Annotated in this window: 69 protein-coding genes and 1 pseudogene (2 of these 70 cut by a window edge); 41 read left to right on the top strand and 29 right to left on the bottom strand. The window is 56.7% G+C overall.

Annotated elements, in window-relative coordinates; all coding sequences use genetic code 11:
* A protein-coding gene (locus DF196_RS02110; protein ID WP_109056288.1) for a hypothetical protein crosses the window boundary here: on the top strand, positions 1-206 show its 3' portion. It extends 613 nt beyond the left edge of the window; the window shows 206 of its 819 coding nt (coding positions 614-819); the start codon falls outside the window, past its left edge; the stop codon is at positions 204-206.
* Positions 207-246: 40 nt separating this feature from the next.
* Here the strand turns inward: DF196_RS02110 and DF196_RS02115 are convergent, their stop codons facing one another.
* From DF196_RS02115 to DF196_RS02155, 9 genes are all read right to left on the bottom strand, one after another.
* Complete coding sequence (locus tag DF196_RS02115; RefSeq protein WP_146194669.1) at positions 247-3687, bottom strand: hypothetical protein; 3441 nt, start codon at positions 3685-3687, stop codon at positions 247-249.
* 48 nt (positions 3688-3735) lie between these two features.
* The gene (locus DF196_RS02120) at positions 3736-4188 is read right to left on the bottom strand and encodes a hypothetical protein (protein ID WP_193852556.1); all 453 of its coding nucleotides are present in this window, start codon (positions 4186-4188) and stop codon (positions 3736-3738) included.
* Between the two features lie 136 nt (positions 4189-4324).
* A complete protein-coding gene (locus DF196_RS02125) occupies positions 4325-4669 on the bottom strand; it encodes a hypothetical protein (RefSeq protein WP_109056290.1) in 345 nt (114 codons plus the stop codon).
* A gap of 314 nt (positions 4670-4983) precedes the next feature.
* Entirely contained in the window at positions 4984-7533 is a 2550-nt protein-coding gene (locus DF196_RS02130) for an ATP-binding protein (protein WP_109056291.1), read from the bottom strand.
* 169 nt (positions 7534-7702) lie between these two features.
* On the bottom strand, positions 7703-8203 hold the full coding sequence (locus DF196_RS02135) for a hypothetical protein (RefSeq protein ID WP_109056292.1): 501 nt from the start codon (positions 8201-8203) through the stop codon (positions 7703-7705).
* Positions 8200-9435 (bottom strand): hypothetical protein, encoded by a 1236-nt coding sequence (locus DF196_RS02140; RefSeq protein ID WP_109056293.1) that lies wholly within the window; start codon positions 9433-9435, stop codon positions 8200-8202. Before DF196_RS02140 ends, DF196_RS02135 begins: the two co-directional genes overlap by 4 nt.
* On the bottom strand, positions 9420-10520 hold the full coding sequence (locus DF196_RS02145; RefSeq protein WP_241519544.1) for a P-loop NTPase family protein: 1101 nt from the start codon (positions 10518-10520) through the stop codon (positions 9420-9422). Before DF196_RS02145 ends, DF196_RS02140 begins: the two co-directional genes overlap by 16 nt.
* Positions 10521-10807: 287 nt before the next feature.
* Entirely contained in the window at positions 10808-11179 is a 372-nt protein-coding gene (locus tag DF196_RS13215) for a hypothetical protein (RefSeq protein ID WP_146194670.1), read from the bottom strand.
* Positions 11180-11469: 290 nt separating this feature from the next.
* Complete coding sequence (locus DF196_RS02155; protein WP_109056296.1) at positions 11470-11733, bottom strand: hypothetical protein; 264 nt, start codon at positions 11731-11733, stop codon at positions 11470-11472.
* Positions 11734-11975: 242 nt separating this feature from the next.
* On the opposite strand from DF196_RS02155, the gene DF196_RS02160 reads away from it, so the two are divergent.
* Entirely contained in the window at positions 11976-12776 is an 801-nt protein-coding gene (locus tag DF196_RS02160) for a hypothetical protein (protein ID WP_109056297.1), read from the top strand.
* 139 nt (positions 12777-12915) lie between these two features.
* Here DF196_RS02160 and DF196_RS02165 read toward each other — a convergent pair whose 3' ends face one another.
* The 4 genes from DF196_RS02165 to DF196_RS02185 all read right to left on the bottom strand — a co-directional run bounded on the left by DF196_RS02165 (position 12916) and on the right by DF196_RS02185 (position 16070).
* The gene (locus DF196_RS02165; protein WP_146194671.1) at positions 12916-13269 is read right to left on the bottom strand and encodes a hypothetical protein; all 354 of its coding nucleotides are present in this window, start codon (positions 13267-13269) and stop codon (positions 12916-12918) included.
* Positions 13270-13376: 107 nt separating this feature from the next.
* Positions 13377-14141, bottom strand: a complete 765-nt coding sequence (locus DF196_RS02170; RefSeq protein ID WP_109056299.1) for a hypothetical protein — start codon at positions 14139-14141, stop codon at positions 13377-13379.
* A 577-nt stretch (positions 14142-14718) separates the two neighbouring features.
* The gene (locus DF196_RS02180) at positions 14719-15159 is read right to left on the bottom strand and encodes a hypothetical protein (protein WP_109056301.1); all 441 of its coding nucleotides are present in this window, start codon (positions 15157-15159) and stop codon (positions 14719-14721) included.
* Positions 15160-15299: 140 nt separating this feature from the next.
* Positions 15300-16070, bottom strand: a complete 771-nt coding sequence (locus DF196_RS02185) for a hypothetical protein (protein ID WP_109056302.1) — start codon at positions 16068-16070, stop codon at positions 15300-15302.
* Positions 16071-16320: 250 nt separating this feature from the next.
* Here DF196_RS02185 and DF196_RS02190 point away from each other — a divergent pair, with 250 nt between their 5' ends.
* From DF196_RS02190 to DF196_RS02240, 12 genes are read left to right on the top strand one after another with little or no spacing between them, the layout of a single operon-like run.
* Positions 16321-16641, top strand: a complete 321-nt coding sequence (locus DF196_RS02190; RefSeq protein WP_109056303.1) for a hypothetical protein — start codon at positions 16321-16323, stop codon at positions 16639-16641.
* Between the two features lie 2 nt (positions 16642-16643).
* A complete protein-coding gene (locus tag DF196_RS02195) occupies positions 16644-16883 on the top strand; it encodes a hypothetical protein (protein WP_146194672.1) in 240 nt (79 codons plus the stop codon).
* The gene (locus tag DF196_RS02200; protein ID WP_146194673.1) at positions 16880-17551 is read left to right on the top strand and encodes a hypothetical protein; all 672 of its coding nucleotides are present in this window, start codon (positions 16880-16882) and stop codon (positions 17549-17551) included. Before DF196_RS02195 ends, DF196_RS02200 begins: the two co-directional genes overlap by 4 nt.
* The gene (locus DF196_RS02205; RefSeq protein ID WP_109056306.1) at positions 17548-17784 is read left to right on the top strand and encodes a hypothetical protein; all 237 of its coding nucleotides are present in this window, start codon (positions 17548-17550) and stop codon (positions 17782-17784) included. The genes DF196_RS02200 and DF196_RS02205 overlap by 4 nt, the downstream gene beginning before the upstream one ends.
* The gene (locus DF196_RS02210; RefSeq protein ID WP_109056307.1) at positions 17781-18074 is read left to right on the top strand and encodes a hypothetical protein; all 294 of its coding nucleotides are present in this window, start codon (positions 17781-17783) and stop codon (positions 18072-18074) included. The genes DF196_RS02205 and DF196_RS02210 overlap by 4 nt, the downstream gene beginning before the upstream one ends.
* Positions 18071-18379, top strand: coding sequence for a hypothetical protein (locus tag DF196_RS02215; RefSeq protein ID WP_109056308.1), 309 nt, complete (start codon positions 18071-18073; stop codon positions 18377-18379). Before DF196_RS02210 ends, DF196_RS02215 begins: the two co-directional genes overlap by 4 nt.
* Positions 18376-18675: a hypothetical protein gene (locus DF196_RS02220; protein ID WP_109056309.1), complete on the top strand. Its 300-nt coding sequence runs from the start codon at positions 18376-18378 to the stop codon at positions 18673-18675. The genes DF196_RS02215 and DF196_RS02220 overlap by 4 nt, the downstream gene beginning before the upstream one ends.
* Positions 18672-19529 carry an MmcB family DNA repair protein gene (locus DF196_RS02225; protein ID WP_109056310.1) on the top strand — a complete coding sequence of 286 codons (858 nt, stop codon included), beginning with the start codon at positions 18672-18674 and terminating at the stop codon, positions 19527-19529. The genes DF196_RS02220 and DF196_RS02225 overlap by 4 nt, the downstream gene beginning before the upstream one ends.
* Positions 19526-19807: a hypothetical protein gene (locus tag DF196_RS02230; RefSeq protein WP_109056311.1), complete on the top strand. Its 282-nt coding sequence runs from the start codon at positions 19526-19528 to the stop codon at positions 19805-19807. The genes DF196_RS02225 and DF196_RS02230 overlap by 4 nt, the downstream gene beginning before the upstream one ends.
* Positions 19807-20007: a hypothetical protein gene (locus DF196_RS02235; protein WP_109056312.1), complete on the top strand. Its 201-nt coding sequence runs from the start codon at positions 19807-19809 to the stop codon at positions 20005-20007. The genes DF196_RS02230 and DF196_RS02235 overlap by 1 nt, the downstream gene beginning before the upstream one ends.
* 14 nt (positions 20008-20021) lie before the next feature.
* Positions 20022-20282: a hypothetical protein gene (locus DF196_RS13220; protein WP_146194674.1), complete on the top strand. Its 261-nt coding sequence runs from the start codon at positions 20022-20024 to the stop codon at positions 20280-20282.
* The gene (locus DF196_RS02240; protein WP_109056313.1) at positions 20269-20526 is read left to right on the top strand and encodes a hypothetical protein; all 258 of its coding nucleotides are present in this window, start codon (positions 20269-20271) and stop codon (positions 20524-20526) included. Before DF196_RS13220 ends, DF196_RS02240 begins: the two co-directional genes overlap by 14 nt.
* A 453-nt stretch (positions 20527-20979) precedes the next feature.
* Here the strand turns inward: DF196_RS02240 and DF196_RS02245 are convergent, their stop codons facing one another.
* A complete protein-coding gene (locus tag DF196_RS02245; RefSeq protein WP_109056314.1) occupies positions 20980-21375 on the bottom strand; it encodes a hypothetical protein in 396 nt (131 codons plus the stop codon).
* Positions 21376-21541: 166 nt separating this feature from the next.
* Here DF196_RS02245 and DF196_RS02250 point away from each other — a divergent pair, with 166 nt between their 5' ends.
* Both DF196_RS02250 and DF196_RS02255 read left to right on the top strand, forming a co-directional pair.
* A complete protein-coding gene (locus DF196_RS02250; RefSeq protein WP_109056315.1) occupies positions 21542-22462 on the top strand; it encodes a hypothetical protein in 921 nt (306 codons plus the stop codon).
* Positions 22463-22622: 160 nt separating this feature from the next.
* Complete coding sequence (locus DF196_RS02255; protein WP_109056316.1) at positions 22623-23171, top strand: hypothetical protein; 549 nt, start codon at positions 22623-22625, stop codon at positions 23169-23171.
* A gap of 121 nt (positions 23172-23292) precedes the next feature.
* On the opposite strand, the gene DF196_RS02260 is transcribed toward DF196_RS02255, so the two are convergent.
* From DF196_RS02260 to DF196_RS02270, 3 genes are all read right to left on the bottom strand, one after another.
* Positions 23293-24066, bottom strand: coding sequence for a hypothetical protein (locus DF196_RS02260; protein ID WP_146194675.1), 774 nt, complete (start codon positions 24064-24066; stop codon positions 23293-23295).
* Positions 24051-25064 carry a MarR family transcriptional regulator gene (locus DF196_RS02265; protein WP_109056318.1) on the bottom strand — a complete coding sequence of 338 codons (1014 nt, stop codon included), beginning with the start codon at positions 25062-25064 and terminating at the stop codon, positions 24051-24053. Before DF196_RS02265 ends, DF196_RS02260 begins: the two co-directional genes overlap by 16 nt.
* Positions 25065-25236: 172 nt before the next feature.
* Positions 25237-26241 (bottom strand): MarR family transcriptional regulator, encoded by a 1005-nt coding sequence (locus tag DF196_RS02270; protein WP_109056319.1) that lies wholly within the window; start codon positions 26239-26241, stop codon positions 25237-25239.
* A 328-nt stretch (positions 26242-26569) separates the two neighbouring features.
* On the opposite strand from DF196_RS02270, the pseudogene DF196_RS13755 reads away from it, so the two are divergent.
* A pseudogene (locus DF196_RS13755) lies at positions 26570-26887 on the top strand (LemA family protein); the annotation flags it as partial.
* 286 nt (positions 26888-27173) lie between these two features.
* On the opposite strand, the gene DF196_RS13650 reads toward DF196_RS13755, so the two are convergent.
* Together DF196_RS13650 and DF196_RS02285 are read right to left on the bottom strand one after the other, a co-directional pair.
* Positions 27174-28619, bottom strand: a complete 1446-nt coding sequence (locus DF196_RS13650; RefSeq protein WP_109056320.1) for an RNA-guided endonuclease InsQ/TnpB family protein — start codon at positions 28617-28619, stop codon at positions 27174-27176.
* Complete coding sequence (locus DF196_RS02285) at positions 28603-29148, bottom strand: IS607 family transposase (RefSeq protein WP_158276248.1); 546 nt, start codon at positions 29146-29148, stop codon at positions 28603-28605. Before DF196_RS02285 ends, DF196_RS13650 begins: the two co-directional genes overlap by 17 nt.
* 35 nt (positions 29149-29183) lie before the next feature.
* Here DF196_RS02285 and DF196_RS02290 point away from each other — a divergent pair, with 35 nt between their 5' ends.
* Positions 29184-29615 (top strand): hypothetical protein, encoded by a 432-nt coding sequence (locus DF196_RS02290; protein ID WP_146194676.1) that lies wholly within the window; start codon positions 29184-29186, stop codon positions 29613-29615.
* Positions 29616-29693: 78 nt separating this feature from the next.
* On the opposite strand, the gene DF196_RS02295 is transcribed toward DF196_RS02290, so the two are convergent.
* Positions 29694-30563, bottom strand: a complete 870-nt coding sequence (locus DF196_RS02295) for an immunoglobulin-like domain-containing protein (RefSeq protein WP_109056323.1) — start codon at positions 30561-30563, stop codon at positions 29694-29696.
* A gap of 572 nt (positions 30564-31135) precedes the next feature.
* Here DF196_RS02295 and DF196_RS02300 point away from each other — a divergent pair.
* From DF196_RS02300 to DF196_RS02305, 3 genes are all read left to right on the top strand, one after another.
* The gene (locus DF196_RS02300) at positions 31136-31342 is read left to right on the top strand and encodes a hypothetical protein (RefSeq protein WP_109056324.1); all 207 of its coding nucleotides are present in this window, start codon (positions 31136-31138) and stop codon (positions 31340-31342) included.
* 72 nt (positions 31343-31414) lie between these two features.
* Entirely contained in the window at positions 31415-31573 is a 159-nt protein-coding gene (locus tag DF196_RS13400; protein WP_158276249.1) for a hypothetical protein, read from the top strand.
* 96 nt (positions 31574-31669) lie between these two features.
* Complete coding sequence (locus tag DF196_RS02305; protein ID WP_109056325.1) at positions 31670-32023, top strand: hypothetical protein; 354 nt, start codon at positions 31670-31672, stop codon at positions 32021-32023.
* On the opposite strand, the gene DF196_RS02310 is transcribed toward DF196_RS02305, so the two are convergent.
* From DF196_RS02310 to tnpA, 3 genes are all read right to left on the bottom strand, one after another.
* Positions 32020-32382, bottom strand: coding sequence for a hypothetical protein (locus tag DF196_RS02310; RefSeq protein WP_109056326.1), 363 nt, complete (start codon positions 32380-32382; stop codon positions 32020-32022). The two genes, DF196_RS02305 and DF196_RS02310, sit on opposite strands and share 4 nt — an antisense overlap.
* Before the next feature lie 190 nt (positions 32383-32572).
* Positions 32573-32761: a hypothetical protein gene (locus DF196_RS02315; protein ID WP_109056327.1), complete on the bottom strand. Its 189-nt coding sequence runs from the start codon at positions 32759-32761 to the stop codon at positions 32573-32575.
* A 46-nt stretch (positions 32762-32807) separates the two neighbouring features.
* The gene (gene tnpA / locus DF196_RS02320; protein ID WP_109056359.1) at positions 32808-33224 is read right to left on the bottom strand and encodes an IS200/IS605 family transposase; all 417 of its coding nucleotides are present in this window, start codon (positions 33222-33224) and stop codon (positions 32808-32810) included.
* An 83-nt stretch (positions 33225-33307) separates the two neighbouring features.
* On the opposite strand from tnpA, the gene DF196_RS02325 reads away from it, so the two are divergent.
* Positions 33308-34660, top strand: coding sequence for a zinc ribbon domain-containing protein (locus DF196_RS02325; RefSeq protein WP_109056328.1), 1353 nt, complete (start codon positions 33308-33310; stop codon positions 34658-34660).
* A 325-nt stretch (positions 34661-34985) separates the two neighbouring features.
* Here the strand turns inward: DF196_RS02325 and DF196_RS02330 are convergent, their stop codons facing one another.
* The 3 genes from DF196_RS02330 to DF196_RS02340 form a co-directional block, all read right to left on the bottom strand.
* Entirely contained in the window at positions 34986-35876 is an 891-nt protein-coding gene (locus tag DF196_RS02330) for a DNA-processing protein DprA (protein WP_241519545.1), read from the bottom strand.
* A gap of 305 nt (positions 35877-36181) precedes the next feature.
* Positions 36182-36721 (bottom strand): hypothetical protein, encoded by a 540-nt coding sequence (locus tag DF196_RS02335; RefSeq protein WP_109056329.1) that lies wholly within the window; start codon positions 36719-36721, stop codon positions 36182-36184.
* Between the two features lie 143 nt (positions 36722-36864).
* On the bottom strand, positions 36865-37311 hold the full coding sequence (locus DF196_RS02340; RefSeq protein WP_109056330.1) for a hypothetical protein: 447 nt from the start codon (positions 37309-37311) through the stop codon (positions 36865-36867).
* 232 nt (positions 37312-37543) lie between these two features.
* On the opposite strand from DF196_RS02340, the gene DF196_RS02345 reads away from it, so the two are divergent.
* The 3 genes from DF196_RS02345 to DF196_RS02355 all read left to right on the top strand — a co-directional run bounded on the left by DF196_RS02345 (position 37544) and on the right by DF196_RS02355 (position 38620).
* Positions 37544-37933, top strand: coding sequence for a hypothetical protein (locus DF196_RS02345; RefSeq protein WP_109056331.1), 390 nt, complete (start codon positions 37544-37546; stop codon positions 37931-37933).
* A 64-nt stretch (positions 37934-37997) separates the two neighbouring features.
* Positions 37998-38177 carry a hypothetical protein gene (locus tag DF196_RS02350; protein ID WP_109056332.1) on the top strand — a complete coding sequence of 60 codons (180 nt, stop codon included), beginning with the start codon at positions 37998-38000 and terminating at the stop codon, positions 38175-38177.
* 5 nt (positions 38178-38182) lie between these two features.
* Complete coding sequence (locus tag DF196_RS02355) at positions 38183-38620, top strand: hypothetical protein (protein ID WP_146194677.1); 438 nt, start codon at positions 38183-38185, stop codon at positions 38618-38620.
* Between the two features lie 73 nt (positions 38621-38693).
* On the opposite strand, the gene DF196_RS14020 is transcribed toward DF196_RS02355, so the two are convergent.
* The gene (locus tag DF196_RS14020) at positions 38694-38819 is read right to left on the bottom strand and encodes a hypothetical protein (protein WP_277745214.1); all 126 of its coding nucleotides are present in this window, start codon (positions 38817-38819) and stop codon (positions 38694-38696) included.
* A gap of 174 nt (positions 38820-38993) precedes the next feature.
* Between DF196_RS14020 and DF196_RS02360 the strand changes: the two genes are divergently transcribed.
* From DF196_RS02360 to DF196_RS02390, 7 genes are all read left to right on the top strand, one after another.
* Positions 38994-39356 carry a hypothetical protein gene (locus tag DF196_RS02360; protein WP_109056334.1) on the top strand — a complete coding sequence of 121 codons (363 nt, stop codon included), beginning with the start codon at positions 38994-38996 and terminating at the stop codon, positions 39354-39356.
* A gap of 56 nt (positions 39357-39412) precedes the next feature.
* Positions 39413-39595: a hypothetical protein gene (locus DF196_RS02365; protein ID WP_109056335.1), complete on the top strand. Its 183-nt coding sequence runs from the start codon at positions 39413-39415 to the stop codon at positions 39593-39595.
* 170 nt (positions 39596-39765) lie between these two features.
* A complete protein-coding gene (locus DF196_RS02370) occupies positions 39766-40644 on the top strand; it encodes a hypothetical protein (RefSeq protein WP_109056336.1) in 879 nt (292 codons plus the stop codon).
* 3 nt (positions 40645-40647) lie between these two features.
* Positions 40648-42603 (top strand): hypothetical protein, encoded by a 1956-nt coding sequence (locus DF196_RS02375; protein ID WP_109056337.1) that lies wholly within the window; start codon positions 40648-40650, stop codon positions 42601-42603.
* Between the two features lie 8 nt (positions 42604-42611).
* Complete coding sequence (locus DF196_RS02380; RefSeq protein ID WP_146194678.1) at positions 42612-43502, top strand: hypothetical protein; 891 nt, start codon at positions 42612-42614, stop codon at positions 43500-43502.
* A gap of 122 nt (positions 43503-43624) precedes the next feature.
* Entirely contained in the window at positions 43625-45010 is a 1386-nt protein-coding gene (locus DF196_RS02385; RefSeq protein ID WP_109056339.1) for an AAA family ATPase, read from the top strand.
* A 1-nt stretch (position 45011) separates the two neighbouring features.
* Entirely contained in the window at positions 45012-45758 is a 747-nt protein-coding gene (locus tag DF196_RS02390; RefSeq protein ID WP_109056340.1) for a hypothetical protein, read from the top strand.
* A 99-nt stretch (positions 45759-45857) separates the two neighbouring features.
* Here DF196_RS02390 and DF196_RS02395 read toward each other — a convergent pair whose 3' ends face one another.
* Complete coding sequence (locus DF196_RS02395) at positions 45858-46613, bottom strand: hypothetical protein (protein WP_109056341.1); 756 nt, start codon at positions 46611-46613, stop codon at positions 45858-45860.
* Positions 46610-47317: a helix-turn-helix domain-containing protein gene (locus DF196_RS02400; RefSeq protein WP_146194679.1), complete on the bottom strand. Its 708-nt coding sequence runs from the start codon at positions 47315-47317 to the stop codon at positions 46610-46612. The genes DF196_RS02395 and DF196_RS02400 overlap by 4 nt, the downstream gene beginning before the upstream one ends.
* Before the next feature lie 154 nt (positions 47318-47471).
* On the opposite strand from DF196_RS02400, the gene DF196_RS02405 reads away from it, so the two are divergent.
* From DF196_RS02405 to DF196_RS13225, 9 genes are all read left to right on the top strand, one after another.
* A complete protein-coding gene (locus DF196_RS02405; protein WP_146194680.1) occupies positions 47472-47708 on the top strand; it encodes a hypothetical protein in 237 nt (78 codons plus the stop codon).
* 75 nt (positions 47709-47783) lie between these two features.
* The gene (locus DF196_RS02410) at positions 47784-49439 is read left to right on the top strand and encodes a hypothetical protein (RefSeq protein WP_158276250.1); all 1656 of its coding nucleotides are present in this window, start codon (positions 47784-47786) and stop codon (positions 49437-49439) included.
* A 219-nt stretch (positions 49440-49658) separates the two neighbouring features.
* Positions 49659-51491 (top strand): helicase-related protein, encoded by a 1833-nt coding sequence (locus DF196_RS02415; protein ID WP_158276251.1) that lies wholly within the window; start codon positions 49659-49661, stop codon positions 51489-51491.
* Positions 51492-51710: 219 nt separating this feature from the next.
* Positions 51711-52148 carry a hypothetical protein gene (locus DF196_RS02420; RefSeq protein ID WP_109056346.1) on the top strand — a complete coding sequence of 146 codons (438 nt, stop codon included), beginning with the start codon at positions 51711-51713 and terminating at the stop codon, positions 52146-52148.
* 2 nt (positions 52149-52150) lie between these two features.
* Positions 52151-52987, top strand: coding sequence for a hypothetical protein (locus DF196_RS02425; RefSeq protein WP_109056347.1), 837 nt, complete (start codon positions 52151-52153; stop codon positions 52985-52987).
* A 252-nt stretch (positions 52988-53239) separates the two neighbouring features.
* Complete coding sequence (locus DF196_RS02430) at positions 53240-53875, top strand: hypothetical protein (RefSeq protein ID WP_109056348.1); 636 nt, start codon at positions 53240-53242, stop codon at positions 53873-53875.
* A gap of 164 nt (positions 53876-54039) precedes the next feature.
* Positions 54040-54213, top strand: a complete 174-nt coding sequence (locus DF196_RS13405) for a hypothetical protein (RefSeq protein ID WP_158276252.1) — start codon at positions 54040-54042, stop codon at positions 54211-54213.
* 17 nt (positions 54214-54230) lie between these two features.
* Complete coding sequence (locus DF196_RS02435; RefSeq protein WP_241519546.1) at positions 54231-54851, top strand: DUF3841 domain-containing protein; 621 nt, start codon at positions 54231-54233, stop codon at positions 54849-54851.
* A 339-nt stretch (positions 54852-55190) separates the two neighbouring features.
* Positions 55191-55392, top strand: the 5' portion of a protein-coding gene (locus tag DF196_RS13225) for a hypothetical protein (protein ID WP_146194681.1). The gene runs 188 nt beyond the window's last position; the window shows 202 of its 390 coding nt (coding positions 1-202); the start codon lies at positions 55191-55193; its stop codon lies beyond the right edge, outside the window.

Consider the following 55392-nt stretch of genomic DNA (forward strand, 5'->3'; position numbering starts at 1 on the left):
AGAAGATTATTCAAGCCGTAGAAAAAGAATCTCAATTCGACCAGGCACCAAATCTTCCGGCAAAAGAACTGATCGTCAAAGCAGAACCGGGAGTGAAGATCGGATTGTTTTCTGACAAGGGTCACATCGTTGAGGCGTTGACGAGTCTCTACGGGGGGACTATCAACGATGAAAGAGGCGCTCAGCCCCAAGTGTTGTCCGACTGATCAAATCGGATGCTTGGAGCTGAGCGCCCTCACTCATGGATTACTTGAGTCGGTTATTTTTCGTATTCAAGGAACCAGGATTGATTCTTGGCTGCGAGGCGACCGGTTTTTCTACCGGGGGCTTAGCTGTTCCCGCTAGGGTTCCGCCGTTTGAAGCTACGACCGGTGGTCGTTGAGCCTTGACCGGAGTGGTTTGGCTCTGTCCGTTCCACCAACTGAACTGCGACAGGGATTGCCTCTCGATTTTATCTCTCCAGCTGAAGCTAGAGAGTGTAGTCACCTGTGGTTGATTGGCGGAAGGCAGCTGACGTGTTCTATTCGTAGAGTTAACCGGCTGCCCTCCGGCTGGGTTGACCGGAGCAGGCCTGCTTCCCGTGATCACTGGCTTACCTCCTCGAGGAGTGTTCATGTAGTCGACCGGCGACTGCGGTGCAGCGCCATCCGCCTTTCTGAACGCGTCAGCCATCTTCGAATTGGTACGCAAGTTGTTGACGGCCTGTGGCAATCCGACCACCGCGCTCTTGCCGACGCGGTAGGTTGTATCAACAGCCTTACCGGCATTCGACAAATTCTGACGGTTAGTAGCCATCTTAGCAGCCATTAGGACCCCTACTCCTGCAGTAACAGGGTTGCTTAGCGCCGCAACAGTAACCGCCGCCTTCGCCGCTGTCTTCGCAATCGGTTTGAGCTCATTGACACGGTTACGAATCGGCTTACTGGTGGCGAGCGCCATTCCTGCAGCGAGAGGTGTTCCCACGGCTCCGCGGAAGACTGCCCCACCGTAGTGTGCTGTGTGGCTGGCGAGATCTTTGAGGACGCGGTGATTGTGCGCTTTGGCCATCGCTTCGTCGGGAGTCATGCCCTTCTTGATGTACTTCATGACCGCGGCGGCTTCCTGGTCCTTGTGGGCGTCAATCGCAAGATCATGGTTTGCTTTGTGCTCTCGCCACTTCTCGCGGCTGGCGTCCATTCGTCTTCCAAGGTCTCCTCGGATCGTGTTCTCATCCTGGTCGGCCCAGCGCGTGCCACCGAGTAGGGCTTTCTCCTTTTCTTCCTCGGGCTCTTCGTTTTCCTTGCCTGCGGAGTCTTCTTCGGCATCTTTAGTGCCGGCTTTTGCGACGACGGTACCTCCGGCTTCGGCTTTTGCGACGACGGTACCTCCGGCTTCGGCTTTTTCTGGAGCCTCCGCCTTGGTATCCTTCTCTTCGACTTCGGTTTCGCCCTTTGGTTTGCTGCTGCCCTTGCGTAGGACTTCGGCGGATTCTTGAGCGTTGCCGTTGCCATTGGCCTTACTGCTGGCTCGGCCGTCTTCGGCCTTGCTGTTCTTGCCGTGGCCGTGGCGCAGGTCGTGCATGGCTTCGAAGGCGGCTTGGCGACCATGCTTGGTTATGCCGGAGTAGAGTGCTCCGGCTCCGGCCATGCTGGCGATGGCTTTGATGCTGAAGGGGTTGCCGAGTCCTAGCATGCCGCAGGTGAGTGCGATGATGATAAGCGCCAGTAATGGGCTGATGCCTGTAAGCAGGTTGTAGAAGAAGCTGCTGGATACCATGCCGGTCGCCGATATAACCAGTTGGCATATGCAGGTTGCGACGGAGCCTAGAACCGAGTAGAGGATGCCGACCATGCTGAAGTTTACGCAGCCTTTGGCCCATTTGATGAGTACCTTGCGGGGTCTTTCGCCTACAGGTACGGCTGCGACGAGGAATGCGACGATGAGGCTGAGTAGGCAGAAGGTGAGCATGAGTTTGCTGACGATGAGGAATAGGGATAGGAGTCCCCATACGATCATGTTGCAGATTGCTCCGAGCATTGATCCCAAGGCGCCTTGCGTGTCGATTTTACTGTTGCCGTACATGAAATCCGTGGTCGTAATGACGCCTTGGACGTCTGCTGCAGTAGCGGCCCCCCTTGTTGCTCCGATACCGGATTCCATGTTGGCTTCACGCCAGGTCATGCCGACATTCGGCACATCGAAACGCCATCCCATTCCTGCGGAGTCGCCGACTGCGAGACCTTTGTAATTGGTTCCATCATTCCCGTCGGTCGGCGTGTTGGTTTCGGCTCCCTGATAAATCTGGTTGGTGAAGACCGCATTGCATACATCGCTGATTGTGTCACTGAGAATAGGGCTTTTCTGATCAACGACGTGGTACAGTTTGCTTCCGCTTTTTCGTTCGGCACGAAGATACTTTCCGCCACCGCCTTGGATCGCACCCGAGCCGTCATCGCCGAGGTTATGGATGAGCTTGGCCCACCCACGTCTTGCGATTCCCTTACCTCCGGAAGCACTGCAGGTCTCCCAGAAGATGGCAGCTCGCTGATTGTAAATATCGGTCCCGCGGTCGAACGGTTTGTCCGAGGTATTGACCTTCGTATTCCACGGGTCAATGAATCCCAAATCAGGATTGAATAAGTATTTGGCGGTCTTTGATTCGATGTTCGTCCCCAACTGTTTGTTGGTAAGAGCTCTTTGCTCCTCGGTGTTTGTATGCGCGTAGCTTTCCAAAACGTGGCAGTAAGCCTGTTGCGCGTTGGCGGCTACCTGTGGCGTGGTGGTCGTGTTGTCTGCGGCCGGGTTGCCATATTGCATGGTCACCCAGCTGCGCAACGCGGTTTCCTCCCACATGCGGTTGACCGCCTTGGTTACACTGCTGGTATTGGTGCCTGAAGTGGTTTTCTTCGCTGCTGCATCGTAGGCTTTGTGCATCTGATACAAGTAGGTTTGGCAGTTTGGCAGGTTCTGGACATCAGAATATTTCTTGGGATTCTTGGCGGCCATCATGTTCGAATCATTATCGGCCAGCCCGTCAAGGTTGATACCGAAAGCCAACGTGTTCACGGCAGAGTTGATTGTCGACACCGTCCACCAGGGGCTACCGACTGTAGGTGTGGACGAGTCGCCGTCCTTGGTTGCCTGGGAGCCAGTGAACACCAGTGTGGCCAGGCATAGGATGGTGACGCCGATGCGTTTTACCGCCGCCGCCGAGCTGCCGATGTTGAAAGCGGCGGCTCCTATCCAGGCGAACACTCCCATGAAGATAAGGACGGCGGGGATGCCTCCGCTCATTAGGGAGTCAACGAGGTTGCCGATGCTCTTGTCGAGCTTGGAACCGAAGGTGTCGATCGGATCGAAGCTCGCGGCGAACTGACTCAACGACAATGCGGTAGACCAGCACATCTGCGAAATCATCAGCAGCATGTTCGGCAGGATCAGTCTCATCGAAGACATGATCGAGGAAGTTATGTTTCCCATGAACGAGCCGAGGGAGAAATCCGCAGGTTCGGTACGGGCTGTGATGCTACCGATCTGCTGGGCCCAACGGCCGGATGGGAGCATAAGAATCAGGTCGGAGGATGAGGCCGCCTTGGCTCCACCATCCGAGGGGACCATGGCCCACGTGCTTGCAGGCAATATGAATAGAGTGATGAGCGCGATGAGGAACCCCAGAAGGATCAGGTTCCATCGCGCTTTCGCTTTCAATGGATTGTGTATCATCTCAGGCCGAGCCAAGAACTCGTCGCTTGCCGTTCACCAGCGGCCGCGATAGCGTTCGGGGCCCATCTCCTTCCTTATATGAGGTGTTTCGATGATGATGAGCTTCGTGTGGATGATGTCTTCGGGGACAGTGCTGTTGGGGAAGAAGATGTTTCCCTCCACTCCCCTGGATCGGAAGGTTTGCTGTGCTCGACGCCAGCGCAGCTGTTCGGTCGGGTCCTTGACCTTGCCTACTGCGAAGAACGGGACCAACAGTATGCACAGGGGGATGAACGCGCTGGCTATAGGGATGCCTACGAAGCTGAAGAGGCAGATGAAGATGATGACACCGAGCACGCCGCCGGCGATGGCCGCCATGACTGTTTTGGATCGTGCTTCGGTGTTCTTGGTGATGGTGATGGTGTTTTTCTTTTCGATCTCCTCCACTGAAGACACCTCAGTGATGTCGTCCATGGTCAGTCTTGGATGGGTGATGCCTTCCGCCATGATGCACCTTCCTTATATATAGGAGACCGCCGCTGTTCTGGTTTAGATAAGAAAAGGTCGTAGGGAGGGTTGGATCGGAGAGGATCCCCTGACACGTGGTGTTCCGATCCAACCACTCCTACGAAACCGGTTAGACTCAGCTGCCAAGGTAGTTCTGCAGGAACGAGCTCACACCGCTAATCAAGTTATCGATGAAGGTGGCGAACACCGGGAACAAGGCCACAGGACCAAGCAGCACGACGATGGCGAGGATCACACCGATGACTCGCTTGCCATCGGTGAACCATTCCTGGGTGAGCTTGTTCTGACGACCCATCATCTTGCAGATACCTGCTGCGATGAGGATGACGAACAGGACCACGGCGATAAGAGCCATGATGCTGGAGACAACCTGACCGGCCGTTGTACCGAACAAGTAGCCGATTGATTTATCGTAGGACTGCCTCAAATTGGAATCCGCAGCCAACAGGACTGTATCCATATCGGAATCCCTTTCTTCAACTAGGTGACTGTGTTGCTTCGCTCCGATGCGTGCCTGACTGCAGTACACCCCTTGATGAAGTTGAAGTTGGGGTTCCGTTGAATATGGTAATGGATAGAAAGAGGTTTGGGTATGGAGGCCCCCTTGGTTTCCCCTTTAAGCCCATCTATGTGCGGACAAGGTCAGAGACCTGGTATTGCCGTAGTGGCTGGATGGGGTCTCATTGAATGTGAGGGGCTCCTCTACCTATATATATGGAGGCGGTCAGTGACGTGTGATCACCGGCCGCCTCCATATATATAGGTAGAGGAAGGTCACTCTCTCCTGTCGAAGTCATGCACGTTAACAAGGAACGACGGCTGCAACTGCCCCTGGGTTCGGGTTCTCACCGCCGCACAATACTTGGGCAGGTTGCGGACCGCGCCGTTCGTCCAACCATCCTCCCCCTCATTGTCCGTGAGCACCGCGGCGGCCTGTTCGGCCACGCTCGGGTTCGGGGTGTTGAACGTGATAAACGTGCTGAATCCCATGAACGCGGTCAACAGTATCGGCGTCAGTTGCTCCGGATACTGGGTGGCGAACACGGGGATGACTCCGAAGCTTCGCCCCTGGTTCTTGATCTCAGCCAACGAATCCGGGTCGGCGTTGGCGAGGAGGCTGAGCTCGTCGCATACGATCATGGTGTGCTTGCCGGCCGCTTGCCACCCCTGGCAGTTGTCTTTGATGGCACCCCAGAGTCGTTTCATCAGCCATGCGCCGAGAATCTTGTTCATACGGTCCGGGAGCTTCATGCTGTCGCTGACCGGGGCGAGTACGAAGTGGTAGTCCCCGGGATTGTCCAATACCTGTTTCCAGGTGATCTGTCCTCGTTCCGGTGTGAACACGTGTTCCACGTCCATGAGCTGCTTGACTTTGTTGCGGGAGCTTTTGGTCATGTCCCGGAGTCGCTGGTCGCTGATGGACAAGTGGCCTTTCGCGTCCGGGCGTCCGTAGAGTTGTTCGGCGGCGCGCGCGGCCTGTTCTAGATCCGCGGCGAGACTCTTGTTGTCGCTGTTCTTGTATTCGAGGGCGAGGTCTCTGACGACTTGGCCCAACGCTCTGGCGCTTCCGACGGCTCCGTCCGATGCGGCTAGGGCGACGACGGCCCATCCGATGGGACTGGCTTGCTTGTTCATGTATCCGGCGCCGGGGTATTTCTGTTCCAGTTGGCGTGCCCTGTCCACCAGTACTTGCGGGTCGGGTAGTCGGCTGACTGCGACAGCGATAGTCATGGCGCTGGTGATGACGTCGAGCGAGTCGTTCATGATGTCGCCGGGGTCGAATGAGTATTGCATGCATTCGGCGATCTGTTGTCCGGTGGCTCGCGCGTCCTTGCCGTCTTTCATGCCGAGTAGGTCGATGGTTTTGACGTTCGGGTTGGCGAGGTAGCTGACTCGGCCGGGACGGCATTTGTCCTTGTGGTGTTGACGGTAGGCTTGCATGATGCGTACGCCGTCGGAGTCTTTCATGGCGAAGTCGATGATGCGACTGTCCTTGCCCCAGTCTTTTGACGACGTGTCAACACGGTGCATGTCGGCCCACTGCATGATGCCATGGGACAAGCCGGACTTGCCGGAACCTGCCTCGCCGATGATTGCGATACCGCCATACAACTGGTCCGTAACCAGGTACCCCTCGCGTCCGGTCTGGTCCAAACCAAGCGGAACTCCACCCTGTGCCAACGGTTCCGGCACCGGATGCGCCTCCTGCGTCTTCGCCGTAGCCATACCGCCCGGAGTCCATAACGCCATGACCGTCAACGGTGGCAGTAGGAGCGTGCTGCGTTGGGTTGGATATCCGACGATGACCCTGGTGTCATCGCGTCCGCCCAATGGGGTTTCCTTATCGGCTGATTCGGCTTTCCTGTTCGGTTCGAATCCACGGTAACGTCGCGGCTTCTGATAGATGTCATCCCACTTGCTGCGTCGCAACCATCGGATGAACATGCCGACCGTATATGCTGCTGGGATGAGTGTGACCGCCAAAGACAACGGTAGCAGAGCAAGCGCGAACATTGCAATCAGGGGTATGCCGATGGCGAGCATTTGTCCGAAGATGCTTGCGTTGGTAGCCACGTAGATGATCATCGCCGCCATGAGGAGTATGAGGGTGATGGCGATGGGGATGGCGAGCATCCATAGGTCGAGCGGGCTGAGCGTGGTCAGTATGAGAGTGAGGATGGTGATGGCGAGGCCGACTGTCCATCCCATGAGGCGTGGTTGGGATTGGTGTGCGCTGATGCGGCTCATCAACGGGTTGACTGCTCCGCCGATGGCTTTGGCGGTATTGATGGCCTCCTGTTTGCTGGCGGCTCCGACGCTGATGCGCGCGCACATGCTGCCGGAGCTGACGAGGTCGTCGCCGTCTTCGGTGGTGTTGTGTTCACTGGCGACCCAGTTGCGGATGCGCTGATCCTCCCAGTAGCCGTGTTCCCGGAGGTTGATGCTGACCCAACTGTCGTTGGGCATGAGGGATTCGACGCTGCGTTTGAGTTCCATGATGTCGCTGCGGAGTTTTTCCATGTTGCTCAATCGGTTGAGTCGGCTGCGCCATGGGATGATGGGGTGTGCTGATTCGTTGGCGGTGTCGGGGAGTTCGGGTTCCTGGTCGAGGGGTTTGACGTCGAAGCCTGCTTGGCGTCCTGCTCGTTTCAGACTTTCGGTGTCGCCGTATATGTATTGTTTGACCGGTTGGTCGCCGTGTTTGACGAGGAGGAGGATGCTGTTTTTGAGTTGGCCGCTGACGGTGCCGCTCATGGTTCGTTGTTGGTCGCCGGTTGCGGTTTGCAGTGTGCGGGTGGTGGAGTGCCAGCATGGTTTGCCCATTGGGTGCCCGCCTTCCTTTCCTTATATATAGGTGTGGGTGTTGGTGGTTTCCCTGTGGGTGCCGTCCTCTTTGTGCGCTCTCCCTGATTCGGGTTCCTCTTATATATGTGCGTGTCTGATTGTCGTGGTCTTGCCCACGGTCAGGCAATGGGGTTGTTCCGATCGGAAACTATTGGAGTCCCGGTGGTGTCCTGTATATCCACTCGTAGGGGAAACCGTCCGGCACTCTGAAGTCCACGAGATGCTCGCGTAGCATGATCGTCCACAACCATGAGGTCATACGGATCGTATCCTGTTGGGATTCCAACGCCCAACCCAGGTTCGCCCAACCGACCTTCATGTTGCTCTTGTCCCCCGCCAAGGCTTTCGCCTTGCGGATGGTGCGGAACGCGCGCTCCTGTCCGACCCCGAACATGACGACATCCAACTGCCAAAGTCGTATCTTCTTCAACGACGGGTCACGCATCATCTCCGGGATCAGCCAACGCAGCACCTCATCACGCCGCCCCTGCTCGCATAGTTCGCTCACATGATGCAGGGCGCGGGCGCGATGCTCCTCGGCCCGACGCTGCAGAGCTCGCACCGATGGTCGCACTACCAGGTCCGGGCCAAGGTCCGGTATCGGCGTCGTGGGAGTATCCATTTCATCCAGATCGTTCAGGTCGTTCACCGGACACCGCCTTCCCCCGCGAGACCTCCGATGAACCCGTACGAGTCGCCACGGTACAATGCCGGTTTCACCCAAGTACTGGTATCCCAGCCGAACACATCGAGGATGCTCTGGTTCATCAGGTTCCAACCCCAGTCGGTCAACTCCGAATAGTCCGCAGTCTGCGGGAGCAAACCCCAGTCCGTGTCGAACATGCTCCGCTCGTGTCCCATCAGGTCGGTGAACGTTCCCAGCCTATCGGTCGGATTGCCCTGTTGGTCGAACCAGTCATACCAGTTCGCCCAACCGATACGATTCGAAACCGGCGGCTCCCCCACCGTGATTCCAGGAAGGTTCGTCGACTCTTCGAAGATTCTCGTGAAGTTCAACTTACCCTTCGATACTTTCGGGATGAGCAGCCAGATACAGAGGATACCACGGCGACTCATCGGCGAATGAGAGAGGAAATCAACCCACGCTCTCATCTTCTTCGGCACATCAGTCAATGCTGATTGAACTTCGATCGCAGCAGCCACTCCTTGGTTGGTGAAGCCAAGCAGGTCCGGAGCATTGTTAAGATGGATGCCCATCTCACCTGTCGCTTGAGCATCCAATCGGCGGAACAACGCCCAACCATCCCCCGCCGCGTATTTCACACGATCATCATGAGCGAACGCCAAGCCGACATGCGAAGCGCAGGTGTTATGTCTCGCATACTGATGTATACCGACACCCGCGCGGATAATGGCATCAGTTGGATATCCAAAACCTGCTGCAAGTCTCGTGACCTTACTTACCTGTCCACGAATACCGTTCAAGCCCAACCAGATTTGTGGAACATACACTTTGGCCATGTATTCGCGTTTGGAAAACCCGATGTTCAATGCTCCGACACGGGACAATGCCCCGTACAGGTTCGGAGAGCTTCGAGTGAACTCTGGTACTGGATGTCTGACCAACCCGGCTCGCAATTGGCTGATGGTCGCGTTCCTCCATGACATGAGCGCGCCGATGATGCTCAGAACGGCTTCCCGGTTCTCCTGAACCATGGTTCTTGCCTTCTTCAAGTCGGTCACAAACCAAGGGTACCGATCTACTTCATGGATGCCTGACGCCATCAAATCCTGCATTTGAATTGGCTTGATCCAATCACAGTCGGATTGACCGAACCAAAGGTAATCATCCAACGGGTCAAAGCATCCCGTCCATGATGCCGTCGATGGGCTGCTGGGGTTCGTCACTTCTTCAGCCATCCGAACAGGCCTCCCTTCTTCTTCCGCTTTGGCTCGAACTGTTCCGGATCGAAACCACGGTCAGGCAACGCCCAGTCCAACACCTTCTCACGTACCCAGTCGAGTTCCGGGTCTGGCCAGTTGGATTGTCCGGCTGCGATGAGTTCACCTGTCTTGGTGGTCTGTCGTTCCGCTCCGAAGAAGATCCCGTAGTCGCTGTAATCGTATTGCGTGTAATCCGAGTCGGGCATGCCCGCCGGGATACTGTCCTTGATGCCGATGCACTCCTGCGGCAACCCGTGCGAGGGTAGCATCTGGAACACGGCCATCGCATCCGCCTGCGTCTGTAATCCGGCCTTCACGCTGAACAGGACAAGATCACCGGACCGCACCCATGGGACGATGAGCGCGCCCGCCGCCGTGCTCGGATCGTCCAGGTCCGCCGCACTGATACGGTCCAGGTCCACGACGATGAACTGCCAACGTTTGCGCGCCTCCTCCACGTAATCCAGATACTGTTGCCATGGGACGGTGACGCCGGTGGGTGGGGCGAAGCTGATGTCGTATTCGACGTTGAAGAACCTCTTGCCCGGGTTGGCTCCCATCGTCGCCTTCTGTCCCTTGCGCCAGTCGGCGATGCTGCGCACGTTCATGCGACGTTCCGGGTCGAAGAACGAACGTTGGGATGATTGCAGCATGTTGCCGTCCACCAGCAGGCTCGGCACTCCCATCTCTGCGGCCCGTTCGCATAGTCGACGGCTGGTGACGGTCTTGCCTACGCCGCCGCTCATGCTGGTCACGCAGATCAGCACGCCCATCGGATCCTCACGGCCCAATAGGACGTCGCCGACGAGACGCTTGTCGTTGATGCTCTGGTTCCAGAACCGTTGGGTCAGGTCGTTGACGCTGTGGTTGAGTATCTGGTCCGGCAATGGCAGGCATCCGACGGGCACTTGGCTTGCGTCGCACCAGTAGACGCGCCATCCGGCTTGGGAGACCATCATCCAATTGCCTGGCTGGTCCACGAACACGTATCCCCTGCCTTGCGGGGCGGGATGGTCGGCCAGGAATTTGGCTTGTACGTCGATGTCACCACCGCTGGGCACCCTCCACCGCTTCTCTGGAATCCGCTGGGAAATGAGGCCGAGCAGGTTCCCTCCCCCTATGATTAGTGCAACCATTTTGTCTCGCTTTCAAAAATGACGGGAAAATGCCCAATTACAGCTAGAATCGGTACCAACTTTCAAAAAACAGCGCCTTACTAATTGCACTATGTTTCGTTTCACTGACAATGTTCATAAGTAAATCTGGATGCCACTTCATTTCCGCGTTCGCTAGTTTCAGCGGAATCCATATTCACTTATGAGCATCATCAGTTCCACTACACTCCGTTTCATGTCGTTTCGGCGCTTTGTGCGCTGGTGCGTCGCAAAGGACTGCGCGGACAGATTTGCGTATCTGCCTCTTGCTTCCTCTCTTCGAGAATGCTTATGACCATCTTTCGATAATCATTATCATTTTCTTCGAGTTTCTTCGTTCCACTTCTTCCGAAATCTTCGCCTCGCCTTGCAGGCAGGTTGCCGATGTCGTTCTTCCGTTTCACGAATGCCGTTTTCGGTTTTCCGAAATCGAGCGTAATGGTTTTCGAACTTGGTTTTCGCTTCGCTTTGATTTTTCCGTTCGGCTGTTCTTGGTTCGCCTTGGCTCCCGTTTTGTCGAAATCTTGTTTCACTGCGTGATGCTTTTCAGTATGATGTTCGTTCATACTTTGAGTTGGACGATTCCTGTTTTCCTCTCTTTTCAGTTTTTCGTTTTCCCGGAATGGTGATTTCGTTCGACTGCAAACCATGTTCGGTTTTTGTTTGACCGTTTCCGCATTGCCCCGGTGATGCATAGCATCAGTCGGGTCACTGTCCGCCGTTTTTCTTTTTCGGGTTCCGCAAAGTTGTCGGGAACCACCGGCGCGGGCGGGCGCGGCCGGCGCGGGCGGGAACGGGGAACTATATATAAGGAAAGGTGTCCGCCGATACGATGATCGAAACGGACACCTGAAGTTCAGTCCTCGTAATATGCGGGCAGGTGCTTCTCCCACGCCTTGCGTACACCGTCGCCGTACAGCTTGGACAGGTCGTCGATAATCTTTTCATCCCTGATACGCTTGCAGGCCAGGCAGAGTTCATGGCGTTCCAAGTAATCCTTCTGGCAGGCGCTAATGTCCTCGCAGATACGGGTGTGGCCGCAGGTGAATGTGACCTCGCGTGTGGTGAGCGTATCGGTGTCGTCGCCGAGTACTTCGAGGAGTTCGTCGGTGGTAAGCATTTTCTCTCTCCGTTCTATTTTTCTGTTCTCTTTGTGTGGACATAATCAGTATATGTCGTTATGAGTTTCAACACGCCGAGCAAAGCGGATACGATGATGTTCGTCGGGGGAAACTTTTTGTGCGCGGTTGAGTACGCGGCGTGAACCATTATCCTATCCGTGACGCAACAAACCGGTGCCACCGGTCTGCGAAAACAATTCCAGCAACCACACACGAAAAACTTTGTTGAAGGGAATGGGTCATGGCTGATTTTCCATGGAACAATTTCAGGAACGACTCCGCGCAACCGCAGCCGGTGGAACCGCAGGTCGCGGAACCGGCTGAACCGCAGTTCGATGATCAGGACGGGAACGTTGACGACGTGAACCAGTATGAGAACGACGAGACGGTGAACGTCGATAGCGAGAACGTCGCGGACGAAACTGAAACTGAATCGGATTCCGAGGAGTCTGTCGAGGAAACCGAGGATGAAAAGCAGGACGATAACGGCGAAACCGAAGACGCCGACGACGAACAGGACGAAGCCGAATCCGATGAAGACGATGATGAGTCTGATGAGGAAACCGAAACCGCGACGGCCGAAACTCCCGCGTCGGGCCGTGGTCACCGCGTGAAGAAGAACGGCACCGTTCCCACATTCGATCGTTGGGCCGCGAAGAAACTCATCGACTGCCTCAACACACTCAACACGGAGAGTGGCGCGGCCGCAGCGAAGACGATTCTCGGAGCCGGCACCGCCGACCCGGCCACGCTACTCGCCCAACTGTCCGAGAAGAAGAACAGGAAGCGTGTCAACGAGGTCGCCGCGCAGGTCAAGGAACTGACGGGTTCGGATGATACGAGCGTGCTGATGATGAATCTCGCATTGGCGTTCAGCGCCGACAAGGATTTGGCGAAGAGCATGATGGGATTGTTCAACGCCGTCGCACCGGAGAAGGATTTCGGTCGCAGCACGGGTGACCCGCGTAAGGATGCGAAGAACGTCGCATCGAAGTGGGGGGATGGCGTGGATTTGAGTGTGATTTCCACGCTCGCCCTGTAATTCTCACAGTTAAATATGATTTAGGGGATGGTTCCTGTGCACGGGAGCCATCCCCTAAATCGTTTCGCAGTACATGACGCGCATTGGGAACTGTATTGATTAAACGCCATGAACCGTTTCCAAGAATATCCGTTGCGGTCTAGTCGCGGTTCAACCATTCCAACAGTCGACCGTTTTCCAACGGATGCTCCGCAACGTGACGGTTCCACCAGTCACGCGCGCGAAGATTCAATACTTCGTTGCGTGCGATGGATTGTGCGGCCTGTTCGCCGGTCATGCCGTTGTCTTCGATTAGGCAGGCGATCATTTCCGGAGTCGTCTCATACAGGCCGGGTTCGAAGATTCGTTTCTCGTATTCGCAGCAGTCGGATGTCTCCCACCAGCGTTGCAGGTAGCGCATCGTTTCCGTCATGTGACAGTCCGGGCAGGTGAAACGGTTGTCTGTGACGGTCAGGTTCTTACTGCTGCAGTATGGGCATTTGATGTCAGCCAATGGAGGCCACCTCTCTCAAAGAGTGTTCTTTAATCAAAAAATGAAACGGAAACCACGCATGAACAAATATCCGACACCAGACCGCGAATAGTCAAATCAGCCGGGTGTCAGGAAGACAAACGGACCGCATCCAAAACAAGCGCATTACCGACCGTCAGATTCAAAATATTCGGCCGAATCGAAACACGGTCCTTCAACAACCGGAAATTCCAATAATCCTGCAACGCATTCAACTTCGCGAACGACGATTCCAATACACGACGGGACGATATCGTCACCGGAGTGATTGATTTCAAAGTCTCGAAGGACATCAATAACTGCCGGTCCTCCGGACAATACAATGCAGCCAACACGAGCATATCCAATTCAAACGGACGCCCAACCGTATGCACACACGGCGACAACGGAATCTCACGCGGATTCGAAGTCAACGCTCCCACATATTCCGGAGTGAACCGCACCCACATTTCCGACAGAAACTCATCATCATGCCAGTACTCGATAAGTCTCATATCTGGTTTGGCAGGGAACACCATACGACCATCGGCCATGAGACGAATATTATCCGCAAGAATCTTCCTCGACTTCTGCGAATTGAACGTGCCGAACATTTTCGACAACAGTCGGAAACCACGATGGAACCTTAATACTCTTTTATCCGCGTCATAGGATGAATCGTTGCCGCATATCAGCGTCGAAAAGAACACGGTCAGTAATCTCGGTGTGCGGCCGCTCGGATGCGCCCCTTTCATATCACCGTCCAAACGGTACGGGAGGAAAAAGGGGTATGAGCCGGCGGTGACATATCCGACCGTTTTGGACAGACTACGGCCTGCGGGCGGATTCATATTGCTTTGCTTCGGGACGGTCATTTTTCACCTTGCATCTAGGTGCCGATTCGATATCGGGAATACGATAACCCGTCTGTGTTATGGGAATGAAATCGAATGGCGTGCCTTTATTCTCGGAATATCCGTCCGTCGTTAATTCATCGCCACCGATTATTGGAGTTCCGGATTAATTCAACCAGTCACCATATAAAAAAAATGTGGGCCGGAACTTGTATGTCCGGCCCACATCAGGTTTTCTGTAATCATAAGTCCGCGCTCTGGATTCCGAATGAACCCCACGGAAGTGGGGAATGAGCGCGATGCGTATCAAGAACTGCGACTGGTACGATTCAACCCCACTTGCGTGGGGACATAATAATTCGGAATCCAATCTTATGATTACGGTGATATTGGTTCGGTTATTCCTCGCTTCGTGGCATTCGTATTGCCTGGTGTCCGGTCATGTGTTCTTCTTCTTTGGCGGCTTGTGACCAGACCAGGTGTCGCATTTCCCCGTCGAGTTCACCGGGAAAATCGCGGGCTACGCGAATGAAAAATTGTGCCTGATAATCGTTTTGGATGATATCCCAGGTTGAGAGTCTGCGTCGGCGTCTGCGCATCAGCGTCCTCCTCTTCTATGCATGATTGGCGTATCGGTCATGTTGCGGATGATTGGTGGTGGCGTGGTTTTCCTGCGTTTGGTGACGGTTTTGCGTTTCTTGGTTCGTCGCCGGTGTTTGCGTTTCTTCTCCTCCATCGGCACATCCTGACCCTCCATGTACGGCCAAAGCGTAGGGTAAACAGCGAGCATCTCATTGCACGCCTCACGCAACCAACCATGCTCCACCAAACGACGAAGCCTGTTGATCTCCGCACTCGTGGTACTCGCCACACTCATACTCTTCGCACACGCCTTCACGGCGGCGACACCGATCTTCACCTGCTCGGGTTTCGACGCCCCGCATTTGATGTTGTTCGCCGCCTCATCCAACGCGCGATACATTTTCTCCAGTAACGCGAGCTGATCTTCAGGCGGATTGAATGTTGTTCCGATGGTCATTCGGCTGATGTCTCCCTTCCGTGTTCGTGAATCAATGGGGACCGGGTTGCTTTCCGCCGGTGGAAGCAAGAGAAATGCGGGCGCGACCAATAAAGCATGATTGATATGCGAGGCCGCGCCCGCATTAGGAAAAACACAAGTCAGATACGGACGCCCATCAACGGCGCATCCATCTGCGGCGTACGATACGTGGGCACGCTCGGCATCTGCGGCATTCGGTTCACAATGCCGCCCAACGTTTGAGACGGTTCGGGCAGGTCCGGAACCTTCAATTCGTCCAAATGCTTCTTGAATTGTCGCGCATACTCGTCATCGAGCTTCGACTGGGCACGCATCGCGACCAACGTTCCCATAACCACGGTCAACGTGTCCGTGGATGCGGGGACGCGCGGATCGGTCTGCGGCAGGCTTGCGGCAGCGGAATCCAGGTAGGCGGCCATGTTCGCGTATTCGCGTAACGCATCATCGTTGTTGGACAACCATGCGACGGCCGCGCGCAATGCGAACACGCGACCGTTCTTCGTGCGATCGTCCTGCATGGATAGTGCGGCGAGGTCACTGTCGATGTTGAGCATGACCTGCGGGTCGGTCTGGTTGCCGCCGCCGAAAATCTGTTTGAACAGTCGCACGCCTTGCGCGGGATCATGATAGGCGCTCATCAACTGCGTGTGCGTGAGCTTCGGGTTCGCGATGGACAGGAATGCGACGGTCATGAACGATTCGTCGTTGCGGATTGCGTTCAACAGCGAGTTGACGGTGCTCTGGTTCATCCAACGTGACGCGCCACGGTTCGTGTCATGCAGGCGTGATTCCCATTCGCGGATCGTGTTCTCGATGTTGTCGACCGCGGCGAACGTGGATGTTTCTGGATTCTTGTCGAAGTCGAATGGGGGCAGGAGGTTGTCGGTCATGTTTGTTGTTTCTCCGTTGTTTTGTTTGGTGGGGAGCGTGTTCCGTTTCCGTTCGGGCCGTTCGCGTTTTACCGTTTGCGACACTCTGGAATCGAACCGCGTTTCTCGTGTGGACATAATCAGTGTATCTTTGTTTTTGGGTCCACACCTAATCCGGACCGCAAGAAAAAATCCCAGCGTGTCGCGAAACCGACCGCAATACGAGGACGTGCGGCCGATAACAGAGTACAACAAGGAGAACGAACAGACAATGAACAGCGACCTCATGATGCGGTTGGTAAACTTCACCAAACGAGTCAACACACTCGCCAGCATCGACCCCGAAGGCAAGCGTGCGATCGCGCTCGGCGAGACGAAGCATTCCATCAAGGGTGCGGCGCGCGCCGTCGCGATCCTCTCCCCACAGTTGATGGGAATGAGCATCGACCCGTTGCCGGAGTCGAAGGCGACGACGGTCACGATGCTCGCCAAGGAAGGTGAGAAACTGTTCCACGATCTCGCCGAGGCCGGTGCGATCAAGAGCGCGCAGGCCGTGAACAAGGCGATCACGGAAATGACCGCAAGCGAGTGAACGTGCGTGAGATTCTTGTCCAATGGAACGGTTTCCGTTTCAGTGTCCGACAGGTGAACCTGTTGCGGCGTATCGCGGAAAACGGGTACGTGGTCGACGCCGGCATGGATAAGACCATTGCGGCACCGCTCGTCAATGAAGGCTTGTTGCAGCGCAATCATGTGATGGATACGATCACCGCGACCGCGAAAGGCCGCGACATCCTACGTGGAATGGGGTTCAGGATTCGAGGCGAACAGTGAACGTTCTTATCGGCTTCTCGGGGAAAATGGGTGCGGGCAAGGATACGCTCGCACCGCGCGTCATGCGCGAACTCGGTTATACGGGTGTGAAGCATATGGCGTTCGCGGATGCGTTGCGCGCGGAAGTGAACGGTTTCATCCACGTGATCCGTGCGGATGATCTGATGGCCATGGCGATACTCCCGTCTGACCCGGTGTTGACGAACATCATCGACATGTTGAAGAAACCGGTGAAAACCGGCGTAATCAAGGATGCACATGATCGGAGCAATACGATGCGCACCGTCCTGCAACTGTGGGGCGAACACCAGCGTGAGGATGATGATTCCTACTGGTGCGACAGGTTCGCTGAATCGTATCGGAAGAACATGAGACAACCGGTCATGGTTACCGACTGTCGTTATCCGAACGAACTCGACATGATCCACAAGCTCGGCGGTTACGTCGTCCGTTTGGATGCTTCCTCGGCGGCGCGTGCACGCCGCTTGTTGAATCGTGACCATCATCTGCCGGATTTGCATGCGTTCACGCATATCAGCGAAACCGCGGCGGACGATTACATGGATTTCGACGTTCGCGTGAACACGGATGGTTTGAATCCGGAACAGTTGACTGTTCTCATCGCCGACAGGCTGCGACCATTATTGAATGATGCGGGCAACCGATGAGCAACGAAATACGGTTCCGGATCAACGGACAAGTGTTCGAATCCGGGGAACAGGACATGGGAATGGCGTTGCTGACCGCCGGATTCATGGCGAACCGGGTGAATAAAACCTGCGTCGTGCTCGTGGATTGGAAGCGGGTTGCAATCATTCACCCGCATCAATCGCATGCGCATGATGCGTCCTATCTGCCGTTGATCCGGGAAAGCGAACAGGTTGGAATCGAGGAACAGTGAGCAGAATACAACTCAAATACGGGAACACGATCCAAGACACCGACCTATCCACCGTGTCACGCGCGCTCATCTACGCCGGATATTTCGCCACGAAAACCGGCATGGACTGTCACGTCCTCGTCGAAAACCATGAAATCGCGCTGATACACCCCGATCCGACCAACACGGATGGGAAACTCTACAACTACATCGAAGAGTACGAAGTGCAGCATGCGGCCGAACTCCTCGACAAGGAAGCACAGGAATTTCTAAACAAGGAAAACCACAAGCAGAAAGGTCCACGCCGATGAACGACTACGAAGACAACATCAACAATCCCATCGAACGCCAGTTGGAAATCGCACGCCTATTCGGCGATATCGCGACCGAAGCGTTGAACGCGCAAGCCAACCTGACGAGCACCGTCGTCGAGGAAGAGGATCTGGAGTACGCATACACGAAGGCCGGTGAAATCGAGGCGAGACTCGATAAGCTGGACGAAGCGTTGCGCGCACTGCTGGATGATGTCGAAAGCGACGAATCCGACGACGAGTTCGATGATCCCGATGACGACGACCTGTACGACATCGAAGATGAGGAGGATTCGGAGCGTTGAGCGTCTACACGCAACGTGAACAGGATTGCCTGCGCGCAGTCGCCACATGCATGGATAAGAAACAGGAGCGGGCCGCATACATGCAGGCCGCGGCCACTTATGCGTTGGCGGAGCAGACTCGTTTGCAGACGCTCCTGTTCTGTCGCATGTTCGGTGACATCAGTGACGCGGCCGGTAACCCGCGTTTCGAATCCGGCATGCCGAACGGTATGGGCGTGGATTGCATTTCCGCGTTGACCGATGATGATCTACGCACGTTGGGTATTCCGCAGACTCCGGAGACGTTCGGCGCATGACCGTGAAAACAATGGTTGATGATGCGACGCTGATACCGGAACAACCGGTACGCAAGGTGACGGCGTTCGATATCGGCGTCGCATTAATGGACAGATACCGGCGTACCGGTAACGGGTATTGGCCTGAAATCAGTGTGACCGATCCGGTCGGCGAACTCCGTTTGGATGGCGTCGCATTGGAATGGTCATACGGCAACATGTGGATTCACGGGTTCGAGGTGAAGATCAGCCGTTCCGATTTCCTGCGTGACAGTAAGTACACGCTGTACCGGAAATATTGTGACACATTGACGTTGGTGTGTCCGCGCAAGATGATTGACCGCAGTGAGGTTCCGGATGGTATCGGACTTATGTGGTATGAACCGAAAACGCATGAGGTGAAATATCGGCGTAAGCCGGAATACGATGCTCCCGGCACGGATACGAGCCAGATCACGAAGAAACTGTTGAAAGCACTGACGCAGGACGTGAAATTCAACAGTGCGACCAACCGTTGGGGCCATTTCAAGTCCGCACAGGACTATGTCGACCAAAAGACGACGATGAAGAACATCGGCCAAACATTAGGGTCGAAAATGGCGCGACGGTTGCAACAGTTGGAACACCAGGTCGAACCGAAATACCAGCAGGAGTTGCAAGAAAAGGCCGAAGCGTACAAACGGTTGGCGAAGATCCTGAACGACCACGGGTTCTTCATGCCCCAATGGAGTATCCCATCGGAACAAACGTTCAACGAATTCGAAGCCGATCTGGCTTCGATGACACCGACCGGTGAAGTGATCCGCGACATTGAGAACCTGCGAGACCAGTTGAATCGCAGTATCGAACAATTGAAGAACAAAGGAACAGAATGAGCGAAACAACGATGCAAACCAGGCTTGACCCGTTGTCCGACAGCGCTTATGTGCCCGAGGATCACGATATTCTCGAAGCGTACGTGTCCATGATGAGTGGCCGACTTCCCTTGGCGGAATTCATGGATGGGAATAATCCCGTCTGGTACAGACTACGGTTCATCAACCAGTTCCATCGTTGGATTGAGGAACACGATCGTCGGATGATGGAAAAAGCGTGGGACGCGGCAAAGGAATCCTACGATCAACCGAACCCGTATCGGAAGGACGGTAAGTAATGGATTCTCTGAGTGAATTGCGTCGTATCTTCGTCACCGGATATATCGACACCTACGGTGGCGGCAAGAGTCACGCCTTGGAAGTATTCGACCGATTGATAACCGATCATGATGCGACGATTGGCGAACAGGCCGCCGAACTTGCCTTCAAGGATTTAGCCGACCTGCAAGAACAGTCGGCGAGCGCTGTTGTTGTTTGATTAAGGGGTGGTTGTTGTTGGTTGCGGTTGGTGAGTTGTATCGGAATCGTTCTGGTGCGTTGTTGCGTATTACTGGTCGTGTGGTTTCCGGTGATGAATATGGTGCGGATTCTAGTGATGTGTTTTTGCCGGTTGACCCGTTGCGTGGTTCGAATATTTATGTGGCGGAGTGTTTGACGACGGTGGTTCGTTCGCGTTCGTTGGTGACGGCGGATGGTTTGAAGACTTGTGGGTTTGAATTGGTTGGTGAGGAGCGTACTAGTGGAGAGTCTTGAAATCGGGGACGAATATCTCCCCGAGTATGATGTGATTCCGACTGTGGTTGTCGGCTTGTTGCATTCGGGTCATTCCGAAATCGTGTGTACTGCGATCTGTGGTAAAGGTGATTTGGGTGAGGTGCGTGTGAATAATGGTTTCGACATGCGTTCACGTCATAATCTCGCGCGTCATTTGCGGATGCTTGCGGATGGTTTGGAAACGTTCATCGGCGAGGATATGACTTCGGAAGTCAACGGGTAGAATATTATTGTCGGTTCTGATTGATTCCACTGTCGGGGTTGGTCAGGAACGGCGCATGGTTTTTCCTTTCTTCTCCCATGCTGGCTGTTGTGGACTGGTGGGATACCTTCCGTTTCGACGGTTGGTGTCCCACCATTTTGTTTGCAGGTCGTTTCGTGTTCCGAAAAGACCGGATGATGCATGCTGTTCGCGGAATGAATGGCCGTGAGCACCCTGCGAGCGCCTATATACGAAATACGGTGAGGACAATACCTAAAAGTCGTATCGTCCTCACCATGGAAGATAGTGCGGCGTTCCGTACCAACCGAGGTTGATAGGGCAAGTTCGGTCTCCGTGTTTTTCAACGGCTTGGCCTGACCGGTAGGCTACAGCCATCCTTCTCGGTTCCTGCAGGATTGCGATTCGTATCGCCGTCCTGTTGTGATGGCTACCGTGCCGCCCGTGTCCGCAATCTTACTGGTTTGATTGTCGTGTGTTCCATGTGGTGCGGGTGTCCGTTACTAGTTGTCGTATCTCTTGTGCGTTCATTATTCCGTACAGTGGTGTGATCTGCCGCATGTCGATACCGTATTGGGTTATGTCATCTGCGATACGGTCCAGTGGTTCCCGACTGTCGGTGGTCAACGCGCTCTCCCAATCATTGACAAGCCGCTGGTAATAGTCGCCGTTGACTTTCGTTCTGATGCGGGGTATCCGTTCCAGTCCTTTGCGACGGATCAGGTCGAGTGGATAGTCATCAAGTATCCGGCGTAGGTACTCGTATTGTCGGTACTCCTCCAGACTGCGGAAGTCGCTCACGTTTCGGTGTTTGCCGGTTTCTTTGTCCCGGTTGGTTGATGGTTTCTCCATGCCGATTCTCTTCCATCGTGTTCGTGTCGTGTCCGCTTAGCATATATTGGCTGTGTTCTTCTTTTCTCTTTGCCGGGCTTCGGCATGTCGCAACCATATTGAATATATTCTGTAATCGTCCACACAATATATGCCGGCCGTCCGGCAGAACAGAGAGAAGCACAGCATGAACACCGTATACCGTAAGACGATTCCAGTGAACACGACGGGAACCATCAGCCCGTCATGGCCGCTCGCCGGCATGAGCGCCGGCACGATCCTCGGTCTCGCCGACAAGCCCTTGGAGAAGGCTCCCATATACAGGGGCGTCGATCTGCAGCTCACGAGCAAGGCCGGCGTCCGTATGGTCTACTCCAAAGAACATGGGACCGACTATTCCAAGGGACTGCCGCTCGTGACCCGGGAATGGCGTATCCGAGACAGCGACGACGTGACGACACTGCAGATGGAATACCGGGCCATGTACGAGCGGTATGCGTGCAGGACACCGTACAGCCAGCGTCTCCGGATGATCGAGGACAACCGGTATGCGGACCGTACGGGCGCGTTGTGCACCTACGTGATAGGAACGGTCTGCGACTACCACGAGCATGACGGGATCATCACCCGGATCTGTCTCATGTCCCCCATGGTCTCCCGCAACTTCGACTTCACATACCAGCAGCCGATCGACTCGCACCTGTGGCTGATGATCCGTGACATGCGCTCCGGATTCGATTATGCGAACCCGGACGACCGGTTCCTTAACACGCTCCACGACGAGAAACTCCATATCGGCGACATGATCAACGTCGCGGCACGCATCCGCTCCTACAGGGACTCGAAGGGACGCCTGCGTCTCGGCGTCGGCGAATGGAACCCGATGAGCGCGGCCATGATCTACGGGTTCGAACGATCGGACAGGAGCATGGGCCTCTACCACGTACCCCGGAACCTGATCCACCACATGACCATCGGCGACTTCCGCGCGAACGGCACGATCACCATACGCGCCGCCCGCGAACTGGGCGACGACATCGCCGAATGCGCCAGCCTCCAGCCGGCGGGCCAGTTGGTGGAACCCAAGACCGCATTGCCGGTCTACTGAATCACACTCGCCCCGTCATGTCCTGCGCTCGCTGTCTTTTTTTCGAACGCGAATATGCTTACCCCCGTAACGTTTCGTCGTGTCTCAATCCCCTAAATCGTATACTGTAATTGTCCACACAGAATAGATAGAGCGCACAAGCCACTAAGGAGAAGAGAACATGCTTACCGTCGAATACAAGACCAAGACCGGCGAATGGATCAAAGCCATCGACAAGGAATGGGCTACACGCCGCGGCGTCGAGCACTGGCTCAATCACACATGGGCCGGTGTCGGTCTCACCTGCCGTTACGAGCATGTGCGCGTCGTGGGAGAGGAATCCCGTCGCAAGCCATTCACAGGCATCGACCCGACCGGCTGGGTTCACGTGGGAGATGTCTTCCACTGCCGTTGGGGCTATGACACCATCAACAACGACTTCTACGAGGTCGTCTCCGTAAGTCCCTCCGGCAAGACCTGCACCATCCGCCAGATCAACACCCTCATCGACGGTGATCCCAATTATCCCGGCGGCTGCTATGCTCGCCCCCAACTAACCGGCGACGACCACTTCTGCGGCCAGCCCATTCCCCGCAAGCGCATCCGCGTATTCCAGCCGACCAGCGGCCGCGCATCATGCTCAATCACCATGAGCCCCGGCATGGGGTCCGCAATGCTCATGGAACCCGAAGACTACGTGCAAGGTTACATGGAAGACCATTGCGACTGACGGGATTGGCGCCGGCCATGATGGCCGGCGCCGTCTTTTCCCTGTCCGGTTCGGGGGATGGGGACGGGTTTTGCGGAGACGTGTGCAAGGAACCACTCCGCAGCCACATGGGAGCAGTCGGTCACAGGTATATGGCGGAGAACAATTCGAGCACCTGCCCCTGGGACATGTCCACGCCGAGCTGCTTTAATGGCATGTCGACGCCCCGCATGGCTTCGATGAACCGTCTCATGTCCTCGCGTGGGCGCTCGCCGATGTCGATCCGCGTATCGTCTTCGATGGCGGGAGCGAGACGGAAGATGTCGTTGCGGTGCTTGGTGATGTTCTTGCCGTCCACGTGCGGGCCGTCGCCGGCGAGTTCCATGGTCTTGCGTTCGGTCAGGTCGAGCCAGGCCTTGGCTTTGAGGGGGACGAGGTATTCGGGCTTGAGGACGCTCAACCCGTCCACGGTCTCTCTTCTCTGCTGGATGAGCCGGTAGTAATCCTCATCCAGGACGATCGCGGACAGGCTGGAGATGTCGTCCGAGATATGCAATGGTGCGATGGCCGAGTCGGGGCGTATGGGGTAGTCCGGGTGTGGTGAGAACAGTTCTATCATCTTCGGGTAACCCGGTGTGGCCGGTTTTGCGAACCGGTAGAAGTGCGGGCGGCCGCTGCTCTGCTCCATGGAGGCGTAATGGCCCTCCCCGATGTACTTCCAGAGGATGCGGCTGAATTCACGGAGCCGTTGCTCGTAGCGTACGACCATATCGAGGTCCTTGGTCTCCCTGAACCGAAGCTTCTGTTCGTCCAGCACGAGCGAGCAGGCGGTGCCGCCGATGATGACGTACGAGTCCCCGTATCCTTCCAATGCCTGCGCGAGGTGTTCCAGTCCGTTAGTCAATTCGTGTCCCATTCCTCCCTGATGTCGTCAAGGTTCGTTTCGATGGCCTGTTGTATGCGCTCGTCGGGATGGTCCCTCAGCGAGAGCATCACCGACAGGGGGTCGGCCATGCCGTCCCGCCCGTAGACCCTGATGAGTGGCTCGGGATCGTAGCCCCATGTCTCCAGGTTGAACGCCGTGCCCGGTGGTATCTGGTAGTCCTTCCGGTAGAACGTCAGCCGCTGACGGTTGGCCTTGACCCATGCGCGGTTCGTGGCATAGCTCGCCATGTAGGGTTCGCCGAGCATGGTGCGCTCCGACAGGGCGCTCTCCCCCGCCAGGTGGAGCCCCTCATCGGGCTTCCCGTCGAAGACCGCGACGTCGGTCCGCATTATCGGGGTGCGCAGCATGGGCCACGCCTTGTCGAGCAGACCGGCCCGCGTCCCCTCACCCACATTCGCCTTGAGGTAGGCGCGATGGCCTTTAGTGGATCGTGTCACGAGCCCCAGCAGTTCCAGCCGTTTCGCGCCGCGGCTGACGTACCCGGCCGGAACCCCCAAGGTATCCGCAAGCTCCTGCTGCTGCATGGTGCGGTTCGTGTACAGCAGGTACAGGAACACCAGCTGTTCGTTCGGCGTGAGTCGTTCGATGTCGTCGGGCGCGTCCAACGGGTTGTCCGCGTAGACGACGCCCATGAACGGGAGCCTGAACTCCCGGCCCGCCACCACGAACGGCACGTCCTGCTCGGAAAGCGTCCGGCGCTGGTAGGTGGACACCTTCTCGAAATCGAAGACCACGGGACGGCCCGTGCGTCTGGTCAGCTGCCCCGCGTCGCGCTTCAGCTTCTCGATGTCGAACCGTCCGTTCATTCCCTTGGCGAACACGAGCTTGTAGCCGCCGACGGTGACCGGGACCGGGCCTCGGATCTTGAGGAACATCGGAATCCCCGTCAGGACACGCCCGCCGTTCTCCTGCTCGACCGGCACCTTCAACTCGCGTTCGAGGTATTCGACGGTCTTCCCGGTATCCATCACACACTCTCCCGAACAATCTAAGTTACAATCATATTCTTAAGTTACAATACCATTGTAACATAGTAATTCCATTGTAACTTAAATGTCGGGAAACCTTACGGCACAACGGTTCACACCATCCCGGAAAGGGATTTCCAAAGGACTCCACGAATAACGAATCCTACGCCCATTACCGTTCCTTCCACCGGTCGGTGAGGTCTTCGATTATGCGTTCGACGGATTGCTGGATGCGTTCGTCGGGGTGCCCATTGAAACAGAGCGCCACGGATATGGGGTCGGCCAAGCCGGGTTGTCCGCATGCGTTGGCGAGCGGATGGGGGTCGTATCGCCATGTCTCAAGTACGAACGCGGTAGCAGGTACGAGCTGGTCCTGCTCCCGGTATCGGACATAATCGTCCCGGTGGGTTTTGTACCAGCCCCGAGGAGCCGCATAGGTGCGGCGCGGAGGATTGGCGAGCATGGTGCGTTCGGCGAGCGCGGTTTCGCCCGCGGTGATCATGGGCGGTGTTATGGGTCCGGTCAGGATGTCCGCGCGGAGGATGGGCGGTCGCAGTATGTCCCAGTAGTATTTGAGGAGTTGGATTCGTGTCATACCGCTGGTGTTGGGTTCGAGATAGGCGTTGTGTCCCTGCCTGGTGCGGGTGATAAGTCTGAGGTTTTCGAGTCGGCTGGCGGTTCGGCTGATGTATCCGGGTGGCACGTCAAGTCGTTCGGCGAGCGCGGATTGTTGGATGGGTTGGCCGTGGTAGAGCAGGTAGAGCCATGTCTGCTGTTCCATTGGTGAGAGCAGTTCGGATTCCTTTTCGGGGGTTTCCGGGAGTCTGGTGAGGCTTGAGGCGAGTCGGGGGATGTTGATCTGCCTGCCGTCGATGATGAAGGGGATGTTCTTTTCGAGCATCGTGCGACGCTGGTATGCGGTCGTGGATGGGAACAGGTATACGACCGGCAGCCCGGTGTATTCCTCCAGTTGTCTCGCATCGCGATGCAGTTCCTTGGCGTTGAACCGTATGATGGATTCCTCCACGATCAGGAACCTGACGCCGTAGAGGCTCATCGTGCGGAATCGGCGTCGGGAGGACAGGTACAGAGGCAGTCGTCTCCTCATATCCCGCACCGGTGACACTGCGACGTCACGGCCGTATATTCCGGTCAGGTATCCGGTCGGATCGACCATCGGAAAGCACCCCCTATTGGATGGAACCACCAAGTTACAGTCTTTTTGTCTAAGTTACATTCCAATTACAACATAGATAAAAATATTGTAACTTCCAATGATTCCAACGATTCCCGACGCCCGGAAGCCATGAGGGGGGCGATTCGTCCGGACGCCGGCCATCACGTCGGAAACCAATACGCTCCCGGGTATGAATAAACATTGGAAACCGTTGGCCGCCGTAGCGGCCGTGATCAGCATCCTCGCCGCCGTATTCGGTGGCCTCTACAATTCCCTGAACTCCGCCCGCTTGGACGTTGACGCGAAATGGAGCCAAGTCGAGAACGTCATGCAACGCCGGCACGACCTCATACCGAACCTCACCAATGCGGTCAAAGGCAGCATGAAGCACGAGGAGAAGGTGTTCTCGGCGATCGCCGACGCGCGCAAGGCGTATGCGAGCGCGTCTGATGCGAACGGGAAGCTGGCCGCCGACCAGAAGCTCGGCGAGCAGACGTCGATCCTGGTGAACGCGATCCATGAGAACTATCCGACCTTGAGCTCGAACCAGAACATCAAGGCGTTGATGACCTAGTTGGAGGGTAGTGAGAATCGTATCAGCGTGGAACGCAAACGGTACATCGACGCGGTGAACTCGTATGATCGGAAGGTGACTTCGTTCCCGGCGAACCTCGTGGCCGGCGTGTTCGGCTTCGAGAAGCTCCCCAGTATCAGGCGCCGGCCGACACGGACAGTGTTCCGGAGGTTAACCTTGGCGACTGATATGCGAAGACGGCTTGCCACGGTCACGCTCCTGTGCGTGATCCCGTTGACGCTCGCCGGCTGCACGACCGGGGATGCGGTGACGGATGATTCCGGCACTTATGTTCCCCCGGATGACGGTGCTGGCAACATCTACGTGCAGGAGTATGATTGTGCGCAGTTGTTTATCCCTACGCTACTTTCTTGTATCCCCGTGTCAGTCGCCCCTGGCTGTTGCGCTGGCGTGGAAGAGCCGTACTCCGTTCGGCGTGATCCGGGCAGTGGATCCTGTCCGGGCATCGCTGGGCATGCTCCTTGCGGAGTCGGTCCAGGATGTTTTGTTTGCCGATCCATCGCCAGTATTCGGGGCGGGAACGTCTCGCCTTGATGTTGTTGGCGGCGACGATGTCGGCGTTGTTGGTGTGTCCACAGCATTGGCAGTGGAAGTGTGCTTGGTCGGGTCTGTTCTTGGGGCTCGTGTATCCGCATCGGGGGCATTCCTGGCTGGTGTATGCGGGGTTGATGCGGATGATGGTGACGCCTCGGATCTGGTTGAGGCGGTCGAGTTTCATGCGGACGGCGTGCCGTCCGGCTCTGGTGACGATCCGATTCAATGGTTTGCTGAGTCCGCCGTGGCGGAAGTCGAGGTCTTCGACGACGAGTTCGCGTACCTGCTGGTCGGCGATCAGGTTGAGGACGCGGTTGACTTCGTTGGTCACGTGTTCGCGTATGCGACGGTTGAGGTTCCGGTATCGTCTGGACCGCTTGTACGGGATGCGCGCGTGGCCGAGTTCCCGCGTGAGGTTCGTGAGCTCGTTGTCGCGGGCTTTCAGCCATGCGAACAGGCTTAAACCGTAGAGGCGTCCGTCGCTGGTGGCGAACAGGCTTTTCATCCCCCAGTCCAGGCCGAGTATGCTCCCGGTTTCACGTGGCGCGGCTTTCGGGCGTGCGGTCATCAGGTGCGTGGTGAGCGTGCCGTCCTCGTTGACTCTGACCTGCAGTTGGTTGCACAGGTTCTCCGGATCATCCGGGTTCAGATGCTGTTCGAGGTTGGAGTGGATAGCCAGCGGCGCGTACAGGGGCTTGTTCTTCTCGAGCGTGCTGACGCGCGCCCAGTAATAGTAGACGCCGCCCATATGGGATGGTTGGATTTCGGCGATCTTGCCGTCCATGACCATCGTCCTGCATCTGGCCGGATCGGGGAATGGGATGCGTTTGCGCAGGTGTTTGATGATCCTGCGGGCGAGCTTGTGGTCCTCGTCGTCCACGGGCTCCCACCATGCGCGCCGTTTGTTGATCTTGTACAACCGGTGGCGGGTTTCCGTGTCGAGCTTGCTGTGGGAGACGATGCGTTTGAAGTCGTTCTGTCTCAAGCCCATCCACGAGTCCATCATGCCCTTGGCTTGGCGGGTCACGGAATTCCATTGGCGTTGCGACAGGCGGTCGTCCCACTCTTTCGTGTCGGTCCAGCGGGGCAGTTTGCCTTCCGTGAGCAGGGTGTGGGAGAGGATGCACATGGTTCGTTTCATGCCGACCTGCCACAGGGGGAGCATGGCCTTGATTTTCTCGGCCTTGCCCTGGTTTATCGGCATATCGGTCTCGTAGGCGGTGTACGCCATGTCAGTTTTCGCTGGCATCCGCGTCCACCTCCCTCACGGGGTCGATGCCTGTCAGTTTGCGTACGGCCGCCAGGTCCTGCATGAGATCCGAACGGTCATCCGAAGCCTCGTTCACCACGATGATCCGACGCCCCTGCTGTTCGATGAAAAGGAGGAACCAGTTGAAACCGAACCGGGTCAACCGATCCTTGTGCTCCACGATCAGCGTACCCCAATCATCCCGCTTCAACAGGGCAGACAGACGGCGACGCCGGTCGTTCACGCCGGACGCGACCTCTCCGACCGACGCGACGATCCGATACCCGTTGGCGATGGCCCAATCCTCCATGCGCTTCTGCTGGGCGGGCAGCTGGTCTAACCGTTTCCCCGGATCGGATACGCGAGCGTATATGGCCGCGTTGTTGAGGTTCACGCCCTCTGGCTCGTCGGGGACGATGATCGTGCCGATCTCGTCACGGTACGCGCCGGGGATACGCCCCTTGCGGAAACGCTCCCATGCGGCACGGTACTTGATGTCATGCCTACGCGCGTATTCGGATAACTTCATACCCACTATTATAACACGAAAGACCATAAAAAGCTATGCGTTTGACAACTAATAGCAAAGACCAGGCTTCTCGACATGTGCGCCACCGCCGCCGCCTCCCCGTCAAATGCGTCAACGCCTTCACCAACCGGGAAGGCGGTTGCAGCGAGGAGAAGTCCGAGATGTGGGGCATCGACCTGGACGCCCGCCACAGGTTCGAACTGACCGTCACCCGACCATGGGACGACGCCCCGTACATCCGACAGCAGAGGAAACTCGGCTTGGACCCGGCACATGAATGGCTGTACAAGGACGCACTGAAACGCATTCCACTCGGCTGCATCCCATACGCCGTCGCCTCCGCGGAAGGCACCAACGACTGGGTGGAGCTCCCGAAAGCCGAGGTGAACCGGCTCATCGAACTGGTACGGGAACAGAACCCGGTGCCACCAGTCCAACTGGATGGCACATTCTGGCGTAAGGGTTAGTTCGGATGTGACAACAGGGAAGCCCCGTGTTCCGAGAGAACACGTGGCTTCCCTGTTGTCACATGACTTGCAGGCGGGTTATCTGACGGAAGCGTGCAGTTTGGCGAACGCCGCGATGCAGGTGGATACGGTCAATGCGCCCAATGCGACCAGGCGCGGTATCACGTAGGTGTTGGAGCCGGTCGACGGCATTTTGCTCGCACCGGCCAGCACGGTGATCACTCGCGTGACGGTCACGGTGTTGCCGCCCGAATCGGTGACAGTGTAGGTGAGCGTGTATTTGCCGGGCTTATCCGTCTTCACACTGCCGGTGATCTTGAGCCTCGACGTGATATCCCCGTCCTCCGGGTCGGTGGCGGTCACGCCCTTCTTCGGATCGAACGCGGTACCGGTGAGAATCGTCTTATCATCCGCACCATTGATGGTCGGCTTCCTATCCTCCGGTTTGACGGTGATCACCCGCTTGACCGAGACGGTATGGCCGGCGGAATCCTGAACCACGTAGGTCAACATGTATTTGCCGGCCGTGCCGGTGTTGACCTTGCCGATAACCGTCATCCTGGAGGTGATGTCCCCGTCCTCCTTGTCCGTCGCCTTCACTCCGGCAGCGGGGTCGAATTTGGATCCGAACGGTATGGTCTTGTCCGTGGCGCCTTCGATGGTCGGCGGGTTGTCCTCAGACCATACGGCGTACAGGGTCACGGTGCGGTCGTATCTGACCGAAATGCCGTCATTGGGTGAATATTCCACCCCGCCCTTGGATGTCGTCGCCCATCCCTTGAACGCATACCCGGCACGGGTCGGCCTGTTGGAGGGAATCGTGAAGTAGTGCGAGCCAGCCGCCGAAGCACTCACGTCACGCACCGAATAACTCATATCTGAGGGCATGTTCCCCACCGTGTCCTTGGTGTTGGCGTTGAATTCAAGCCGGGCCGTATAGGTATCCATGATGGAGTATGAGGTACAGACCCTACGCCCGTAGTTCTTGGCACCGGACCCGGACGTACCACCCGCACTCCACGCGGTCAGCTCGGTGTAGCAACTCCACCGGTATCCGTATTTACTCGGACAGCCCCCACTACTGTAGGCGCCGTCGCACAGCGTGTAGTTCACCTCGCAGTTGGTCGAAGCGTCGCACGGCTCGGCGGACGCCGGCGGCGCGGATATGCCGAAGAACGCCAACGTCAGGGCCAGCGAAGTTAACAGGTAGGGCAGTCGGCGAGCGCTCGCTGTCTGCTTGGTTTCGGCGGACCGGCGGGCTTGTTTTCCAAGCCCCCCCCCCGCAACGTTTTTCTTGGTGTCATGATGCTCCTTGCAAGAGAGATCGCCGTCTGAGGGCGTTGGAATGGCGCGGTTTGACGGTGTTGGCCCGGTGTGGTCCGGGCGGTTCCATTGTGGAGCGTTTCCGGCCAATGCTGATTCTTGTACGGATTTTCAGAATATTAGCGTGTCGTCTCCTCGCCTGACATATACTGTAGCTGTCCACACAATATAGAGCCCGCCACCAAACGGAGAGAACCATGAACATCAACACCGCCCGCAACATCCTCGACCTCACCCTCACCCTGCTCGCCACCCTCAGCCTCTACCTCATGACCACCAGCGGAGCCGGTTGGAACACCCTGTTCCTCATCCTGTCCACCGTGTTGGGCACCACCGCGATCATGCACCATTACGGCGAGCGCATGGCCAAGTATTTCAACGACGACCCGGAATGGGTCGACTGACTGACAGTTTTTTTCTACCGGACGATGGTTTTCCCGTCGCCCGGTTTTCCGTATCCGCAGGAAGGATAGGCAATGAATAAGCCGACAGATGATGATCCGGGCACCGATGAACCGGCCGACGAGTCGGAGGAACAATTGAACACCGAAGCGCGCCGACAGGCCAAGGCAGGCGAATACGCGCACAGCTTCCACTCGGTCAAGGAACTGATGGAATACTTCGACTCACTGTAAGGCCGGCCCCATCATCATGGGAGCGGCGATAACCTATCCATTCCGAATCGCGAGGAGACGAAAACGGGCCAGCATCTTGCGAACTACCTCCGTCACATGGAAGGCCATGTCGATGGCGGTACGATCGTCGTCAACCCGGTCGGCATGGCCCGCTTCCCAGACCCATTGCTCGGCTGGCTGACCGCCACCGTCGTAGCCCACCGATACAAGCCCGACAATGGACCCGTGGTCCGGGCGGTGAAATATCGGATCATCGTTGAAACCGACGACGGATACTGGTTCATGCTTACGAACCTGCCATACGGGTATTACCTGAACTACCGGCAGGCTGTACGCGACGTCATGCTACTACGCAAGGAATGCAACCAGCCACCATTGGACTACGGAAACGAGGAAGACGGGGTGAGGAGTGGCCCGGAGAACCGCCCCTCACCGTTTAGCCGAGACTAGAACTCCTCAGTCTCGCCGTAACCGTTGTATGCAGTCGCGTCGGCGAACGCCTTCGCATCCAACGGTGAATCCTCCAACCCGGAGCGCAGGTTCCACGCCCAATCCTCGGCGATACTGTCCAGCTGATCGTCGGCCAACCCTTCGAACTGCGAACCCTGGTCGGCAACCTGACGCGCCGTACGAACAGTCACCACATGCGCGCCACTGGCGGCACCATACGCGAACACGCTCGGCTCGGACGAGCCACGCTCGCTGTCGAGTTGCTCGATGAAACGGGTAATGATTTCACGGTTATGCTTGCTGCGCACGTTCTCCTTGACAGCTTCCAGCAGATAGTGCTTGTAGGCTTGGTTGATCATGATCTTCTCCTTTTAGGTTCTGCGGCGGTGGACTCGCCGGTAAGGGATTTTCCCTTACGCCCTAAGTAACCGGACAAACCCGGTTCCGACACGCCGAACGGACTACTGGAGTCAATTATCCTTCTGGTTTTTTTCGGCATAAAAATGCAGGACGTCACCGTGAAGGTGGAACGTCCTGCATCAGCGGTTGTTACCGGTTGTGATAGTTCTTCGCTTCCATGTCGGCGGCGGTCAGGCCGTGCTTCGCCAATACCGCATCGAGCGCCTGCCGTTCCAGATCGGAGCCCTCCAGCCGTTCCTGAATCTCGCAAGCCCATTCGGCGGTCAGCTTGTTGTTCTCCTCGAAGCTACGGTTGAAAAGCTGCGGCGCTCGAACCACGAGGTTTGATACCTTGTTGGAGATGGCTCCGCCCTTCAGGGCGGGGTTAGTGGGGTCTGTTTTGGTTTTGCGCGTATTGTTTGATTTGTTCTGTGGTTGTTCCGCCGTATGATCCGGCGTAGTAGCTGGGGCTCCAGAGTTTTGTGTTGTTCCAGTATCTTTTTCGTAGGTCCGGGTATTCCTTGCGTAGGAGTCTGCTGGAGACGCCTTTGAGGCTGTTGATGAGTGTGGAGAGTTGTGTCGTGGGCGGGTATGAGACGATGAGGTGCACGTGGTCGGTTTCGCCGTTGAATTCCACGAGTTCGCAACCGAAGTCCGAGCATACGTCGCGCATGATCTTCTCCATGCGTTTCAGATGCTCGTCGGTGAACACGTTGTACCGGTATTTGGTGACGAAGACCAAATGTGCTTTGAGGTCATAAAGGCAGTGCCTTCCTTTGCGTATCTCATTGTTTTTATCCATGAGACCAAGTATAATAGGAGCTAAGGGCAAGGGGAGCCCGACCATATCGGATCATTCCAACACAGGAAAGGAGGCGGACGCGAATGCTTGACGTCAAGGCGCGAAACAACAAGATCAAGGCTTCAAGGAAGGCGACCAAGGAACGTCGCCAAACCCAATCCTGCCGGGTGGTCACCTGCAAGATCGACCAGTCGAAACTCTCCGCCACGCAGCGCGAGGCTTTGCGTCGCATGTTCCTGGAGGCGAAATGGTTCGTGAACTCCATCATCGCGTCCGACGACCTGTTCCAGTATGAGATCAAGGGCAACACGGTCCCGGTGCGCTGCAAGGACGAGCGGGACGAGTGGATTCTGGAGGATCGTCCGATCATCGCGTTGAGCCGGCAGATGGAACAGGGCTTATTGCAGGAATGCAAGGACGCGATCCATGCGATGAAGGCGAAACGGGACAAGGCGATCAAAGAGGGGCGCAAACCCCCGAAACTCGGCCGACTCAAATACCGCAAGGAAGTCGCGGAGATCCCGTTGAAACAGTTCGGCAAGACCTACCGGTTCGCAGGGCCCGACACGGTCCGCATCCAGAATGTTCCCGGGAAACTCCATCTGGAAGGCGCATCCCGTCTGAACCCAGACCATGATACGGACCGTTCCCTGACCGTCCGGTTGGACGCGCTCCTGGGCTTCGAGAACAAGCCGGTCGAATACGCGAACGCGAAACTCCTGCACAGGGAGGACGGGTATTACCTCGCAGTCACCACATACGAGGACACCGACCAGTACGAGGCCAGACGCAACGCACGCGAATCGATCCTCCACCACACGCCGGCGGACGGTTCCAAACTGGGGATAGACGCCGGACAGACGGATCAGCTCACGCTCAGCAACGGGGAAACGGTCAACGAATACGTACCTGAATCACTACGGTTGAAGAAAGCCGCCCGCCAATTCGCCCGGCGCAGCAAATACTCGTCGGGCTGGTGGGACGCGCTGCATGTGCTCCGACTCGAATACCTGAAGGAAGCCCGGCAACGGAAAGCCCTGGCCGACCAGGCGTTCCACGACCTGCATGCGAAAGCCGCGACCCTGTACGTGCAGGACGAACAGATCAGCAAATGGAAGCGCAAGACATCGCAGGCCCGTGGTTCCCGGAAGATCCAGCACGGCATCCTCGGCCGCCTGTACGCGAAATTCAAACAGGACGAGCATACGATCATGCTGGACCAATGGCAGCCGACCACCGCATGGTGTCCCCGTTGCGGCCGCCGCACCAAGCATCCGCCTGGCAGGGAAACCTACCGGTGCGCCTACTGTGACTACACGGCACGACGCGACCCACACGCCGCAGGGAACATGATCATCCTCTCATGGCGTCCACTCACCCGTCAGGAACTATATCAGGATCGGAGCATCCCGGTCGGACCATACGGTTCGATCTGAACACTCCACCAGCCGGTCGACAGGACAATTCTCACGGACCACGACCAGCCGAACGAATAAAGGTCCAAGAGAAAAATCAACACCATAATTGAACAAGCCCCTGTGTGATTAGCAGGGTCGGGCCGGAACGTCGAGAAGACATACCGGAACGGGAAGCATCCAACGATGCCGAACGATGGGAGCAGTACCAATCCATTCGCCGCAAGACGAAAGGAATCCCATCGCGGACCATTTCCCGTCACATCCCCGAAAAAGCATCGCCCAAACTATCAGAACAAGGACAAGGAACCAATCCTGGAAGCCTCGCCCTTCAGGGCGAGGTAAATCACTCGCGCGCCCATGCGGTGTTCTCCAATACGGTGTCGCGGAAAATCAGCGGGCGTCCCTGCCGTTGCGCCTGACTGGCGAGGATACGGGTGCCGGAATGTTCTGACGCCTCTACGATCACGGTGGCTAGACTATAGCTGGATATCAAGGCGTTGCGCATGGGGAACGCCTGTTTGGTCGGCGGACTGTCGGGCCAGAATTGGGACAATATCAGTCCCCGCTGTTCGATGCTCCGTTGTAGTTCGCGGTTAAACGGCGGATAGCAGCGGTTGATACCGGTGCCGATGAACGCCACCGTTCGCCCGCCTAATTCCAATGCCGTGCGGTGTGCATACGAATCGATGCCTTCGGCCAGTCCCGCAACCACCGTCAACCCGCGTTCACATAGCATGCGGGCCGTGTCGCAGGCGAACCGGGCGCCGTCCGGAGAACACTTACGCGAACCGACAACACCGACGCCCGGATCATCCGCCAGCAGGGTTCCCTTGGCGAATAGGAACGGCGGCACATCCACGACCGAACGCAACCGGAACGGAAACCGATTGTCGAACACGGAGACCAAATCAAGCCCCTGTTCACGCCATTGCGCAATCTGCCGCTTGGCCTGATTCCATGCGACACGCGCCTTCGCCGCGTATTCGACGGAGGATATGTCCGGCATATCAAACAGCACGCCCTGCCCGATCCCCGGCATGTATTCGCCTTCGCGAAGCGGATTATGCGACGGGTCCATACGATGCTTAAGCACGCGAATGGCGCTGCCTTCAACCAAGCATTCGTTGGTCAACGACGACCATGTGTCAGACCGTTCGCAGCATTCGACCAAGGCAAGCAGGGCGGCGTTCTCAGACTCAAGACGTTCTTCGCCGTTGAAACGCAACCCAGTCACCTCCCTCATCATAGGAACCCGTCTCAGTCGTAGGAACCTATGTTTCCTCCGATTATCCAAGCTTGGGTGAGAATCGTTGTTTCCGTCTTCTGCCGTGACGAATCCGAGGAAACGTTCGCCTCCCGGAAACTATCGGACGGTTCGACCATGACACCACTTTTCAGAGGTGCGGCCATGTTAACCACCACCGCCAAAGGCTAGACGCCTGTTCCAGCAACAAGAATCCATCAGAATTCCGGGCGCCTGCTAGCAGCCGATTCTCCATGCCAGTATATTTCAGGAGACTGTACAGGTGACTTGGCTTGTCAAGCCCTGCCCGCGACGAGCGAACCGTATCCCCAGCGTCCGTTCTCGGCTTCCTCAGTATCCTTGTCGGAGACTTCGACGTTCCACGTCTTGTCGCGTACCGCCATAAGTCCGATTGCCGTCCATGCGAGCGGCGCATACCGTTTGTCATATGGTGTCATGTCGGCGTCTTCGGCGGGGTCTCCGAGGAATACGAACCGATAGTGTTCCACGGTGTCGGCGTTGAGCGTGACGTTTTCACCATCGATGGTGTCGCCCGTATCCGCGTCAGTGAACGTGATACCGCTTCGGCTCATCAGCCAGCCGATCTCATAACCGTCGCAGTCGATATCCTTAGGAATGATTCCGCCGCAGTATCCGTCGTAATCGTCGGACGACATGACGTCCCGGAGTCGCGCGGCGGTGGCCGAATGGGTTTCCCATGCGTGGCCGGCTGCGGCGAGGGCCACAAGCTGCTCGGGCCCGTCGAGCCTGTTGATTCCGCTTTGCGCGCGGAGGGTTTCCGTGATTTGTTTGGCCTGTGCGGCGGGCTGGTTCATGATGTTCTCTCTCCTGTTTTGTCGGCTGCTGCAACCAGCCATTTTGTGTGGACATTTACAGTATACGTGAATGGTGCGGAGGACACGCCGAAAACAACAAAACAGCCGGCCCGAAAACGAGCCGGCCAACCAGTCAACAAACGTCAGTAGAAGAAACCCGAGAAACCACGGTCGATGATATCCGCCGCCTCCGGGCCGCAGCACGCGCTGAACACGCGGATACCCGTATTGTTGTCCAACAACTCCTCCCACTCCTCATAGTTCTCATACGGGTGCGCCATATTCTCCATCAACACGAGAACCGGCGTACGGCCCGCAAGGAACTCCCGCACCGGCTTTAATGTCGCCCAGTCGATGCGCTCGCCGTTGGGGACGATGCTCCATGCTCCGGGTTCCCGCAGGATGAATTCCGGTTTGCCAACCTGTTCGCCGTCGATCATCTGAAGTCGGCACCAATCGTCTACGACGCCGATTTCACGCAATGGCTGCTCCGTGTCGGTCATGTCGATTCCGTAGCCGACGCCTTGACCTTGTTCGATAAGTTGCGCGGCCTGCTGGATGAGGTTGTGACGCTGTTCAAGGTTGTTCATGGTCTTCTCCTTTTGGTTGCGGCGTGGACTTCGCCGGCAAGGCTCCTTGCCTTGCTGCCTATTACAACTGGACAACTCGTGTTCCGACACGCCGAAGCGTGTGGCTGGTTTCAGTTTGGTTTTGTTTGTTGTTTTCGGCGTGTCGCTTCTGCCTCTCCTATATACTGTAATTGTCCACACAGAATAGAGGTTGCAACAGCGCAAACCCACAGAGCCCGAAAGGAGAGCCCAAATGAACACCACCGATATCATCACCCTCGACAACATCAAGGAAGACCAGCTCCTCACCGCCATCGACAACGAACACGGCAAGCCCGACAACGGACAGCCCGACCACATCCGCCTCCTCGCCCTCACCGCCCTCGGCCACGCCGTCGAAAACGTCCTCAACTACGAGCCCGACGAGTACGACGCATTGAACATGTTCCAGACCATCCACGGCATCCAGACCATGCGCATGAACTATCCCGACGCCGGCAAGGCCGCGCACGCATTCGTCGTCGCCGCACTCGGCTGGTATGCCGCCGCCAACTGGGGCAACCTAGCCCACATGACGGTAGACCAGACCGCCATCGACAAGGCCTACGACGACTGGGCCGGCGTCACCCTCGAAACCCGCTGATATCCAGACAAGAACTTCGGGGCGGTGCGGTCCGCCGCACCGCCCCTTTTAAAAGGAACCCCAAATGTACATGAACGATTACGAGAACGAAACCGCCGTCGAAGTCATCTGCCGCGAATGCGGCACCCGGTTCTTCGCGTCATACGACAGCCCGGACTGCCGATATATCAAATACTCTCCGTGTCCGAACTGTTTCGATGAGACCAGCGAGGACGAGCTGGACGAGATTGGGGGCTGGAACTGATGGGCATGACGAATAGGGGACACGCCACAGTCGACCGCAAGGCCATGACGACAGACCTTACCAACGACCCGGAGCTGTGGCACTCCGTTTGCAAGACAGGCCATGAGACCGTCGAATATGTCCTCGACCAGATCGACTGGGGTGCAATCGACATCAGCAACGAAACCGGTCTCTGCCACCGGCTTGCGGAAATCCGACTCACCGCAATCGTCATCAAGGCATTGGAAGCGAACATGCTGCTCAACTGCGCGAAAGCATTGCACGAAGGTGAAAGCAAAACGAACATTCTGCGCGCCATGTACCGTGCGGGAGCGACCTTCAGCAAGTTCGTGCAATCGGACACCGGGAAACGCATCGCCGCGGAACTGGAGCGTATCGAGAAAAGCGACGACCCGGATAAGATTTCGGTGGACTATTCTGACCTTCACTGCGATATCATCTGACCGGAGGTTTTCCGTCAAAAGGCGGGGACATCGTTGTCCCCATGTGTTTTGCGGTGTCCGCCGCTTTGTTTGGCTAGTTCTTCTGTGTGTATTCGCGGGCGACGTGGATGGCGGTTTCGGCGGTGGCTTTGTCGAGGTGGTTCATGTTCGCGAAGGCGGTCATGGCGAGGCCGAGTTCGATGTTTTTGTTGAGTTTCATATTGGTGTCCTTTCGTTGTTTTGTTTGGACGTGGCCTAGTTTATGGGTTCGCCGGAGACATTCCGTGCAACCGGGTTCGTTGTATGTCGTTTGCAGTTTACGGCGTGTCTTATTTCCAAATATTCTATACTGTAATTGTCCACACAGAATAGAGCAAAACAAAAGGAGAAACCCATGAACATCGCCTACAAGAACTACCTGCTCGAAGCCGCCGACGACATGAACCTGACCGACATGGCCAAGACCATCATCAACGGGTTCATCAACCAGCTCGACAAGTACACGGACGGCGAACCCAGCGTAGACGAATACGCCGAAGCCGCCAACTCGTCCATCGCCTACCAGTGCGACCGCATCTCCCTCATCGACCACTCCATCGACCCCAACAAGCTCACCGACGACCAGCGTGACGAACTGCTCGCCACATGGAGCGGCATCCTCCTCGACATGCTGTGCGACAGCGATATGATTGACGACGCCTTGGACGAGGCCCTCGACCAGATGGGCATCAACCGCGACGACATCGCCGACAACTGACTCCCACAAAACCGGCCTCCCGCACTCCAGAAACGGGAGACCGGTAAAATTTTCCCATGAACGAACCGGACGAACAATATGGTTGGGATGCCTTATCGGCATGGGCTGAATCGGACGAATTGGAACTGCCCGGCCAAGGCGTGTACGGTGCGCAGGCCGCCATCGAGGGGTGCGAAGCGATACGGAAAGCCTTGGCTGAAGACGGCGAGGATAAGCCGGCTGACAACCCTACGGACTAACCGGGAAACCATTCCGAACCGTTGACGGCGCTCGCCGTCCCGGCCGCTTGTGCGGTTCTCTTTCCATCCGCATTATTGAGATATACTGTTTATGTCCACACGTAATATCTTGATACGGAAAAGAGACCCCGCCCCATGCGTTCCAACACCCCAACCGGGGAGACTCACAGATGACCTCCCCACTGCCCTACGACAACCAGCGCATCCTCCGCCTCGCCGGCACCCGGCAGGCGAAACCGGAAATCACCTACACCGACCAAGTCCTGTACAAGGTCATCTACGGTTCAAGCTTCGTTGAGGAACAGGACGGCTGCAAGGACCTGACCGAACAGGTGCCCCTCATGCGTTACCGTCGCCGGTTGAATACGCAGACCGACGCCATCCGCCTCCAGCTCATCTATCAAACCCTGCATCAACGGTTCGGCGCAATCACCCCATACAGCCAACGACTGAAACTCATCCAAGACAACCGATACAAAGACAAGACCGGCGCACTCTGCACATACGTGACCGGCATGGTCACCGACTTCGAACCCGTCGCCGGACGAATCGGCCGCATCTGCATGATCAGTCCGACCATCTCCCCCATCGCCGCGAACACGACCACCGACCCCATCGACTCCCACCTATGGTTGATGGCCGACCAGTTGGATATCGAGAACGATTACACGAACCCGGAAGACACCACCAACGGTCTCCGCCACCCGGACACTCCCATCACCGGGGACATTCGTATCGGCGACATGCTCACCGTCGCCGCACGCATCAACGCCTACACCGACTCCCACGGGCGCCGTCGTCTAGGGGTCGGCGAATGGACGCCACTCTGCCGGAGCCTCCTCTACGTGTACGAGGATGCCGACCAACGGTTGACCGTCCGATTCGTACCCCGCCATTTGATGAAACATTTGCGCATCATCCGCTTCCAACCAGACGGCACACCACAATGGGCGAACCCGCACATGCTCATCAGGGAAACGGAACGCTGGCATCGCAAATACCCGGATGCGACCAGCCAACTGAAGCTCACGCATGATGTGAAGGCGTGACTTATGGGTAAGAGTTTCGTTTCGATCGACTTCGGTCTACGCAACGGGAAAATGGTCACATTGCGTGAACTCCCGTTGGAATCCTACGGATTGCGTTGCAAGCTCGACTGCCCCGAATGCCGGAAACCGTTGGAGGCCGTCCGCAAGGACGCCAACGACCCGTCGAAAGGCTGGGATTATCTCCGGCATCACGTGGACGACCACTCCTGCCCCGGTTACGGGGAGAACTCCTGCCATCTATTGGCTGAACACATTCTCAAACAGGCTATCGGCAAGACGATCCGTCTGCCGGAAGTCGTCACCTATGATGCATGGCCTCATATCTCCCGGTATACGAGCAAAGGACAGAAGCGTCGAGATTGGCAGCCCGGTCAGGCGTCCGCCGTGGATTCCGTCCCGTTCCTTACCGTCCGAGAACCCGTGGAAGCGACGATCGTGAACGTGACCGTGGAGCAACGGTTGGAAGAGAACAACATTCCCGACCTCATGCTCGAGGTCAAAGTGGATGGTGTCCGCTGTCAGATCGCCTACGAAGTCCGGTACGAGCATCCGAAAACCGTGGCCGATATCCGCAAATACCAGGCCTCCGGCCTCCCCGTACTGGAATGTCTCGTCCGCGATATCGACGTGCACGACCCGCAAGCCGAAGACCAGTTGCGCGAAAGACTCCTCGGCCTGGATGGCAAATACCTGGAATGGTTGTATCACCCCGAAACACGACGCATGGCCGACAAACGCTACCGGCTCGCATGGGGATACGAATGGTACGACAAGGTGTCCGCACGCAAACTCGCCACCACCCGTCCGATGACGCAGTGGAAGGATTGCTGGCGCGAAGGCACCCCGGATCATCCGCTGGCGACCGTGACCATGGATAAGTGGGCCATGCGCATCCCGGTTGGTATCGATCTGAAGCCGGTCGAAACCGGTGGCTCCATCTACACGCTCGCCGGACTACGCGCCGCGCTCGATAAGGCGGAATACTCCGGTCGAACACCGTTCACTGACGAGGATTGGAAGGAAGCCGTCGAACTCGACCGTAAACGCGGTGAAATCGATTTGTCCGATCTGGAGGTCATGGAAGCCGACTGTTACAAGTGCGGTGAACCGTTCACGTTCTGGCTGTGCGGTGACTCGGTGAAGCGTCCGAAACCGTGGCGGTTGGAGGAGCGCCCGCAGGTCATGTGGACGGTCATCCAATATGTTCGTCAGCATGCGAACATGCCTTTGCTTGCCTTGTTTACTACCGTCAGGCCGAAGGATCCCAGTCGGAGTACGTTCCGAGCGTTCGAATGCCCCCATTGCCATTGTTTCCAGGGCGACAGCAAACTGTTCGAACAGTATACGGAAATCCGTGACCGGAAATACGCGGAGCAGCAGCGTTTGCTGAATGAGCAGCGGAAGGCGGAAACCGAACGGCGACTCCAGGAGTATATGGCCATCGCCTACCGTCGCCAACTGCACGAGCGGGCGCAGAGCCTCACCAACCGGGCTGATGATGAGCTCGACTGGATCGGCCAACAGCTTCAAGGCAAGCTGACACCGGACGCTACGGCGCACTGGCAGACCGTGCAGGCCTGCTACATGATGCTCAAAAAGGAACTGGAAACGGTCATCGACAGCGTCGGAACGGACGTTCCCAAAGGCAACGACGAGAAGCCGCGCGAGAAGAATCCGACACCGGTCAAAGACGTGTCTGACGGGGTAGACCCTTGGAATATGCCGGCCACGAACACCCGTCAAACCGAGGAAAACAACCTGCATGACCGGGCGGATTACGACCCGTGGACCGTTGACGATAACGGTCGGAAGGTTTCTTCCCGACAGTCGCCGGATGATCCATGGAACATCCCGCCCGCGAAACAGTATTCGCCTTCGTCCCTATACGAACAATCCTCCCCATATGGGGTTGCGGACCCGTGGGTGCGGAGTTTCGGTAGTACCCGGGAACCATGGTGAGGTGGGATATGGCTCAGAATCCATTGACCAGCGTTAACGGCAGGCGGTTTCTCGACCTTGCTACGGGGAAGCCGGCCGAGCCGAACATTACCTACGAGCCTGAACTGTATCTCAGTTTGCAGGCCGGGCGTGCCATGACGTTCGCGAAAGAGAAGGGCGACGATTACAGTACCATCGCTCCGGTCCTCTCGTTGGAGCGGCGTATCCAATCCGAAAAGGATGCGGTCAAAGCGCAGCTCGCCTATCTGACGATGTTCGACCGGTATGCGGCGCGCACACCGTACAATCAGCGACTCAAGCTCATTCAACAGAACAGGTACAAGGATAAGACCGGTGTGCTCTGCACGTATGTGAGCGGTTATGTGGTCGACTGGCGTGAACAGGATGGCCGGATAACGCGCATCTGCCTCATGTCTCCCCTGGTATCCAGCCGATACCGGTCCTCCACCGTCACTCCCGTCGACTCACACCTATGGTTATGGACGAACCTGAATCATCCGGAAAAAGACTATACGAACCCAATAGACCGATTGCGCGATCCGCGTCGCAAACCGCCGAAGAATATGAAGCCGACGACCGAACTGAAGTTGGGCGACTTCCTCATGATCGCCGGACAAGTGCAGGCGTACACGGACTCACAAGGCCGTCGCCGTCTGGGCATCGGAGAATGGAACGGGCAAAACCGCTGCCTCCTCTACTCGTATGAAATGGCGGACGGTCGAAGCCGTGGCCTGACCATACCAAGACACTTGATGAAGCATATGACGATTGCGACGTTCGATGACGATGGTTACGCCCAATGGGCCGACCCATGGAAGCTGCGCGACGAGGTCGACCATTGGAAACATGAGTATCCGGGTGCTTCGAGCGAGATGCAGATAGTACACGACGCCTACTGACGACCATTCCTACGGAAACGCCGTAGTCTCCTAACATTAAACAAATCATCTATACTTAGAGTCAGATAGGAATAAAAAATACCGAAACAGAGTTTTCTCTAAACGATTAATGGGGTGGCAGGATGATCCGGTTGCGCACACTCACCTTGGATGACGCGAAGAACACGCGCCACGGTGTCCTCGACTTCAAGGACCTTGGCAGCGGTTCGAGCGTGACCGGCATCTACGGTCAGAACGGGTCCGGCAAAACCACCGTCATCATCGCATTGCAGATCCTGAAGATCCTCATGTCCGGCGAATCGGTCAACCGGGATGGCGTCGGGTTCATCCGACAAGCCGCCAGCCAAGCCACCATCAAAGCCGGGTTTGAGATCGACGGTGATCTGGTCGACTACACCGTTTCGTTCGAACCCAACTCGGATAACGGTTCCATGCGGGTCGTCAACGAGCGTATCGAACTCGCCACCGGAACCCAGCGCAAGCGCGTCCTCATCGACCATGGCGTCGACCATGCGGAGGACGAGCTCGGCTACCGTGACTGGCGTACCACACCATCAGTGCAATGGCGTTCCCTCCGGTCGGTGAAAAGCACTGACGGAATACTGCAGCAGGAGGAGACGTTGGCCTGGTCGGAAGGCCGGTCGTTCATATTCTCGCCGCGCGTCCGTCAGACGTTGCATAAGGTCGAGGAGCTTATCGGCAAGCAGGAGCATGTCTCGACCTCCCGTACCAACGCCCTGACCCAGAACCTGACACCGTTGATAGGAAAGACGGACATGCTGGCCGGTTACACGCGTGATTGCATGCGCATCGTATCCACCAGGGACGTGTCATCGGTCAGCTTCGACTACGCGCCGATCCAGGTGACCGGCCAACACATGGCCCCCTTGGACATCAGCCATCCGGTCATCATGCCGGCCGAGGCCCGCAAGTACGTGGAGCGCATGGTCGAACAGGCGGACCTTATCATGCCGGTACTCGTACCCGGCATCCACATCCGTTGCGACGTCAAGGACATGACCATGGCGGACGGCAACCCCGGTGTCGAAGTGTTCCTCAGAAGCGAGCGCAATGGCGTTTCAATCCCCTTGTGGGCTGAGTCGGAGGGTATCCGTCGCATCATGGGTATCCTCAGTCTCTTGGTTCGCATGTTCAATGAGGAGAATGTGCTGGTCGCCATCGATGAGATCGATTCGGGCATCTTCGAGATCCTGTTGGGCGACCTGTTGAACATCCTCGCCCGTCGTGGTGTGGGCCAACTGGTGTTCACCGCCCACAACCTGCGCATTCTGGAGATGCTGTCCGCCAAATCCGTGGTGTTCTCCACCGCCAACCCGGAGCGGAGGTTCATCACCGTCAACAAGCATGGCACCAACAATCTCCGAGACATGTACATCCGTCTCGTATGCACCGGTGACGGGGACGAACGCATGGCCGACAGAGTCGATCTCGGGGATGTCGCCAACGCCTTCTACGAGGCAGGCAACCCCGAGGAGGGCGAGGCCTGACATGGGTGTGCGACGGATCGTGCCGATCATCCTGGAAGGCACCACGGACGCGGACGTGCTCGTGGACGCCTTCAACAAGCTCCTGCATAGTTCGGCCGAACTCAAGGAAATCTGCGAGGCCGGCGACATCACCCTCTACCGGATGTATTCGAACGGCAGGCAAGGCGTATCAGGCAAGAGCCCGATCGCCATGGTGCATCAGGCCGTCATGGACAACATCAGCCAACACCACTCCTACGCGCCGAAGGACATCCTCGCCATCCTGCAAGTCATGGACTTGGACGGTTGCATGATCCCCGACGAAAACGTGGTCAAAGGCGAACGACTGGTTTACATGGAAGACCGGATCATCACTCCGAAGGTCACCGCACTGCGCAACAGGAACAGGGAGAAAACGTCGGTCATACGCGAACTGGCCTCCACACCGGAAGACATCACGGTACGGTTCGGCGGCAGGAGCATACCGTACCGTCCGTTCTACATGTCCCGAAACCTGGAACACGTGTTCTGGGACGACGACTCCGTACTCACCGCGGTGGAGAAAAGCCGTCGAGCGAACCGCAAATGGCACGAATACCACCGCAACCCAAGCCAGCTACTGGTCGACCTGAGCCAACCCGACATCCTCCACGGATACACGGATTACACAACCTCATGGCAATGGCCCTGGATCGACTGCAACTCACTGCACCGCGGCTCCAACGTGGCATTCCTGAAAGACGTGGTCTCCACACTCGCCGCACAATAAAACTCCGCGAACCGACCGGATGAAACAATGTCGGCCGAGACGTCCGCTGACCACAATCCCGACATCAACGGGATTTATGCCAGTAGACGATAATCGTGTTCATGATTCCTTGGATTGAGCCCATGCGTGGAAATCGTATAACGCCGTCGTTCCTATATCGCGTAGGTTTCTGTCCAATTCCTGCCAATAGTGGGCTAAGGTGCTATCGGTGAGTTCCTTATAGAGAACTTCGATTCTTTTCCTATCGTTGACGCTGTGAAGTCTTTTGATTTGTTCTTGCGGGTCGTCGATGAGGGACAACAGGAGCGCCGCGTCTTCTAGATGCCGGCTGCGATGGCTGGTTTTGTCCACACTCCATGCGGCGCTCTTCAGCATGATGGCTCCCAGCAAATCCGGGACCGTTATGGTCAGGACTTCGGATTGGTGTTTGATCTGGACGAGCTGGCTTCTTTTGATGGCTTGCCCGCCGCCCGGCATGCCGCATAGTTTCTTGCCATCCAGTGTCGCGTTCTCTCGCTTTTGCCTTCCATAGAGGTAATCCGTGACCATAAGGTCCACCTGATTGTCGGATTTCGTACTAAATCTCGTGGCATATCCGGTCATACTGTCTTCCTCAAGAGCAAATCCCAACGTTCCCAGGAAGTTCCTCATCTGAGTGGCTATACGGTCGTAAGTCAGAATATTCAACAGGAAGTCAGCGTCGTGAGTTGGCCTTACCGGCAGATCATGAAGCATGGAATGCACCTGAACCATAAGACCACCGGTCAGCAGCCATTCGTCCGGATCAAAATGCTTCGCCACGGCGATCACCGTGCTCCACGGGTGGCTTTGATCGGGTACATCAATGGGATTCATGACCGGGAATCCTTTCTTTTGTATTCTTCGAGCAAGTCGTTCAACTTTTCCATACCCGCGTAATGCTCGCGAACCTGACCTGATTCCGACAAGTCCGCAGCACAAACAGCCAACGGCATGGAATCGCCCTCTCCCGGGATGGCGTCAGTGGTTACCCTAAGCCTGATATTCGTCTGACTGACGCCTTCCCTGAGCCTTACTTTGGAAGATAGTTCCTCCAATGATTTCCGTGATATGTATCCTTCGAGGTCGTTCACTCGCACCAGTTCGAACTTATCCGCGAGACTGCCTGTAGCGGAGGAGATTCGGATGAAATCGGATACGGTATCGAAACGGCTTTCCAGACACCAGTACTCTCGTGTCTCCGCCCTACGACTGCATGCGGAAAGCAGGGACTCCACGTCGATTTTCCTCAACCGTGTCTTAAGACGGTATCGTTCCTTGGATGTCAACCAGGTCACGTCTTTTCCGGAAATCATATACAGGGCGGCGAAAGCCATTTTCGGGGAGAACGGTCTGCCGGATTTCCGTTCCCTCTGTTGACAGCGTCTGACCGATTTTGCCGTGACAAGCAGGGTTCCCCCGTTTTTGAATCCCGTTAGGACACCGGTTTCGACTAGTTTTCGGACTCTGCTGGCGGTCATGCCGAGAGACTTTGCGGCTTCGGCCGTGTTCAGTAACGTGTCTCCGTAATCTATCGCCATGCCAACAAGTATACCCATATTTGTTGCGCAAGCGCAATAATTATGGGTATACACAGAAGAGGACCATCGAATCTCCGCTCCCTTCCGAACCGACCACAACCCACTGCTAACATCAGGGATATTGCGGAGGATCAGTGAAATGGACGGCAGGAACATGAGCACGACGGACAGCCAATACGATCAGACAACCCAATGGGATGACGATGACGCGGAGATGCAGGACATCCGCCGCCTGTTCCGGGAACGCGCATCCCATACCAATATCCAGACAGGAAAACAACTCAAGGAGAGTGCCTTGGAGGCGTTCCAGAAGAATGGAAAGCAGTTCATGGAGAAAGCCAGGGCTGAACTCGCACAGCAGCAGACAGGGATGCCGTCCCGTCGGGATTAGTTGGTTTTATTCGCCGGCGCGGCATGTCGTCGCCCGTTTCTTCATATACTGTAGTTGTCCACACATAACAGAGTATTGAAGAAGGCAACCATGCACTCCGACGACCATGAAACCGTATACGAGCGTGATTGGAAACGCTATCATCCCGATAATCGGAGACCTTCGATAGCCGGACCGATCATCATCACCCTGGTTGCCATCGGAGTGTTGGTCGGGCTTGGCTTCTGGTTTCTGAACCCCATCTATCATTGGCTGTGGGTTGCGGTCCGTTACGGCTGGCCCATGCTGGTCTTCTGTATCCTGGGCATCGTCTTCACCGTGAAGGCCGCCACATCCTACGGGTCGAATATGGGTCGTTGGCTGATCGTCGCATGTTCGACCATCGCGTTCACTCTCCTGTGTTTCGCCGCACCGTATGTGACGGCTCATGGCATGTATTTGGCGTCGAATGTGTCCGAATCCGTGGATGCTGGGGAGCTCGATTATCAGCCGCGCACCCCATATGATGTGGCGAAGGCCGTCAGCAATCGTAATCTCGGTGCGACCACGGGTGACGCGCGGGAGGAGAAAACCTATCTGCCTGCGGACGGTACGTGGACGACAACCGTGGAACGACGCGGTTTCGCTCAAGGCTATGAGAGTATCCAGGTCATGAAGCTTCCCCAGTACGGTGAGGCGCGCAATCAGGATGTATCGTTCTGCAGTTTCAACCCGAAGGCGAACCGGAAGCTGGATGGCATGATGTGGTGGAATTCGTTGAATATCGCGATAGCGAACAGGACGAGTCCTTCGACCGTTTGGGATTCGACCGATTCGGTGGCGGTCTGCGCTGACGGTCGTCCGGTGATTTACGTGCCGTTGAAGCAATTGTCCAGCGATATTCTGTTCCCGTATTGGGTTGCCGGCGGCGTCGCCATGTATGACGGTGAAACCGGCGACCTGCAGATCCTCCACGACTATCAGGGCGATCTGCCGTTGTACCCGCAATCCTTGGCATCCGCACAACGTGAATCGTTGAAAGCATCCGAAACGTACTGGGATTATCTGTTCGGTCGAAGCGGTTGGCAGGATACGAGCAACGACCCCAAAGACCCGAACGGGGAGAATCGTGCTGAATTCAGTTTGGAAACGAAAACCAATGTCGGCGAATACATCACTCCACTGACTGTGCGCGGCAGTTCGTCCAGTATCACCGCGGTCGGCAGCATCGACAGTGGCATGAACCGGGTGGGCGAGTTAGCCCCGTACACTGTCCACCGGTTCCCTGACGGCGTCTCACGTCAGGCGAACAGTGCTGTGGTCGCGACCATCACCGGCAGTATCCTCAACGGATACAAGGCGCAGGGGTTGACGGTGTTCGAAATCGTGCCCGGCCATGACGGCAAATGGGTGGCGACGATCGGCAAATCGCAGAGCATCCTCTACAAGGCCGACATCAGTCTGGACGGGACGATAGTCCTGAAGGACCGGGACGGGAATATCGTCGCCAGCAACAGCGACAATCCGGACCAACAGTCACAGGACGACTCATCCGACACAAGCCAGAGCGAGACGAACGCCGATAAGACGGGCGCCGACGATACGGCCGGTAAGACCGATGACGGCGAACCCAGCAACAAGACAGACAACGGTGATTCCAAAACCACCAGCCGGCAGGAAGACATCCAACGCCTCCAACAATTATTGGATGAGGCCAACAAGCTGGCGCGGAAAATCCAACAGGAACAGTGACCGCCGCCACTCAAGCGAACCGACGCAACCTTACGGTGTCGCGGCGGCATATTCTTGGGAAATAGGCGGATCAGGCATCGATTGGAGAAAAGAATGGGCAAGAAACCTTCCCAGCATCGTATCGAGGCATCAGCGCTCCGGAAATTGCTGCATGTAGATCAGGATTGGCTTGACGCCCATTTCGAAGAGATTCACGTCACAAGGTCGAAAGGCGGTGCCGTGAAATCCCCTAAAGGCGCGTACATGTACAACCGGCTCAAGGCCATCGACGCGTTGAAGCGTGACGATCCTGACAAATACAAGGTCTTCCAGGCTGAGGATGAGGAGCGCAAACGTCGCCAACGGGAGGCGCAGAAACGCCAACGGCAGGAGATGGAACGTATCCGACGCGAACAGGAGGAAGCTCGTCAGCGGGCCATCCAACGTCGTGAGCATGCGATGCAGGTCGTACCAGCGTCACATGCTGCGATGGATCCGGTCGGCTTCTACGCCAAATATCGTCGTCCCGGCCGCAGGTTCATCCTGCACGTCGGCCCGACAAACAGCGGCAAAACCCATGACGCTCTGGAAGCGCTCCGTACAGCCGGTTCGGGCGCGTATTTGGCGCCGTTGCGTCTGCTCGCCTTGGAGGTCGGTGAGACGCTGCGTGAATCCGGGGTGCCTTGTTCGATCATCACCGGCGAGGAACAATCCCTGATGGCGGGAGCCATGCATGTGGCTGAGACCGTGGAATTGGCTGACTTGACGCAATCCTATGATGTTGCGGTCATCGATGAGGCGCAGATGATGGCTGATCCGGATCGTGGCGGTGCTTGGACCCGTGCGATCCTCGGCCTGGACGCTCCCATCATCCATGTGTGCACGAGTCCGAACGCGGTCCCGTTGCTGCGCAAGCTCATCGACTGGTGCGGTGACCGCATGGAGATCGTCCGTCATGAACGGCAGACACCGCTCACCGTGGAGGACGAACCCTTTGATGGGACGCCCCAACAGGGTGATGCGATCATCGCATTCTCCCGCAAGCAGGTGATCGCGACCGCCGCCGCATTGGAGGACAAGGGCATCACCACGTCCGTCATCTACGGTGCCCTGCCGTGGTCGGCCCGCAGGTTTGAGGCCAAACGGTTCCGTACCGGCGAATCCAAGGTATTGGTCGCCACCGATGCGATCGGCATGGGCCTGAACCTGCCCATCCGGCGAATCGTCTTCTCGGAGACGGTGAAATACGACGGGTACAGTGAACGGCCTTTGACCGGGGATGAGGTCAAGCAGATCGCGGGCAGGGCCGGCCGTTTGGGCATGTTCGACCAAGGACTGGTCACAGGCATGGACGGGAAGTCGACCCAATGGTTGAAGACGAAACTGGACGAACCGTACGCGCCGCTCCCGTTCATCAGTCTTGCGTTCCCGCGTGAACTGGGTATGGATATCGATGCGAACCTGACGGACATCCTCACCGCCTGGAGCAAGGCGCCGACCCCTGATCCGATCATGCACCGTGAGGATCTGAGCAACGCCATGCTGGCCGCGGACCTCACGGAGGAAACCGAATCGGAACTCGACCTGCACCTATACCGTGTCCAGGAATTGGGATTGGCGTTCACCACCGCCAACCTCGACAACGAACACGACTACCAGGAATTCAACGACCTCCTCTACGGATTGGAAAACATGAACGAACCGGGCTGGACCCACGACATGCTCCCCAACCCGGATGACGAGAGCGACTGGCATGAAATGTTCGGCATCCTCCCCGACTCCCTCCGCTACTTGGAATACCGGCTCCACTCGCTGGGCATCAGGTATTCGTTCGCCAAAGCCATGGACCTCATGGACTCCACGATGACCGAACAATTCCGTCAGACACGCGAACGCCTGGAGTTGGAGGTTATCGAGAAGGTCAGCGGCTCCAAGAACGCGCTGGTGGAACGCCGGGTGCAACGCGCCCCACGACGCTCATATGACGACTACTGGTACGACAACGACTATGACAACTACGACGACGACTTCGAGGTGACGAAGCCGATTACTGAGAGTAGTCGGCGGGCGTGAAGGCAGGTGTCCAATCGTGTAGGGTGCGTTGCTGGTTTTAGGGCATTCCTTGGTTTATTGCTTATCGCATTAGTTCAGGGGATGCCTTTTTTCGTGATCGTCGGTATCGGAAATGGCATTACCGGCGTGTCGCATCATATACATGCATATACTGTTCTTGTCCACACGAAAACGATTGGTTCATAAACCAGTCGGAAAACAGAAAAACGGAGAAGAACAATGACCAACTACCAGAACGCGCCCGCCGTGGAACTCAAGAAGAAGCCCCGCCACATCGACCCGGTCAAGGAGATGAACGACAAGAGCCGGAAGGCCATCGAGGTGCTGCGAACCCCGCAGGTCACGGAGTGGGCGAAAGACAATACCCTTCCGTCGATTCTCGAAGCCATCCGCCCCATCATCAGGACGGAAGCCCAGGAGTTGAAGGCCGCACTCAAGCGTAACTACAACGTCGAAATGCCCGAACCCCTGGCCGAACTCTGGATCGCCGACCAGCTACGCAAGGGCGTCCGTGACGAAACCGACCGTATGGCGGTCTCCGCAATGAGCAAGGACTGCTATCGCATCAACGTCTGCCGAACGGTCGGCGTCCGACAGCAGAACGGGAACGGCCGATTCCCGAACCTTCCCAAGGCGCGAATGCAGGAGAAGGACTGACCATGGGCTCCATTTCCCGTGACAGGCTGAAGCGCAACGGCGACCAGTGGGATGTCTACAACGCCGGCGAAACGGAGGCATGCGGTTTCGTCCTCAAGCTGCCGAACGACAAATGGGTGGCATATTACATGTCCGGTCTACACCCCATCAAACTGTCCAGAACCTACGGTCAACGCGGGGATGCGGTGTGGGCCGTGAGATTCGAATGCAAACTCACCAGGAAGATAATTGGCGACCGGTATCTCGATGGAACCGGTTCGGTTGATGTCTGCCGCGCGGCCGCGATCAACCCTCTCTATGGGGAGGCAGGTGGCCAGACGAAGGCCTGGTGGCTGAATCTTATGGATTCGCTCCACTTGGAGGATAGCGATGTCAGGTTCGAATGGCGTCCTGGTCCAAGCCAGAAACGCATGGACGTGTATTTTCCCGGACGGCTCGTGGTCGAACAGAAAGCCAATCGCGTCGAGCTCGACAGCAATCACGCTTCCCCTGATTACGGGACCGCCTGTAATCAGGTCAATACGTATCGGGAGCAGCTTGAAGCGGTCGGCCAGGGTTGCGCCGTCTACTCGGTTTGCAACTACAGGGAATTCAGGGCGTTCCTCCCCGACTATCGCGGCAAGCTCATCGAAGTCGAACGATTCGATCTCAAACTGGATGATGACGCGTTCCGATTCAAGACGTTCCTGTACGCGCTCCTGAAGGATATCCCGTTGAAGGATGCGGCGGACGTCCTGAACGGGACCGCACCTGTCGGAAAGTCCGATCTGGGACCGGGGCTTTGGAGCGAGCTCACCAGATTCACCCATCCGAAACTATCCCTCGCCCTGGGCTGCTGAAGACGAGAACCCGCCAGCCTTCCCTGATGTTCCGTATTGCGCTCCGGATTCGCCATCTGGATTCCCGGGGCGCAGAATCCGTCCGAGGAGTTTTATTTTCAAGTAGCCCTTTATATCTTTTTATATTTCGATAAACCTTTTATATCGTTTTATATTTGCCGGCATGTCCTTCGATAACATACGGAGTCCCACACACCACGGTTGGACCCCTCACATTGAAGGACATGACACTGGCGATTAAGCTCGAGGACGATGATGAACAAGCCGATAATCTATCTTGACTTCGACGGGGTGATCAACCAGATTAACCCGTTCGGCATCCCACGCACTAGTACAGGCGGAGAGTATCCGATCGACGTGGTGAAGGTCGCGGATACGCCGGAAGGCCGGTATCGGTGCCGGTGGAATAGGAGTCTTGCCGATGGCCTGTATGCGCTGCGTGACAGGGCGGAGTTGAAATGGTTGTCAACATGGCAGCCGTTCACCGACGTGCTGAACCGACTACTCGACTGGTCCCCTACCGTGGTCGAAACCGTCCGATGGTATGACGCTGACTCCAAGAACGGCATCTGGACCGGCAAACCAGATCATATTCTCAGCCGTATCAGGTTCGAGAACACCGAACCGGAGCCAGCTCCTATCGTCTGGGTGGATGATGAGGAATGCGACTACGACGCCTACCAGCGGATACTCGACGCCGACCCGGAATCCAGGATCCTCATGATCCGACCCGACTGCAGGATCGGTATTAGTCCGCGACAGTTCGAACTCATCACACGGTTCGTCAACGACCCGGATGGGTTCGAGGAACCGGTGACGTGGGATGTAGAACCATCGGCGAACGAGGTTGACCCGGATATGGGCGTCGGCTTCAGAAAGGACCACTAATGCGACTGGATTATTCACAGGCAGGTTTCAAAGCCGGATTCACACATGGCGCCAAGAGAGCACTCTCCAGCCTCATTGGAAACCATCACGTCGGCCAACCGATCTGGCCTGCTCCCCCAATGCCCTCCATCAGCGCCTTTCTAACGGCGCATGGCGGCACTTCGATGAGCCGAACAGAATTCAACCACGCGGAATCGGAATGGTATGCGATGCTCGACGAACGCAACCGTGTATTCGACCGGTATTTGCAGGGCATGCGCGCAGGCAACATCACCACATGGCTTGCGGCCGTCATCCTGTTCGTTGGATGCTGCCTACTAGCCAGCTGGCTCATCTAACAGGAAGAAAGAACCCAGTGGGAACCGACAACCAGCAACTCATCAACCTCTATTCGTTCCAACCATGGCCGGTAATCGAACAAGCATTCGCCGACCATGGCTCATACACGCCATCAGCAGCGCTCGCAAAACAACAGGATTACCAGGATAACGGCGACAACGAATGGTGGAACGCCTTACAACCCGCATACCAGTGGATCATCAGCGAAATGACGAGACGTGGACTATCGCAGCCGTCCGAGGATGCGACACCACTCTGGGCTTGGATGCAATGGGTTGACAGCCAAGGCAACGTCAGACGTGAGCCGGATCGGAATGATGAGAGCTTCGAATCCGACAGGGATTCCGACCTCATCCACCTGCGTATACCAGCCGACCGAGTACTGCTAACCGATTTCGAAGCCTTCCACTGGGTAATCAACAACTGGCCGCTAGCACCAAAAGAATCCACCGACTGGACCGACGAACAATACGACAAATGGTTGGACGAACACTGGGATGACAGTCCGGAACAGAAACAGCAGCAATGGCCTGACAGGGTCATCGTCACGCCAGACGATCTGCCGCACCGTTGGGTACAGGCATGCGTCTGGACCATCGCTCCGGATGACGTAATCTCCGTCAACAGAGTCGAATAGGAGCATCAGAACCCCGATAATCTGACTGGTTCCGAACCTGATCGGAAACAACGGCAAACCAGCAGAATAGTTGGATTGCCGTAAGCATCTCTTGCAAGGAGCAGTCCTCTATGATCACAAGAAAAACGTTGCGGGGGGGGGCTTAGAATCCTCTCCGTCCTCGCCATTGTCGCGCTAACTGCTTGGTCATTGTTCTTCGGCGCGGTACAGGGATACGCTGAAGAGTCGAAACCGATCTCTGCGGTCATCAACGGCTCAATACTGACAGTGAACCATTCGGATGGAACCGTCTCCACTTATATGGTATCCGGTGGAGGCACCTCCTATACAATCAGCAACATGGGCGGCCCATCTTATTCTTCCACTGCCGCATACTCTCAGAGGATTTATGTCTCCGAGGGCTTGCAAAATGCTCATTCCTTTGTGGAACTTGCACACGATCCAGGAGTTTTGGTTAGCGTAGAAGCGGGCACGAACTATGCAGGTACAGACCGTATCAAAGGCACAGCCTACGAAGCTAATAGTTCATGTTATACCGGTA

The organism is Bifidobacterium callitrichidarum, from assembly GCF_003129905.1.
GTDB lineage: Bacteria > Actinomycetota > Actinomycetes > Actinomycetales > Bifidobacteriaceae > Bifidobacterium > Bifidobacterium callitrichidarum.

What these genes read in the sequence shown, in the direction of transcription:
- DF196_RS02120 (WP_193852556.1), bottom strand. Translation starts at nt 4,188, where the DNA reads ATGGCGGAAGGCATCACCCATCCAAGACTGACCATGGACGACATCACT.
- DF196_RS02125 (WP_109056290.1), bottom strand. Translation starts at nt 4,669, where the DNA reads ATGGATACAGTCCTGTTGGCTGCGGATTCCAATTTGAGGCAGTCCTAC.
- DF196_RS02130 (WP_109056291.1), bottom strand. Translation starts at nt 7,533, where the DNA reads ATGGGCAAACCATGCTGGCACTCCACCACCCGCACACTGCAAACCGCA.
- DF196_RS02140 (WP_109056293.1), bottom strand. Translation starts at nt 9,435, where the DNA reads ATGGCTGAAGAAGTGACGAACCCCAGCAGCCCATCGACGGCATCATGG.
- DF196_RS13215 (WP_146194670.1), bottom strand. Translation starts at nt 11,179, where the DNA reads ATGAACGAACATCATACTGAAAAGCATCACGCAGTGAAACAAGATTTC.
- DF196_RS02155 (WP_109056296.1), bottom strand. Translation starts at nt 11,733, where the DNA reads ATGCTTACCACCGACGAACTCCTCGAAGTACTCGGCGACGACACCGAT.
- DF196_RS02160 (WP_109056297.1), top strand. Translation starts at nt 11,976, where the DNA reads ATGGCTGATTTTCCATGGAACAATTTCAGGAACGACTCCGCGCAACCG.
- DF196_RS02170 (WP_109056299.1), bottom strand. Translation starts at nt 14,141, where the DNA reads ATGACCGTCCCGAAGCAAAGCAATATGAATCCGCCCGCAGGCCGTAGT.
- DF196_RS02180 (WP_109056301.1), bottom strand. Translation starts at nt 15,159, where the DNA reads ATGACCATCGGAACAACATTCAATCCGCCTGAAGATCAGCTCGCGTTA.
- DF196_RS02185 (WP_109056302.1), bottom strand. Translation starts at nt 16,070, where the DNA reads ATGACCGACAACCTCCTGCCCCCATTCGACTTCGACAAGAATCCAGAA.
- DF196_RS02190 (WP_109056303.1), top strand. Translation starts at nt 16,321, where the DNA reads ATGAACAGCGACCTCATGATGCGGTTGGTAAACTTCACCAAACGAGTC.
- DF196_RS02205 (WP_109056306.1), top strand. Translation starts at nt 17,548, where the DNA reads ATGAGCAACGAAATACGGTTCCGGATCAACGGACAAGTGTTCGAATCC.
- DF196_RS02215 (WP_109056308.1), top strand. Translation starts at nt 18,071, where the DNA reads ATGAACGACTACGAAGACAACATCAACAATCCCATCGAACGCCAGTTG.
- DF196_RS02225 (WP_109056310.1), top strand. Translation starts at nt 18,672, where the DNA reads ATGACCGTGAAAACAATGGTTGATGATGCGACGCTGATACCGGAACAA.
- DF196_RS02230 (WP_109056311.1), top strand. Translation starts at nt 19,526, where the DNA reads ATGAGCGAAACAACGATGCAAACCAGGCTTGACCCGTTGTCCGACAGC.
- DF196_RS02235 (WP_109056312.1), top strand. Translation starts at nt 19,807, where the DNA reads ATGGATTCTCTGAGTGAATTGCGTCGTATCTTCGTCACCGGATATATC.
- DF196_RS02245 (WP_109056314.1), bottom strand. Translation starts at nt 21,375, where the DNA reads ATGGAGAAACCATCAACCAACCGGGACAAAGAAACCGGCAAACACCGA.
- DF196_RS02250 (WP_109056315.1), top strand. Translation starts at nt 21,542, where the DNA reads ATGAACACCGTATACCGTAAGACGATTCCAGTGAACACGACGGGAACC.
- DF196_RS02255 (WP_109056316.1), top strand. Translation starts at nt 22,623, where the DNA reads ATGCTTACCGTCGAATACAAGACCAAGACCGGCGAATGGATCAAAGCC.
- DF196_RS02260 (WP_146194675.1), bottom strand. Translation starts at nt 24,066, where the DNA reads ATGGGACACGAATTGACTAACGGACTGGAACACCTCGCGCAGGCATTG.
- DF196_RS02265 (WP_109056318.1), bottom strand. Translation starts at nt 25,064, where the DNA reads ATGGATACCGGGAAGACCGTCGAATACCTCGAACGCGAGTTGAAGGTG.
- DF196_RS02270 (WP_109056319.1), bottom strand. Translation starts at nt 26,241, where the DNA reads ATGGTCGATCCGACCGGATACCTGACCGGAATATACGGCCGTGACGTC.
- DF196_RS13650 (WP_109056320.1), bottom strand. Translation starts at nt 28,619, where the DNA reads ATGCCAGCGAAAACTGACATGGCGTACACCGCCTACGAGACCGATATG.
- DF196_RS02285 (WP_158276248.1), bottom strand. Translation starts at nt 29,148, where the DNA reads ATGAAGTTATCCGAATACGCGCGTAGGCATGACATCAAGTACCGTGCC.
- DF196_RS02290 (WP_146194676.1), top strand. Translation starts at nt 29,184, where the DNA reads ATGCGTTTGACAACTAATAGCAAAGACCAGGCTTCTCGACATGTGCGC.
- DF196_RS02295 (WP_109056323.1), bottom strand. Translation starts at nt 30,563, where the DNA reads ATGGATACCTATACGGCCCGGCTTGAATTCAACGCCAACACCAAGGAC.
- DF196_RS02300 (WP_109056324.1), top strand. Translation starts at nt 31,136, where the DNA reads ATGAACATCAACACCGCCCGCAACATCCTCGACCTCACCCTCACCCTG.
- DF196_RS13400 (WP_158276249.1), top strand. Translation starts at nt 31,415, where the DNA reads ATGAATAAGCCGACAGATGATGATCCGGGCACCGATGAACCGGCCGAC.
- DF196_RS02305 (WP_109056325.1), top strand. Translation starts at nt 31,670, where the DNA reads ATGGAAGGCCATGTCGATGGCGGTACGATCGTCGTCAACCCGGTCGGC.
- DF196_RS02310 (WP_109056326.1), bottom strand. Translation starts at nt 32,382, where the DNA reads ATGATCAACCAAGCCTACAAGCACTATCTGCTGGAAGCTGTCAAGGAG.
- tnpA (WP_109056359.1), bottom strand. Translation starts at nt 33,224, where the DNA reads ATGGATAAAAACAATGAGATACGCAAAGGAAGGCACTGCCTTTATGAC.
- DF196_RS02325 (WP_109056328.1), top strand. Translation starts at nt 33,308, where the DNA reads ATGCTTGACGTCAAGGCGCGAAACAACAAGATCAAGGCTTCAAGGAAG.
- DF196_RS02335 (WP_109056329.1), bottom strand. Translation starts at nt 36,721, where the DNA reads ATGAACCAGCCCGCCGCACAGGCCAAACAAATCACGGAAACCCTCCGC.
- DF196_RS02340 (WP_109056330.1), bottom strand. Translation starts at nt 37,311, where the DNA reads ATGAACAACCTTGAACAGCGTCACAACCTCATCCAGCAGGCCGCGCAA.
- DF196_RS02345 (WP_109056331.1), top strand. Translation starts at nt 37,544, where the DNA reads ATGAACACCACCGATATCATCACCCTCGACAACATCAAGGAAGACCAG.
- DF196_RS02350 (WP_109056332.1), top strand. Translation starts at nt 37,998, where the DNA reads ATGTACATGAACGATTACGAGAACGAAACCGCCGTCGAAGTCATCTGC.
- DF196_RS02355 (WP_146194677.1), top strand. Translation starts at nt 38,183, where the DNA reads ATGACGAATAGGGGACACGCCACAGTCGACCGCAAGGCCATGACGACA.
- DF196_RS14020 (WP_277745214.1), bottom strand. Translation starts at nt 38,819, where the DNA reads ATGAAACTCAACAAAAACATCGAACTCGGCCTCGCCATGACCGCCTTC.
- DF196_RS02360 (WP_109056334.1), top strand. Translation starts at nt 38,994, where the DNA reads ATGAACATCGCCTACAAGAACTACCTGCTCGAAGCCGCCGACGACATG.
- DF196_RS02365 (WP_109056335.1), top strand. Translation starts at nt 39,413, where the DNA reads ATGAACGAACCGGACGAACAATATGGTTGGGATGCCTTATCGGCATGG.
- DF196_RS02370 (WP_109056336.1), top strand. Translation starts at nt 39,766, where the DNA reads ATGACCTCCCCACTGCCCTACGACAACCAGCGCATCCTCCGCCTCGCC.
- DF196_RS02375 (WP_109056337.1), top strand. Translation starts at nt 40,648, where the DNA reads ATGGGTAAGAGTTTCGTTTCGATCGACTTCGGTCTACGCAACGGGAAA.
- DF196_RS02380 (WP_146194678.1), top strand. Translation starts at nt 42,612, where the DNA reads ATGGCTCAGAATCCATTGACCAGCGTTAACGGCAGGCGGTTTCTCGAC.
- DF196_RS02385 (WP_109056339.1), top strand. Translation starts at nt 43,625, where the DNA reads ATGATCCGGTTGCGCACACTCACCTTGGATGACGCGAAGAACACGCGC.
- DF196_RS02390 (WP_109056340.1), top strand. Translation starts at nt 45,012, where the DNA reads ATGGGTGTGCGACGGATCGTGCCGATCATCCTGGAAGGCACCACGGAC.
- DF196_RS02395 (WP_109056341.1), bottom strand. Translation starts at nt 46,613, where the DNA reads ATGAATCCCATTGATGTACCCGATCAAAGCCACCCGTGGAGCACGGTG.
- DF196_RS02400 (WP_146194679.1), bottom strand. Translation starts at nt 47,317, where the DNA reads ATGGCGATAGATTACGGAGACACGTTACTGAACACGGCCGAAGCCGCA.
- DF196_RS02405 (WP_146194680.1), top strand. Translation starts at nt 47,472, where the DNA reads ATGAGCACGACGGACAGCCAATACGATCAGACAACCCAATGGGATGAC.
- DF196_RS02420 (WP_109056346.1), top strand. Translation starts at nt 51,711, where the DNA reads ATGACCAACTACCAGAACGCGCCCGCCGTGGAACTCAAGAAGAAGCCC.
- DF196_RS02425 (WP_109056347.1), top strand. Translation starts at nt 52,151, where the DNA reads ATGGGCTCCATTTCCCGTGACAGGCTGAAGCGCAACGGCGACCAGTGG.
- DF196_RS02430 (WP_109056348.1), top strand. Translation starts at nt 53,240, where the DNA reads ATGATGAACAAGCCGATAATCTATCTTGACTTCGACGGGGTGATCAAC.
- DF196_RS13405 (WP_158276252.1), top strand. Translation starts at nt 54,040, where the DNA reads ATGAGCCGAACAGAATTCAACCACGCGGAATCGGAATGGTATGCGATG.